Source organism: Paenibacillus sp. T2-29, assembly GCF_052921365.1.
In genome coordinates this window covers 287643-345313 of the sequence record NZ_JBREVE010000006.1, presented here as the reverse complement: position 1 = coordinate 345313, position 57671 = coordinate 287643, and the positions used below count along the sequence as shown (strand labels likewise).

At 46.6% G+C, this 57671-nt stretch carries 51 protein-coding genes, 1 tRNA gene, 2 riboswitches and 1 other annotated feature (1 of these 55 only partly in view); of the genes, 8 read left to right on the top strand and 44 right to left on the bottom strand.

Annotated features, from left to right (window positions below; translation table 11 throughout):
- Positions 1 to 41: 41 nt before the first annotated feature.
- The 39 genes from obgE to ACU1JV_RS18580 form a co-directional block, all read right to left on the bottom strand.
- Positions 42 to 1352, bottom strand: a complete 1311-nt coding sequence (gene obgE, locus ACU1JV_RS18770) for a GTPase ObgE (protein WP_013372660.1) — start codon at positions 1350 to 1352, stop codon at positions 42 to 44.
- A 13-nt stretch (positions 1353 to 1365) separates the two neighbouring features.
- Complete coding sequence (locus ACU1JV_RS18765; protein ID WP_413986868.1) at positions 1366 to 2103, bottom strand: Spo0B domain-containing protein; 738 nt, start codon at positions 2101 to 2103, stop codon at positions 1366 to 1368.
- Positions 2104 to 2250: 147 nt separating this feature from the next.
- Positions 2251 to 2568 carry a 50S ribosomal protein L27 gene (rpmA, locus tag ACU1JV_RS18760; protein ID WP_013311590.1) on the bottom strand — a complete coding sequence of 106 codons (318 nt, stop codon included), beginning with the start codon at positions 2566 to 2568 and terminating at the stop codon, positions 2251 to 2253.
- A gap of 5 nt (positions 2569 to 2573) precedes the next feature.
- The gene (locus ACU1JV_RS18755) at positions 2574 to 2912 is read right to left on the bottom strand and encodes a ribosomal-processing cysteine protease Prp (RefSeq protein ID WP_016818432.1); all 339 of its coding nucleotides are present in this window, start codon (positions 2910 to 2912) and stop codon (positions 2574 to 2576) included.
- 13 nt (positions 2913 to 2925) lie between these two features.
- On the bottom strand, positions 2926 to 3237 hold the full coding sequence (rplU, locus tag ACU1JV_RS18750) for a 50S ribosomal protein L21 (RefSeq protein WP_013372663.1): 312 nt from the start codon (positions 3235 to 3237) through the stop codon (positions 2926 to 2928).
- 13 nt (positions 3238 to 3250) lie between these two features.
- Positions 3251 to 3337 (bottom strand) — a sequence feature (ribosomal protein L21 leader region).
- A 96-nt stretch (positions 3338 to 3433) separates the two neighbouring features.
- A complete protein-coding gene (locus tag ACU1JV_RS18745; protein WP_040103047.1) occupies positions 3434 to 4618 on the bottom strand; it encodes an Rne/Rng family ribonuclease in 1185 nt (394 codons plus the stop codon).
- A 47-nt stretch (positions 4619 to 4665) separates the two neighbouring features.
- Positions 4666 to 5544 (bottom strand): M50 family metallopeptidase, encoded by an 879-nt coding sequence (locus tag ACU1JV_RS18740; protein WP_413986869.1) that lies wholly within the window; start codon positions 5542 to 5544, stop codon positions 4666 to 4668.
- Entirely contained in the window at positions 5537 to 6382 is an 846-nt protein-coding gene (locus ACU1JV_RS18735) for a peptidoglycan DD-metalloendopeptidase family protein (RefSeq protein ID WP_013372667.1), read from the bottom strand. Before ACU1JV_RS18735 ends, ACU1JV_RS18740 begins: the two co-directional genes overlap by 8 nt.
- A 339-nt stretch (positions 6383 to 6721) precedes the next feature.
- Positions 6722 to 7519 carry a septum site-determining protein MinD gene (gene minD, locus ACU1JV_RS18730; RefSeq protein ID WP_013372668.1) on the bottom strand — a complete coding sequence of 266 codons (798 nt, stop codon included), beginning with the start codon at positions 7517 to 7519 and terminating at the stop codon, positions 6722 to 6724.
- 3 nt (positions 7520 to 7522) lie between these two features.
- A complete protein-coding gene (minC, locus tag ACU1JV_RS18725) occupies positions 7523 to 8185 on the bottom strand; it encodes a septum site-determining protein MinC (RefSeq protein WP_017427422.1) in 663 nt (220 codons plus the stop codon).
- 82 nt (positions 8186 to 8267) lie between these two features.
- A complete protein-coding gene (gene mreD / locus ACU1JV_RS18720) occupies positions 8268 to 8798 on the bottom strand; it encodes a rod shape-determining protein MreD (RefSeq protein WP_013372670.1) in 531 nt (176 codons plus the stop codon).
- Positions 8798 to 9619: a rod shape-determining protein MreC gene (gene mreC, locus ACU1JV_RS18715; protein ID WP_013372671.1), complete on the bottom strand. Its 822-nt coding sequence runs from the start codon at positions 9617 to 9619 to the stop codon at positions 8798 to 8800. The genes mreD and mreC overlap by 1 nt, the downstream gene beginning before the upstream one ends.
- Positions 9620 to 9674: 55 nt before the next feature.
- Positions 9675 to 10709: a rod shape-determining protein gene (locus ACU1JV_RS18710; RefSeq protein ID WP_013311600.1), complete on the bottom strand. Its 1035-nt coding sequence runs from the start codon at positions 10707 to 10709 to the stop codon at positions 9675 to 9677.
- Positions 10710 to 10815: 106 nt separating this feature from the next.
- Complete coding sequence (gene radC, locus ACU1JV_RS18705; RefSeq protein ID WP_013372672.1) at positions 10816 to 11508, bottom strand: RadC family protein; 693 nt, start codon at positions 11506 to 11508, stop codon at positions 10816 to 10818.
- A gap of 14 nt (positions 11509 to 11522) precedes the next feature.
- Entirely contained in the window at positions 11523 to 12131 is a 609-nt protein-coding gene (locus tag ACU1JV_RS18700; protein WP_413986870.1) for a Maf family protein, read from the bottom strand.
- A gap of 22 nt (positions 12132 to 12153) precedes the next feature.
- A complete protein-coding gene (locus ACU1JV_RS18695) occupies positions 12154 to 12396 on the bottom strand; it encodes a DUF4321 domain-containing protein (protein ID WP_013372674.1) in 243 nt (80 codons plus the stop codon).
- A 121-nt stretch (positions 12397 to 12517) separates the two neighbouring features.
- Positions 12518 to 13795, bottom strand: coding sequence for an SPOR domain-containing protein (locus ACU1JV_RS18690; RefSeq protein ID WP_413986871.1), 1278 nt, complete (start codon positions 13793 to 13795; stop codon positions 12518 to 12520).
- A 166-nt stretch (positions 13796 to 13961) separates the two neighbouring features.
- Positions 13962 to 15341, bottom strand: a complete 1380-nt coding sequence (gene murC / locus ACU1JV_RS18685; protein ID WP_129550350.1) for a UDP-N-acetylmuramate--L-alanine ligase — start codon at positions 15339 to 15341, stop codon at positions 13962 to 13964.
- Between the two features lie 6 nt (positions 15342 to 15347).
- Positions 15348 to 16724: a bifunctional folylpolyglutamate synthase/dihydrofolate synthase gene (locus tag ACU1JV_RS18680; RefSeq protein ID WP_058830518.1), complete on the bottom strand. Its 1377-nt coding sequence runs from the start codon at positions 16722 to 16724 to the stop codon at positions 15348 to 15350.
- 36 nt (positions 16725 to 16760) lie between these two features.
- Positions 16761 to 19427 carry a valine--tRNA ligase gene (locus tag ACU1JV_RS18675; RefSeq protein WP_058830517.1) on the bottom strand — a complete coding sequence of 889 codons (2667 nt, stop codon included), beginning with the start codon at positions 19425 to 19427 and terminating at the stop codon, positions 16761 to 16763.
- A 434-nt stretch (positions 19428 to 19861) separates the two neighbouring features.
- Positions 19862 to 21193 (bottom strand): LysM peptidoglycan-binding domain-containing protein, encoded by a 1332-nt coding sequence (locus tag ACU1JV_RS18670; protein ID WP_413986872.1) that lies wholly within the window; start codon positions 21191 to 21193, stop codon positions 19862 to 19864.
- 125 nt (positions 21194 to 21318) lie between these two features.
- On the bottom strand, positions 21319 to 22230 hold the full coding sequence (locus tag ACU1JV_RS18665) for an RluA family pseudouridine synthase (protein ID WP_025678453.1): 912 nt from the start codon (positions 22228 to 22230) through the stop codon (positions 21319 to 21321).
- Positions 22227 to 23531 (bottom strand): glutamate-1-semialdehyde 2,1-aminomutase, encoded by a 1305-nt coding sequence (gene hemL, locus ACU1JV_RS18660; RefSeq protein WP_413986873.1) that lies wholly within the window; start codon positions 23529 to 23531, stop codon positions 22227 to 22229. The genes ACU1JV_RS18665 and hemL overlap by 4 nt, the downstream gene beginning before the upstream one ends.
- 31 nt (positions 23532 to 23562) lie before the next feature.
- A complete protein-coding gene (gene hemB, locus ACU1JV_RS18655; protein WP_013372683.1) occupies positions 23563 to 24561 on the bottom strand; it encodes a porphobilinogen synthase in 999 nt (332 codons plus the stop codon).
- Between the two features lie 48 nt (positions 24562 to 24609).
- Positions 24610 to 26166, bottom strand: a complete 1557-nt coding sequence (gene cobA / locus ACU1JV_RS18650; RefSeq protein WP_025678459.1) for a uroporphyrinogen-III C-methyltransferase — start codon at positions 26164 to 26166, stop codon at positions 24610 to 24612.
- Between the two features lie 4 nt (positions 26167 to 26170).
- Positions 26171 to 27097, bottom strand: coding sequence for a hydroxymethylbilane synthase (hemC, locus tag ACU1JV_RS18645; RefSeq protein ID WP_413986874.1), 927 nt, complete (start codon positions 27095 to 27097; stop codon positions 26171 to 26173).
- A gap of 1 nt (position 27098) precedes the next feature.
- Complete coding sequence (locus tag ACU1JV_RS18640) at positions 27099 to 27746, bottom strand: precorrin-2 dehydrogenase/sirohydrochlorin ferrochelatase family protein (protein ID WP_025678462.1); 648 nt, start codon at positions 27744 to 27746, stop codon at positions 27099 to 27101.
- 8 nt (positions 27747 to 27754) lie between these two features.
- Complete coding sequence (ccsA, locus tag ACU1JV_RS18635) at positions 27755 to 28582, bottom strand: cytochrome c biogenesis protein CcsA (RefSeq protein ID WP_058830511.1); 828 nt, start codon at positions 28580 to 28582, stop codon at positions 27755 to 27757.
- Between the two features lie 16 nt (positions 28583 to 28598).
- A complete protein-coding gene (gene hemA, locus ACU1JV_RS18630) occupies positions 28599 to 29993 on the bottom strand; it encodes a glutamyl-tRNA reductase (protein ID WP_413986875.1) in 1395 nt (464 codons plus the stop codon).
- A gap of 249 nt (positions 29994 to 30242) precedes the next feature.
- Complete coding sequence (gene speD / locus ACU1JV_RS18625) at positions 30243 to 30641, bottom strand: adenosylmethionine decarboxylase (protein WP_025678464.1); 399 nt, start codon at positions 30639 to 30641, stop codon at positions 30243 to 30245.
- Between the two features lie 265 nt (positions 30642 to 30906).
- The gene (locus tag ACU1JV_RS18620; RefSeq protein WP_013372690.1) at positions 30907 to 31494 is read right to left on the bottom strand and encodes a hypothetical protein; all 588 of its coding nucleotides are present in this window, start codon (positions 31492 to 31494) and stop codon (positions 30907 to 30909) included.
- A gap of 286 nt (positions 31495 to 31780) precedes the next feature.
- A complete protein-coding gene (gene yihA / locus ACU1JV_RS18615; RefSeq protein WP_013372691.1) occupies positions 31781 to 32392 on the bottom strand; it encodes a ribosome biogenesis GTP-binding protein YihA/YsxC in 612 nt (203 codons plus the stop codon).
- An 18-nt stretch (positions 32393 to 32410) separates the two neighbouring features.
- Positions 32411 to 34747 (bottom strand): endopeptidase La, encoded by a 2337-nt coding sequence (gene lon, locus ACU1JV_RS18610; protein WP_025678468.1) that lies wholly within the window; start codon positions 34745 to 34747, stop codon positions 32411 to 32413.
- 110 nt (positions 34748 to 34857) lie between these two features.
- Entirely contained in the window at positions 34858 to 36585 is a 1728-nt protein-coding gene (lonB, locus tag ACU1JV_RS18605) for an ATP-dependent protease LonB (RefSeq protein ID WP_016324658.1), read from the bottom strand.
- A gap of 217 nt (positions 36586 to 36802) precedes the next feature.
- On the bottom strand, positions 36803 to 37921 hold the full coding sequence (gene ispG, locus ACU1JV_RS18600) for a flavodoxin-dependent (E)-4-hydroxy-3-methylbut-2-enyl-diphosphate synthase (RefSeq protein ID WP_013372694.1): 1119 nt from the start codon (positions 37919 to 37921) through the stop codon (positions 36803 to 36805).
- A 110-nt stretch (positions 37922 to 38031) separates the two neighbouring features.
- On the bottom strand, positions 38032 to 39288 hold the full coding sequence (gene clpX / locus ACU1JV_RS18595; protein ID WP_013372695.1) for an ATP-dependent protease ATP-binding subunit ClpX: 1257 nt from the start codon (positions 39286 to 39288) through the stop codon (positions 38032 to 38034).
- Between the two features lie 12 nt (positions 39289 to 39300).
- Positions 39301 to 39891 carry an ATP-dependent Clp endopeptidase proteolytic subunit ClpP gene (gene clpP / locus ACU1JV_RS18590; RefSeq protein ID WP_016324659.1) on the bottom strand — a complete coding sequence of 197 codons (591 nt, stop codon included), beginning with the start codon at positions 39889 to 39891 and terminating at the stop codon, positions 39301 to 39303.
- Between the two features lie 409 nt (positions 39892 to 40300).
- On the bottom strand, positions 40301 to 41614 hold the full coding sequence (tig, locus tag ACU1JV_RS18585) for a trigger factor (RefSeq protein WP_013372696.1): 1314 nt from the start codon (positions 41612 to 41614) through the stop codon (positions 40301 to 40303).
- 143 nt (positions 41615 to 41757) lie between these two features.
- Positions 41758 to 42690: a hypothetical protein gene (locus ACU1JV_RS18580; RefSeq protein ID WP_413986876.1), complete on the bottom strand. Its 933-nt coding sequence runs from the start codon at positions 42688 to 42690 to the stop codon at positions 41758 to 41760.
- Between the two features lie 238 nt (positions 42691 to 42928).
- Between ACU1JV_RS18580 and ACU1JV_RS18575 the strand changes: the two genes are divergently transcribed.
- Positions 42929 to 43002, top strand: a tRNA-Arg gene (locus ACU1JV_RS18575).
- 212 nt (positions 43003 to 43214) lie between these two features.
- Complete coding sequence (locus tag ACU1JV_RS18570; protein WP_337683508.1) at positions 43215 to 43979, top strand: exodeoxyribonuclease III; 765 nt, start codon at positions 43215 to 43217, stop codon at positions 43977 to 43979.
- Positions 43980 to 44091: 112 nt separating this feature from the next.
- Here the strand turns inward: ACU1JV_RS18570 and ACU1JV_RS18565 are convergent, their stop codons facing one another.
- On the bottom strand, positions 44092 to 45438 hold the full coding sequence (locus ACU1JV_RS18565; protein WP_413986877.1) for a GH1 family beta-glucosidase: 1347 nt from the start codon (positions 45436 to 45438) through the stop codon (positions 44092 to 44094).
- 364 nt (positions 45439 to 45802) lie between these two features.
- On the opposite strand from ACU1JV_RS18565, the gene ACU1JV_RS18560 reads away from it, so the two are divergent.
- On the top strand, positions 45803 to 46843 hold the full coding sequence (locus ACU1JV_RS18560) for a LacI family DNA-binding transcriptional regulator (protein ID WP_025678477.1): 1041 nt from the start codon (positions 45803 to 45805) through the stop codon (positions 46841 to 46843).
- A gap of 85 nt (positions 46844 to 46928) precedes the next feature.
- On the opposite strand, the gene glpK is transcribed toward ACU1JV_RS18560, so the two are convergent.
- Together glpK and ACU1JV_RS18550 are read right to left on the bottom strand one after the other, a co-directional pair.
- The gene (glpK, locus tag ACU1JV_RS18555) at positions 46929 to 48422 is read right to left on the bottom strand and encodes a glycerol kinase GlpK (RefSeq protein WP_058830507.1); all 1494 of its coding nucleotides are present in this window, start codon (positions 48420 to 48422) and stop codon (positions 46929 to 46931) included.
- A gap of 31 nt (positions 48423 to 48453) precedes the next feature.
- A complete protein-coding gene (locus ACU1JV_RS18550) occupies positions 48454 to 49278 on the bottom strand; it encodes an MIP/aquaporin family protein (RefSeq protein WP_058830506.1) in 825 nt (274 codons plus the stop codon).
- 316 nt (positions 49279 to 49594) lie between these two features.
- Between ACU1JV_RS18550 and ACU1JV_RS18545 the strand changes: the two genes are divergently transcribed.
- The 5 genes from ACU1JV_RS18545 (at position 49595) to ACU1JV_RS18525 (ending at position 55634) form a co-directional block, all read left to right on the top strand.
- Positions 49595 to 51076 (top strand): PTS transporter subunit EIIC, encoded by a 1482-nt coding sequence (locus ACU1JV_RS18545; protein ID WP_413986878.1) that lies wholly within the window; start codon positions 49595 to 49597, stop codon positions 51074 to 51076.
- A 197-nt stretch (positions 51077 to 51273) separates the two neighbouring features.
- Complete coding sequence (locus ACU1JV_RS18540) at positions 51274 to 52557, top strand: ABC transporter substrate-binding protein (RefSeq protein WP_413986879.1); 1284 nt, start codon at positions 51274 to 51276, stop codon at positions 52555 to 52557.
- Positions 52558 to 52589: 32 nt separating this feature from the next.
- Positions 52590 to 53465: a carbohydrate ABC transporter permease gene (locus tag ACU1JV_RS18535; protein WP_058830503.1), complete on the top strand. Its 876-nt coding sequence runs from the start codon at positions 52590 to 52592 to the stop codon at positions 53463 to 53465.
- Between the two features lie 21 nt (positions 53466 to 53486).
- Complete coding sequence (locus tag ACU1JV_RS18530; RefSeq protein ID WP_013372706.1) at positions 53487 to 54314, top strand: carbohydrate ABC transporter permease; 828 nt, start codon at positions 53487 to 53489, stop codon at positions 54312 to 54314.
- A gap of 147 nt (positions 54315 to 54461) precedes the next feature.
- Positions 54462 to 55634: an iron-containing alcohol dehydrogenase gene (locus ACU1JV_RS18525; protein ID WP_413986880.1), complete on the top strand. Its 1173-nt coding sequence runs from the start codon at positions 54462 to 54464 to the stop codon at positions 55632 to 55634.
- Positions 55635 to 55691: 57 nt separating this feature from the next.
- On the opposite strand, the gene ACU1JV_RS18520 is transcribed toward ACU1JV_RS18525, so the two are convergent.
- Both ACU1JV_RS18520 and ACU1JV_RS18515 read right to left on the bottom strand, forming a co-directional pair.
- The gene (locus ACU1JV_RS18520; protein WP_025678493.1) at positions 55692 to 57110 is read right to left on the bottom strand and encodes an alanine/glycine:cation symporter family protein; all 1419 of its coding nucleotides are present in this window, start codon (positions 57108 to 57110) and stop codon (positions 55692 to 55694) included.
- 156 nt (positions 57111 to 57266) lie between these two features.
- Positions 57267 to 57362, bottom strand: a riboswitch (glycine riboswitch).
- 11 nt (positions 57363 to 57373) lie between these two features.
- Positions 57374 to 57458, bottom strand: a riboswitch (glycine riboswitch).
- A gap of 168 nt (positions 57459 to 57626) precedes the next feature.
- Positions 57627 to 57671 carry the final stretch of a glycoside hydrolase family 1 protein gene (locus ACU1JV_RS18515; protein ID WP_413986881.1) on the bottom strand. Its footprint extends 1413 nt past the window's final position, so the window shows 45 of its 1458 coding nt (coding positions 1414–1458); its start codon lies beyond the right edge, outside the window; the stop codon is at positions 57627 to 57629.

The window sequence follows — 57671 nt, the reverse complement described above, 5'->3', positions numbered from 1 at the left end:
TAGTACAGTAACCGTTCAGGTTTTAAAGCTTTATTTAATTTTTAGTAGTAGCTGCTGCCTTCTACGAATTCGAACTCGAAATCAGCGATGCGTACAGATGTACCATCTGTGGCACCACGTTTGCGTAGCTCAGCATCCACACCCATATGACGCAATGTTCTTGCTAATTTCAAGATGGCATCATGCGAATTCATCTGCATGCGCTTCATCATGCGCTCAATTTTGGGGCTGTGCACCACGAATGTGTCGTTTTCACGTACAATCGTAAAGCCCTCGTCTTCGGCCGTATCCAACTTAAATACCTTGCGTTCATTGACTTCTGCTACTTCCTCAACAACCGGCTCGTCCGGTATTTGATCCAACAGATCAGCAGCCCGATAGAGCAGTTCCTTTACACCCTGACGTGTCAGAGAGGAAATAGGCATGATTTCAAGGTCAGGACGTATCGTAGCAATCTGCTCTTTGAAGTGAGCAAGATTTTCTTCAGCTTCCGGCATATCCATTTTATTGGCCGCCACAATTTGTGGACGCTCAGCCAGAGCTGCATTATATTGCTTTAATTCGTCGTTTATTTTGGTCCAGTCTTCGAACGGGTCACGTCCTTCAGAGCCGGCCATATCCACAACATGGATAATAATTCGCGTCCGCTCAATGTGCCGCAGGAATTCATGGCCCAGTCCAGTGCCTTCATGGGCTCCTTCAATCAAACCAGGCAAATCGGCCATCACAAAGTTCCGCTGATCCCCCACATCCACGACGCCCAGGTTTGGGGTAATCGTTGTAAAGTGGTATGCGCCAATTTTGGGTTTTGCAGAAGATACAACTGACAACAAGGTAGACTTTCCTACACTAGGAAATCCGACCAAGCCTACGTCAGCCATCACTTTTAACTCAAGCGTAATATAACGTTCTTGCCCCTCCGCACCGTTTTCAGCCAATTCAGGCGCTGGATTACTCGGTGTTGCAAAACGAATATTGCCGCGTCCTCCGCGTCCTCCTTTAGCTACAACGACCTGTTGGCCATGACGAGTCATATCTGCCAGTACTTCACCTGTGTCATCATCCATGATAACTGTGCCCGGTGGTATACGGACAATCATGTGCTCAGCGTTGGCACCGTGTTGGCTTTTGTTGCGACCTTTTACCCCACGCTGGGCTTTAAAATGCCGTTGGTACCGAAAATCCATCAAGGTACGCAAACCCTCATCTACACGAAAAATTACATCTCCACCGTTCCCTCCGTCACCACCAGCTGGGCCGCCATTAGGAACATATTTTTCACGGCGAAACGCAATTAATCCGTCTCCACCGTCACCGCCTTTAACAAAAATCTTCGCTTTATCTACAAACATGGTTACACCTTCCTTATGTCTGGCACTGCATTCGAATTTGAAGCATATCGCCCGTAGGGAGCTTCTCTGTTCGAAGGCGTTCACTTCCAAGTACGGATCTGACCTGCTTTAGTATATTTAAATCGGCAGGTATGTCACTTCCTTCAAACCGGACGATAACATCATTCTGATCCATACCGAAATAAAGTGTCAATCTGCGCACTTCTCCCCAGGACGACCGGCCCCCGCCATATTGATACGCACGCACCGTTTGAATGACGGCCGAGGCAAGCGACTCGCCGTCTTCGGGAGACATGACAGCGTCTAACTTTAAATCCTCCTCAACCTGTACCGACAATTGCAAATTTCCGGCGTTCACGCGAAAAGACTGTAAATAAAACACCAGCGAGGGAATACCCAGCTTAGATATTTTACTGTCTTCCGACACCCGCCCCTTTATTGTTTCCACATAAGCAGCTGATTTATCATGCTTATTCATACGAATATAGCCATAAAGCACCTGTAAATCATTCATCCAGTCATGCCGATGATGGTTAAGCGTTGCTATCGCTGTACGCTCAAAAGAACGCAAAGCAGCTTTCCGCTCATGTTCAACCTGTCTATGTGTATACCACATACCAAAACAAGCAGCAGCTACAGCCCACACAGCTAGTATGATAATCGTTAATGCTTTGGGATAGAGCAGTGAAAAAACCAAAGGAATCAGAATGGAACCCAACGCCAGATAAGGCGCTCTTATCCGCTGGAACATGGCTTCTCTCCGTTCTGCGATAATTAAATGGACTAGTCAACAACCTTTATCCAGTATAGCACAGACTAACTTTCCAGTTCATTACCATCATGCAAAAAAGCCTCCGACAAAAGTGCCGGAGGCTTTTTCAGCGTGTTTAAGCCGCTATTAAGCTTCTACAGTAGCTGCTACTGGAGCAACGTCGATCGGGTAGATGCTCACCTTTTTGCGATCACGGCCCCAACGTTCGAACTTCACAACGCCGTCCACTTTCGCGAACAGAGTGTCGTCCTTACCGATGCCCACGTTCGTGCCCGGGTGAATTTTCGTTCCGCGTTGACGAACCAAGATGCTACCGCCGGTAACTGCTTGACCGTCAGCACGTTTCACTCCAAGACGTTTCGATCTGCTGTCACGTCCGTTTTTTGTGGAACCTACACCTTTTTTCGATGCGAATAACTGAAGATCCAATGTCAATTTCAACATGATGTCTACCTCCTTCTTTGTTTATTTTCTATTTGAATATACTTACCGTATGATTCAGCAATGCTTGTCAGCATAATCACCATGGACTCCAACAACAGTTGAACCTGTGCGTTCGCATCATGATAACTTTCAGGAGAAAGATACGCGCTTAAAAAGCCGTTTTCCATTTCCGTTTCCATTTCAACGTCCGTAAGAGCTACAATCGAATTGACAGTTCCTACTGTTACCGCTGAAACACCAGCACATACGATATCCTCGCCAGATTTAGCAAAATTCGCATGGCCTTTAACAGAAAACCCCTGTATGCTGCCATCCTCCAGTCGTATAATACGCACGATAATCAATTATCGCACCCTCTTACGCTTGGATTTTTTCAATCGTCACTTTCGTGTACGGTTGACGATGACCTTGCTTCACATGGTAGTTCTTTTTAGGTTTGTATTTGTATACAACGACCTTTTGACCTTGACCATGCTTCTCAACTTTAGCTGTTACAGAAGCTCCAGAAAGAAGCGGTGTACCTGCTGTCAAGCCATTGTCGCCGGACACTGCCAGAACACGATCGAACGTTACAGTTTCACCATCATTAGCTTCCAACTTCTCGATGAACAATACATCGCCCTCTTGAACTTTGTATTGCTTACCACCAGTTTCGATAATTGCGTACATTTGCTTGCACCTCCTTATGTCTCAGACTCGCCTAATTGCAGGTGGCAGTTTCCTTAGAATACTGCACTTCAGTACCTGATTGGAGCGGTTACAGCATGTGCAGCCAATCTTACGCATCACACATACTAATTGATTGTAGCACAAGCTTCGTACACATTCAACCTTTAGTTTTGAAATAATTTTGATTACGCACGTTCTACACGAGAGTCTTTTCTTCACGCACTTTTTTGCGGGTCATTTCCAGTAAACCTAACCGCGTCCAACCGACAACATATGATTTAGTCCGGTCCTTTTTTAATCTTGCCTCCAGCACAGAAGATACTTCCCTACGATTCTCCTCTTGTTCCATATCGATGAAATCAATGATGATAATACCTCCAATATCACGTACACGTACCAGGCGGGCAATCTCTTCTGCTGCTTCAATGTTAGTCTGGGTCACCGTCTCTTCCAAATTACTGCCGCCCGTAAACTTCCCAGTGTTCACATCCACGACGGTCAATGCCTCCGTATGATCAATGACAATGTATCCGCCACCCTGAAGCCATACCTTTCGTGCAAAATCGCGCTCCAGCTGCTCATGAATGCCATAAGCTTTGAAAATCGTTTCTTCAGCACTGCGAAATATACTTACATGAGCTTTCGCAGAACCAATCTGTTGCAGCATTACTTCTGCATCCTTTGCTTGCTCCTCGCTGTCAATGACCAGTTCATCCTGCTCAGGTGTAAACACATCGCGAATTAAACGCTGAACGATACTCAGATCCCGGTGCAATTCACACGGTGCGGAGTGTTCACCCGCTTTGCGCTGAATAGCCACCCATTGCTTACGTAGTTGATTCAGATCATTTTCAATCGCCTCTATACTCATTTCCTCTGAAACCGTACGAATGATGAGCCCTTCCTCACCCGTGCGTAGCTGCTCTCCCATGGCTTTCAAACGGGCACGTTCTCCCTCACGCTCAATCTTCTTGGATACGGCCACATAATCAGCCCGGGGCATGTATACAATCCAGCGGCCCGGAAGTGAAAAATGAGTGGTCACCCTGGCTCCTTTGCTACCAACCGCCTCTTTTAATACTTGTACTACAATTTCCTGCCCCACCTTTAACAGTTCAGAAATGGACGGCTTTACCTCTGGTTGCTTGTCCAAATGGGCATGAAGTACGTCATCTACATACAAAAAAGCATTTTTTCGCTGTCCAATGTCAACAAAGGCGGCTTGCATACCTGGTAGCACATTGACCACTCTCGCTTTGAAAAAAGAACCTAGAATTCCCCGTTTTCGCGGTAGTTCAGCCGCATATTCAACCAATCGTCCCTCTTCCAACAGTGCCATTTGGGTCATCTGCTGTTGGCATTGTACAATCATTTGCTTCATGGTTTTTCAACCTCTCTGAATACAGCCTCTTCCTTATTTCATAAACATTATTTGGGTTTGGATTCTCCACCATTTGGCGGGCATGCCGCAAAATAAGAACGTATAAGTCGTTGTTCCGGCAATACAGCTACAATCCGTCCCTGTTCATTCATAACGTAAACCATATGATATCGATCTCTTCTGAAAAGACGCAAAACAGGCTCCAAATGTTTCACGGGCAGGGATACAATAGGTAAGGCAATGCTTCCTTTAGCCGCTTCGCGGTAAAAAAGCTCGTCCCTCCCCAGCAAAAAACGTATAAAACGGTAAGGGATATTCCGATAATCCACAATATTAGAATAAAGCAAAAAAATCCCTACCGCCAGCAGATTTAAATGTAAAGGCTCATCTTGCCTTAATAACGGCGAAATACCATACAGGCAAAATAGCAGACTTGTTATGATACTGGCTCTAAAAGTCCATACTAATGTGCGGTGATAAGAGAAGAATAAGCTAATCAGCGACTGCAATATTTTTCCACCATCAAGCGGTAAAATTGGCAACAAATTAAACAATGCAATAACAGCATTTCCCTGAATTATATAATTTACATAATCATGCTCCAACCCACTCACATTCCTAAGCCACAAAAGAATGATGATCATGATTCCGTTTTGCAGGGGGCCTGCTAGGGCAATGACAATCTCCTTCCACGCATTGAGCTTCCCCTGATCCTCAATGACAGCCACTCCTCCAAAGGGTAACATCTGTATGGAAAGCAACCGCGCCCCCAACAACGAAGCAGCTGTCGCATGACCTAGCTCATGTATAAACACTAGTGTAAATAAGGTCATGATCTCGATGAAATGTCCAGTTAATACAGAGGTCAGCATAACCAGTACAAACAGTGGATGCAGTGATAAGGTCACCCCTCGGACATTAATCAAGGGCTACCACTTCCGACGGGTCAATGTATTGATCCCCTCTTTGAATTGCCAAAAATAAAGTCGCCGCCTCGCTACCGCCGTGACTTGCTGGCAATACACCGATCTCTTCACCCTCCTGAACCCAATCGTTCACTTTTAAGGTAGAGCGTGAGAGCCTTCCGTAAGTTGCTGTGATACCGCCAGTGTGACGAATTGTAACTGAAATCCCACTTTTGGGATGGTTTAATACGTCTAATACACGTCCTGCATCTATACTTTTAACAGCGATTGCCCCGTTATCGGCAACATTCGGCGTAATTTCTACTCCTTTAAGACTCAGTACAAACGGCTGTGTTATATTGCCTTCAATCGGTGGAGAGCCTTTTCGACTTGCGTCTACCTGTTTCGTTTCATGCTCCTCGCCAAAAATCGGTAAGAAGGAAGGAGCTCCGTCAAAATAAGTTTTATACCATTGTCCGGCGGCTGCAAAATCCATGTCCTTATTCAAGGCATCCGCGACAAACATTCTCAAATTTACTGCATAGGGAATATCCCAGCGAAATAAGCCCCACACCACTCCAAATAACACTGCTGCTATGACAGTTCTACGCCAAAAGGAACTCCAAAAAGACGGACCACGATTTGCCCCAAAAGATTGCTGCCAACGTTGTCGATCATTTTTCCACTCAGTTTCTGGGTCTCTGGGCGAGTTGGCACTGACTACAGGCATCGATTTCATTTCTCTGTACCCGTACCTATTCTGATCTATGCCTGAGGAATACGCCTCCGCTTTGTTTCCCTCGATTAGCTGCTGTATACGTTCTTTTCTGCGCTGCTTGATTCCGGAATTTTTGTCCATCCTGTTCAGCCCCCTCAGCGAGGTAAGTTTATTACATCTTATGAGGACGGGCTTCAACTTATGTTGTCCGGTTGGGGATTACATACCCTAAAAATCAAAAAAACCGGCGCTAGCGCACCGGATATGTTTTGCATTTATAACATTTATGTAATGATCTAAATTTACAAACCAGAATCATAGAAATTTAAAAAAGCAAACCAAAAACACTTAAATAAGTGGCAACTTATTTAAGTGTCTAGTATTACAAATGAATGCTACTGTAACACTTCCCTTAGAAATCAGTGAAAATATCTCACTAGAAAGGGCCAAGCAACCACCAGCAATAACTTCCTGTTTTCCTTATCCACCCATACCAAAAAACTTCTTAAAGCGTGTCATCACACTCTTCTTCTGGTCCAGCTGCATAAGAGGCACAGTATCGCCCAAGATTCGTCTCGCAATGTTCCGATAGGCAATCGCTGCCTGCGCATCCGGATTCATAACAGTAGGCTCTCCTGTATTAGCTGCTTTAATTACCATTTCATCATCCGGTACAATCCCAATAAGGTCTATGCTAAGCACTTGTAAAATTCCGTCAATATCTAACATATCTCCGGATTTAACCATACTATTGCGAATGCGGTTAACCACCAACTTAGGTGATATCACATGTGAACTTTCCAGTAAACCAATTACCCGATCTGCATCGCGTACAGCAGCATTTTCTGGAGTAGTCACAACAATGGCCTGATCCGCACCGGCAATGGCATTTTTAAAGCCTTGCTCAATACCCGCAGGGCAGTCGATCAATATATATTCAAAATCCTTTTTAAGCTCCAAAATAATATCCTTAACCTGCTCCGGCGTAACAGCACTTTTGTCCTTGGTTTGAGCAGCTGGCAGCATATACAGCTCCTCAAAACGCTTGTCCTTAACCAGTGCCTGATTCAGACGGCAACGACCTTCCGCTACATCAACAAGGTCATAAATAATCCGGTTTTCCAGACCCATCACAACGTCTAGATTACGCAAACCGATATCCGTATCCACCAAACACACCTTTTTGCCGAGCAGTGCAAGCGCTGTTCCTATATTGGCTGACGTCGTCGTTTTGCCGACGCCGCCTTTTCCTGAAGTGACGACGATAGCCTCTCCCATGTGCTACACCCCTTTGAACACGTTAAAATCGCGGCCCAGACGCACAATATTGCTCATTTTATCTATTTGCATAGCGCCATCCTTGAGATACGCAAATTCCATGCCGGATTCACGCGTCTCCCATTCATCTGGTGGACGGCTAATCATTTCGGAAATTCGCAGCTGTGTTGGTGCAAAATAGGAGGCCGCGATAATCGCTTCACTATTTCCCTCCATCCCTGCATGCGCCATACCCCGCAGAGCGCCAAGGACATAGATATCACCGGTACAAGTTATAATTCCACCCGGGTTAACATCTCCCAAAAAGAGTAAGTTTCCATCGTGATGAAGCACTTGTCCTGAACGGATAATCCCTGTCACCGTGTGAATGGGGGGCTTACCCTGTACTACCGCAGGCAATCCGGGTGATTCTACAGACCTGATGAGCAGATTCCCCTTCTGCTTCAAAATCTCCAGAATACTTTCCTTTTGCTCCTCAGTTACTTCCCGACTTCCCAGTTTAATATCCACATGAATGATCGGACCAGTTAAAATATTTTGATGACTGTGCTCCAGCTTAAAACGCAGCTCACCCAGCAAATCCTCAAATTCGCATTGATCGTCCAGCAGGAATACCAGGCCATCTTTGATGCCTTTAATCGTGACATGATTCGATTTCACCGCCATTAGCCTGTCCCTCCTATCTCAATCATTTCGTCCCCGGGACGTCAAATCCCTGCTAACCCGGACAAAATGTGTGTAAAAAGACCTAGACAGTTTCTTCCTTTTTCACACGGGTACCCAAACGCTGCAATTGCTTGCGAACTGGGACATAAATGATGAGGGCGAACAGAAAATGGATAAACAAATCAGGAATCATATACTGAGCAAGTGCCCAATTGAAAGTCTGATGATTCAGTTGAAACAGCTGATCAATGGCAAAAAGCATAGAATCCAGCAGGAAACTACCAATCAATACGGCCGCCATCATAATGGGCATCGGTGCACGTCTAGCAGTAAACACAAGCCCTAATAAGTATGCAGACAACCCCATTGCAAAAGAATAAGGGCCAATGATAAACCCGTAGTACACTACATCATGAATAAGTCCAAAAACAATACCTAGCACCAACGCTGTATGACGGCTGTAATACACAGATACAAACAAAATTACGACATATACAAAATTTGGAACCATTCTTGAATGCCAACTATCCGGGAGAAGCCACGGAAGAATCGTTCCTTCAGCTATAAACAGGACAAACAGCAGCAGTATCAGAACCTGACCGCGCATCTTCATTATTCCGGTACCTCAGGAGTGTAGAGGACGAGCAGTTCTTTCCAATCCACAAAGCTGGCTGCCGGTTTAATAATCGCTGTCCGTGTTTTGCCGAACTCTCCAACCTGAATTTTCTCCACCGTTCCAATCATTAGGTTTTTGCGGAACTTCCCGCCTGCACCAGACGTAATAATCTGATCACCCTTTGCGATTGGATCTTTTTCTTCAATGCGAGTCATTTGAAATGTGTTCGTACCCGGATCATAGCTTTCAATCATACCAAACGATTGATTTTCCTTACCCAAGACTGTCGCTGCAATGGCATAAGAATTCGGATTTTTAGGATCCAATGTAGTCAACAGCGTAACGGTAGACGTAAAATTCCCCGTGCGGCTAATGACCCCAACAAACCCTTCAAGTGAACTGACCTCCTGACCGACCTTGGCTCCGTCCTTCTCACCAATATCAATCACGAGTGTTTTGGAATCATTGCTAACACTGTTCACTTGTGCAACACGATAATCATAATTATTTTTCGCCTTTTGCGTTTGGGTGAACTTCAGTTCATTCTGCAATCTGGCATTTGTTTCAACATAATTATGAGTCTGAATCTGGTCACGAGTCAGCTTGGCCACGGCTATTTTTAAGCGCTCATTTTCTTCGTAAATACTACGCATATTACCAATATCTTCAAAGAAGCCCGCTATTGCTGAAGCGGGCCTGTAAAAGATACCTTGCACAAAGCCAATTGAATCTCTGGCAAACTTCTCGGGCCAGGTTAAGGAATTTCTCTGTCCAAGTGTAATCCCCATAAGGGCAATAAACAGAACGATTCCTATCAATAGAACAAATAGTCTTTTATTGCCAAACAGCTTAAACAGTTCCTACACCCCCGATTCAACGTTTGGAACGGACGGCAGAACTGCTGCGCGATTTGAACAAATGGATATTTTCCAGTGCTCTACCCGTACCGATTGCCACACAATCCAGAGGATTTTCCGCTACGATCACCGGCATTCCGGTCTCACCTGCCAACAGCTTATCCAGGTTGCGCAGTAGTGCTCCACCACCAGTCAGTACAATTCCTCTATCCATGATGTCCGCCGCCAGCTCGGGAGGGCATTTTTCCAATGTTACTTTGACTGCGTCCACGATCGCATTAACGGTATCCGATAATGCTTCGCTAATTTCATCGGAGGTAATCGTAATTGTCTTCGGTAAGCCTGTTACCAGATCGCGTCCGCGGATCTCCGATGTTTCCACTTGCTCTAATGGCATAGCTGAACCAACTTCCATTTTCAGCTGCTCAGAAGTCCGTTCACCAATCATCAGGTTGTATTGACGTTTCACGTATTGAATGATGGACTCGTCCATTTCATCGCCAGCTACACGTACAGAACGACTTGTTACGATCCCTCCCAAGGAAATGACCGCAACTTCAGTTGTACCTCCACCGATATCGACAACCATACTGCCTGTAGGCTCCCATACCGGCAGATCAGCGCCAATTGCCGCTGCAAACGGCTCTTCAATCGTGTACGCCTCTCTTGCGCCTGCTTGCTTGGTCGCATCTTCAACAGCACGCTGTTCCACTGCAGTAATGCCCGAAGGCACGCAAACCATCACGTTCGGATGGCGCGGAAACAATGAACGTTGTGCTTGCGCCTGACGGATGAAATATTTGATCATCGTTGCAGTCGTATCAAAATCAGCAATGACTCCATCCTTCATTGGACGAATTGCACGGATATTTCCCGGTGTGCGACCGATCATTTTTTTCGCAGATTCCCCAACAGCCTCAATGGTTTTTGTATCTGTACGCAAAGCAACTACAGATGGTTCACGAACCACGATTCCCTTACCTCTTACGTATACAAGCGTGTTTGCCGTTCCCAAGTCAATTCCCAAATCTTTTGTAAAGCCACCCAGCATGATGTTAATCTCCTTTTCTCTTCCCTGAAATCTGTTATCCCTGTATAAACGGTTTATTCAGGCCGGTTTATCCGGTCATGTTTAAATGTTTGATTTAAATATTATATTATATCAGACCTTGTTCCTTCAAACTTACAAAGGTCCCGTCCCCGATCACAATATGATCAAGCACGTCGATGCCCACGATGTTGCCCGCTTCCATCAGGCGGCGAGTCAACTGGACATCTTCCGGGCTTGGCTTCGGATCACCGCTCGGATGGTTATGAGCACAAATAATCGAAGCACTGCTGCACTTGATTGCAGCCCGAAATACTTCACGAGGATGCACGATGGCGGAATTCAGGCTGCCCATAGATAGCGTTTCCTGAGCAATGACATGGTTTTTGGTATTTAAAAACAGGCAAACAAAATGCTCTTTCTGCAAATAGCGAAGCTGTTCAAACAGCAGATCTGCCACATCCCGTGGGCAACTAATTACCGGGGTCTCCAAGTGGCGTGACAATGCTAATCGACGCCCGAGTTCGATCCCCGCTTTTAGCTGTATCGCTTTAGCATTTCCAATGCCCTTAATCTGGGTCAACTCGCTCAGACTCATATCCACCAGTTGACGCAAATTCCCTGCTTGCTGCAAAATACGCTGCGCTAAATGCAGAGATGATTCACTTTGTGTTCCTGTACGCAGTAGTATTGCTAGCAACTCCGCGTTGCTCAAGGCATCCGCCCCATATGTCATCATGCGCTCTCTTGGTCGTTCTTCATGGGGGAGGTCGCGAAGCATCAGTATTGGCGACTCCAGCATATGTTTATCCCCTTTTATGGACGCAGCACATTCACTCCAAAATCGGACAGCATGTCCGACAGCAAAGAAAGCGGCAATCCTACGACGTTAAAATAACAACCCTGAATAGATTCCACCAACGTAGCACCCATGCCTTGAATGCCATACGATCCTGCTTTGTCAGACGGTTCACCAGTATTTACGTATGCCACAATTTGCTCTTGGTTCAGAGGCTTCATTGTGACCTCCGTTTGGCGATATCTAACAAGCATCTTGCCGGTTCCGGTATGTATGCAGGCTACCCCAGTGTACACACGGTGTGTTCTTCCCTGCAATGCAGTCAACATACGAACCGCGTCCGCATGGTCAACAGGCTTGCCCAATACCGAATCCTCCAGCACGACAATCGTATCACTGCCAATCACCAATCCAGCTTCCTCGGATTGTGCGGCAGTGCGCACGACCGCTTCGGCTTTGCGGGCCGCAAGGGTCTCCACGATTTGCTGAGGCGTCCAGCTCTCAGGCGTGCTTTCATCCGCATGACTCGGCACCACCTCAAAGGGGAGTCTCAAATATGCGAGTAATTCCTTCCTTCTTGGTGAAGTCGATGCCAGAATAATGCGGGGCGTAATTTTCCCGTCCATAAGGGAAGCTCCTTTTCATCAGTTAGAGCCTGCGATACAGCCAGAATGCGGCGATGATGCCGATCAGACTAAGCAGGCTCAATTCAAAATTTATCGTTATGTTGTAGCTGATAATATCCAGATCCGCTCTCGGCGACCAGGATATCGTAGTGGGGTGGGTCAGAAAGGAAAGGACTTTGACCGATTGAAGGGCCTTAGCAATCCAAGCACCCAAAAGCCAACCGAGCAACAAAAACAGTATAAGCATTCCTACATTTTTTTTCATCCTGATCTTCCCTCGCCATTTTTTGACACCTTCATTATTATACGGTGATTTGTACTGCAATACAAACAGAAATCCGGCATGGGGAACTATTTCCAGTTCCTTGCCGGAAAGTATGGTTAGTCTACTGTTTTATGAATTGGATAAATTCCTTCTCACGCAAAACATATTCCATCATGGAGGACTGAATCTCCCAAATGTGTTCCTTGGCTGTGTTCTTGTTATATTCTCCAAGTGCAGAGACTGCGCTGTTCATCGCCTTTTCAAGCGAAGTTGCGGTGGCAGCCGCTTCCTTCGGAAGACCAGTGGGAATTGCAGCGATATTTTGTGTCCACTGCTGATGCAGGTCGTTCAGCTCGCTCATGTCGGAGGCTGGCACCGTATTTGGGCCTTCTTCTCTGAGCAAAGTTGAGGATAGTCCGCTCAGCTTGCCCACTAATGAGTTGCTTAACTGAAAAAAGGTAGTGAGTTTATCACCATTACCTCCGTAAGCCGCTTTTTCGAATCCGGGTAATTCGAGTTCGCGGACATACAATTCCACTCCTTGTGTCTTCAATTGATTACTAAGCAACTTGGCTTGCTCCCTATCCGACGATATTCCTGCATATACTCGGTTTTGATCCTCGCTATCCCCTCCTGCTGCAATGCCTGCCTTCAACAGTTCTTCCTTTGCCTGTAAAGCCCTCTCTGGAGTGCTGAAAACCCCGTATTGCAGCAAGTAATAGGTTTGTGGAGACACTTGAGTCGCTACGACGGCGACAGGGGCAGCACTCTCTTTTGCAGACGTTGTATCGACATCAACAGATTCTTTGAAAACGGGTACAGCCTCATTATCCAAAGAATCAGATCCCGGGACCATACTACCTCCGTTAAACAATAACAACATAATATATCCGAACATGCCCCCAGTCACCAACGCACTGGCTGCAGAACCGATCAACCTCCATCTGGAAGGGTGTGGTGGACGCTTTCTATACTCTTGACCGGAATAATAGGCCTCCTCAACCTCAACATCATCCTCTTCTGGACTTTCCGGTAGAACGTCCGCATCTGACCAGGAAGCTGCCGAACGACCAAAAGGGTCGTCCCATCCCTCTTGTACCCTCAATGTTGGAGTAAAGCGCCGAGTTGCAGTGCGTTTATTCGTCTCCACAGGTTTGCCGAGCTCTGAATGTTGTGTAGTTCGAGTATGTTTCTCTATACTACTAGTCCGTTCCATTCCTTTACGATGGTTATCAGTTTGATAAAGCTCATCATCGTGGTGTAACTCCGTATCTCTAATCATGTCACGCTGTCCGTTCGTAAACGACTCATTTTTGTTCGGAAGCACCTGTAGCTTATCCTCCCGGCTTGTTTCCGGCAACTGTTGATCGAACCGGAATGTCATCTTGGCCTTGTTCATGGATGCACTCCCTCCTTGTCCCATACTTCCTCATAGTCTGTTGTATGAGTCAAGCTGAGGAAATATGCCACGGCATTACAAAAAAAGGTATCCCGAAACACTTTCGTGTTCGGAATACCCTTCAAAGCTATAATTCATTGGCGTAACAGCCCATGTTTATACGTAATTACACTTGTTGCCCGCGAAGATGGCGTGCTAATGCGTCGCCAGCTTTCCAGATATCCCCTGCTCCCATTGTCAGCACAAGATCGCCCGGCTGTAACCGATCTTTCAACTCTTCGATCACGGCTTCTTTGGTCGGTAAATAGACTGCATTCGCGTTGCTGTTTTGGACAATTAAATCCACCAGTTTGGAAGAATGCACACCTGCAATCTGTTTTTCTCCCGCTGGTGAATAAATATCGGTAATGATCACTTCATTAGCCTCGCTAAACGCACGGCTGAACGCATCCAACAGGAAAAAGGTACGGCTGTAGCGTTGTGGCTGGAACACGGCAATAATACGCTTCCCAGTCGCTCTCGCTGCACTGATCGTAGCCTCAATCTCTGTTGGGTGATGCGCATAGTCATCAATAATCAAAATGTCATTGCCTTCACCTAGCACTTGAAAACGACGTTTTGCTCCGTGAAATTCCACAATAGTGGCAGCAATTTGATCAAATGGAATTCCTGCTTCCAAACATGAAATCACGGTAGCCATCGCATTATACATATTATGTTTACCCGGTACAGACAATTCAATCGTTCCGAGTGCTGTTCCCTTACGACTCATCGTAAAGCTTAATCGGCGGTCACCTAGTTGGATATCTGTCGCCATGTAATCCGCTTCATGCTCTACCCCATAAGTAATGACCCGAGTTTGGAGCTGAGGCAACATCTCTCGGATGTTCTGATCATCTGCGCATACAATAGCTGCTCCATCCGGCCGAATTTGACTCAAAAACTGTACGTAAGCACTTTTCAGCCGATTAAAATCGCCATCGTAATTTTCCAAATGATCCGCTTCAATATTGGTTACGATACCCTGCCAAGGATGATATTGCAGGAAAGAACCATCGCTCTCATCCGCCTCGGCAACGACAAACTCGCTTTTACCCGCTTTGGCGTTCGTTCCCAAATTCGTGATTTCGCCGCCAATAATATACGTTGGATCAACGTTACATCTCTCCATAACCAGAGCGATCATGGAAGAGGTTGTCGTTTTCCCATGCGCACCCGCAACCGCTATTCCCTTACGTTCGTTAAGCAAGCGAGCCAGCATCTGCGAACGGTGCAGTGTTGGAATATTCAATTCTTCCGCTGCCACCCGCTCTACATTGTCACGTGACAATGCTGTTGAATAGACAACAATATCTGCGCCTGCAATATGTTCAGGCGTGTGTCCAATATATATTTTTGCGCCTTTTGCCGCCAGTTTTTCTGTCAGCTCCTGTGATGCCACATCTGAGCCAGTCACGGTATATCCCATCTCCAGCATGACCCGAGCAATCGCGCTCATCCCGTAGCCGCCGATACCGATAAAATGAACATGTTCCGAAGTAATCAACAAATTTCACCAACCTTTTTCCGAATCGGTTTGATACATAAGGGTAGCCCGTACATCCGCAATAAGATACAGCGTGCCGGACACCACCCCCAGATCTTCCGCTTCCGTATGTGACTGAAACAGGCTTAAAGCCTTTTTCCAGTCACCTTCTACAATAATTTTTAAATCCGTTTTGGCATAAGACGGCCGCAGCTTCTCCACGAGATGAGCCAAATCAGCGGCATTCATTTTGCGGCGAAAATCGGGCTCGGTCAGGATAAGCGTATCCACTAGTGGCAGTATATGCTGCAAGTATGCCTCATGATGCTTGTTTGACAGCATTCCCATCATTAAAACCAATTTTTTGTACGAATACACTTGTGGGAGACTCTTGGCCAGCGTCTGAGCCCCTTCTGGATTATGAGCCCCATCAAGGACAATTCTCGGCGAGGTACTGACTTGTTCGAGACGCCCTGCCCAGGCAGCTTGCCTAAAGCCCTTCAGCAGATCCGCATCATCCAACACAAAAGCCATATACTGACGTAGGACTTCAAGTGCCATCATAGCTCCTGCCGCATTAGAACATTGATGCTCGCCTAACAACGTGATGTCGATTTCCATATGCCGGAAGGGTCCAGCGAATGAAAAGGTCTGACCTGTTTCATTCCCATTTAACCGTTCATACGTAAATTGTTCTCCTGCCAGGTACAAGGTAGCTCCTTGCTTGGCCGCCGTTTCACGTATGACCTGAATAGCCTCGGGCTGGGAAACACAACTGACGACAGGTACACCCGGCTTGATGATTCCAGCCTTTTCTCTTGCAATCTGTTCCAGTGTATCTCCCAAAATGTCCGTATGGTCATAGCCGACATTCGTAATAACCGAGACGATAGGACTCACGATATTAGTTACATCCATCCTTCCCCCGAGACCTGTCTCCCATACCACAACATCTGGAAAAGATACCGTAGCATAGTACAAAATAGCCAACGCTGTGGACACCTCAAACATCGTAGGTGATCCCAACTCACTATCTGCGATTTCTTTCACCAACGGATACAAGCGATTGGCGAGTGAAACCAGCGTTTCATCTGGAATATCGGTCCCATTGAATTGAAAACGGTTCGTAAATCGGGTGATGTACGGAGAAGTAAAGGTCCCAACATCGTATCCACATTTCAGAAGCACAGAGGTTAGAAAGGCACAAGTTGAGCCCTTACCGTTGGTTCCCGCAATATGAATAAATTTCAGATGTCGTTGGGGATCACCCAGTCTACTCATCAGCTGTTCGATTCGTTCCAGTCCGGGTCTAATACCAAACGGAATCAACCCGTTAATCCATTCCACTGCTTCATCATAACTTTGTAAAGGGGCTATGTCGCCGCCCCTGATCGTATCTGACATCCTCTTCACCTTCAGGTCATTTTATTGTGAGTGAAATTATCCCTTGAGTTCTTCAATACGTGCGATAACTTTAGCGCGCTTATCTGAGTAATCGGCTTGCTTGGCCTTCTCTTCCTCGATGACTTTGGCTGGTGCCTTTGCCACGAAGCCTTGGTTGGAGAGCTTTTTCTCCACGCGCTCCACTTCACTGTTCAAATGCTGAAGTTCTTTTTCGAGTCTGCTAATTTCCTGGGCAATATCTAGCAGTCCGGCTAACGGCAGGTATAGCTCTGCGCCGCTAACAATAGATGTCATGGCTTTATCTGGAGCGGTGAACTCTAATCCCGCGTCGAATTCAGACGTATTACAGAATCGACGTACATACTCCCCATTGCGGTTAATGATATCAAGAACGGCTTGATCGCCGGGTTTTATGAGCAATTCAATTTTTTTACTCATCGGCACGTTGACTTCAGCGCGAATATTGCGCACAGCACGAATCACGTCGATCAGCAAATTCATTTCAGCGACCGCACCCTTATCCTCGAAAGCAGGATCGTAAGCAGGCCAAGCAGCTAGTGTGATCGTTTCTCCCTCATGCGGAAGATGCTGCCATATTTCCTCGGAGATAAAAGGCATGAACGGATGAATCATGCGCAGTGTCCGATCCAAAACATAGGCAAGGACGGATTGTGTTTTCTTTTTCGCCTCTGCATTATCGCCATATAGGGAAAGCTTCGCAAACTCAATGTACCAGTCGCACAAATCATCCCAAATAAAGTTGTACAGAAGGCGGCCTGTCTCGCCAAATTCATAAGCATCTATTAGACGCGTGATGTCGCGTGAAGTTTCGTTTAGACGGTGCAGAATCCAACGATCAACGGTGCTCAAGTCACCGGTAATGTCTATATCTGCCGCAGTGACGCCTTCCAGATTCATCAGCGCAAAACGTGATGCATTCCAGATTTTATTGGCAAAGTTACGCGCCTGCTCCACACGTTCCCAGCGGAAACGAAGGTCTTGTCCAGGCGTGCTGCTGGTGGAGATCATATAACGCATAGCATCGGTACCATATTGTTCGATCACGTCGAGCGGATCAACACCATTGCCCAGGGATTTGGACATTTTTCTTCCGTCCGCGTCACGAACCAGACCGTGCATAAGTACGTCCTTGAACGGAATCTCTTCCGTAAATTCCAGCGCGGTAAAAATCATACGCGATACCCAGAAATAAATAATGTCGTAGCCTGTAACTAGAACATTAGTCGGATAATAGCGTTTGAGATCCTCTGTCTGCTCAGGCCAACCCAGGGTCGAAAACGGCCACAAAGCAGAGCTGAACCAAGTATCGAGTACATCCTCATCCTGTTTGAGCTTTCTACCGGCATATTCAGGCAAAGTGGTAGGGTCCTCCGCCGATACAATCACTTCTCCGGTTTCTTCATCATACCAAGCCGGAATACGGTGTCCCCACCATAATTGACGGGAAATACACCAATCTCGCACATTTTCAATCCAATGCAGATAAGTACGCTCAAAGCGATCCGGCACAAAGTTTACACCGTTGCCAGCCTTCTGTGCTTCAATCGCCTTAGCTGCCAGAGGCTTCATTTCCACGAACCATTGCGTGGACAGATAAGGTTCTACAACTACACCTGAACGCTCACTATGGCCTACTTGGTGTACATGCTCTTCAATACGAATTAGTACACCCTGCTCTTTCAAATCAGCGACGATTTGCTTACGGCAATCGCTGCGATCCAGTCCCTGATATTTGCCTGCTTCAGCATTCATGGTTCCCGTCTCGTCCATCACCGTAATTTGTGGCAACTGGTGACGTTGTCCCATTTCAAAGTCATTCGGATCGTGAGCCGGTGTAATTTTAACAGCGCCGCTACCGAAATCTTTATCCACATAGTCATCCGCAATGACCGGAATTTCACGCCCGATGATTGGAAGCACAAGCGTTTTGCCGATCATTTGCTTGTAGCGTTCATCTTCCGGATGTACAGCTACAGCCGTATCGCCCAGCATCGTTTCAGGACGTGTGGTGGCTACAGTAATAAATCCGCTACCGTCTTTCAGTGGGTATTGCAGGTGATACAGATTTCCATTCACCTCTTTGTATTCCACCTCAATATCCGACAACGCAGTACGTGCAGCAGGGTCCCAGTTAATGATGCGTTTACCGCGATAAATCAGGCCCTTTTTGTACAGTTTAACGAATACTTCGCGTACCGCTTTGGACAGTCCCTCATCCAATGTAAAACGTTCACGGGAATAATCGAGAGAAAAGCCCATTTTTTCCCATTGGTTGTGGATATTGTCCAGATAAAGATCCTTCCACTCCCACACTTTTTCCAAAAACTTCTCACGGCCCAAATCATAGCGAGTCAGGCCTTCTTCCCGCAGCTTCTGCTCTACTTTTGTTTGAGTAGCAATACCTGCATGGTCTGCCCCTGGTAGCCACAAGGCATCATAACCCTGCATCCGCTTGGCGCGGATAATAATATCCTGCAAAGTAAAGTCAAGAGCATGTCCAATATGCAACATACCCGTAACATTGGGTGGTGGAATAACGATTGTAAAAGGCTCTGCCTCTGGATGTTGCCCGGCGCGGAAATAGCCCTTCTCCATCCACGTTTTGTACCATTTTTGTTCTGCTGATTTGGGATCATACGTTGTTGGCATTTCCAAGGTTGTCTTGTTGTCTTGTTCTGACATATCAGGATACCTCCATGATTTTTCAATTGGCAAATAAAAAAAGCCCTTCATCCTCAAAGGACGAAAGGCTGTTCTCTCGCGGTACCACCTTTGTTTCACCCTAGTGTATGTATCCACTGATCCATTACACATGGTGTGACACTTTATGCAGATAACGGTTGCGGACCGGCCTTATTCTACCGTGAACCTCTTACCTTCCGAAGGAATGAAATGAGGAACCGTTCAAACAGGCGACTCCCGGGTGACTTCGGCCAGTAGCTTCCTGCGGAACCTCACAGCGCTGCAATTCCACTCTCTGAAGGGCTTGCTGCCTACTCTTCCCGATCTCAGTCTTTCAATAACTATACCACATCATACATTTCCCATTGACTATAGTCAACACCCATTTCTCATTGACTATAGTCAGCACTTCGTCGCATGTTTCAGCAACCGAATCAAGGGATGTACAATACTTGCCCTTCTTCTACATGATGCTCTGCCAATCTGTTATACAATTGTAGCTCCCGTGTGCTGAGTTGATAACGGTCTGCTATCGTTTCCAGTGTATCCTCGCGCTGTACAATGCATAACCTTACCTTGCGGAAAGGCGTTTCATCCTGTGTATGGAAAAAAAGATTTTTCCACTTGGCATCCTCACGCTCTTCGTCGACTTTCTGATCCTGACCTTGCGGTTCATGTTCCAGTTGCTGCTGGTGTTCCGCTTCTTTTACCGAACGGCTGGATTGAAGCAATGATGAGTAGACAACCGGGTCCGGCTCGTCTGCTCCTTCATCCTTTTTACTGTTAAAAGCCACGCGCATCTCTGGCTTTTCCTCAGTAAAGGTATCATGAACTTCATGGTTTACCTGTTCTGACGCCTCAGGCCTGAAGTCAAAGTCATTCCCCTGACTTGCTTCCAACTGCGGCTCCAAATAAATCTCCGACTCTGTGTCAGAATGCGGCTCCGACAGCAAAGAGTCGTATGCTACATTGGGAGATGTAGAAGATACTTTAGGCTCATCTCCTACCGTCCCTACTGCCTCTTGCTGAATTCCCCACACTTCCGGTGACTCCTGCTCATGCTTCACTTCGGAAGAACTGTCTTCAATTGCTTTTCCCGTCCATGGCTCATAATATCGATTCGGATCTACTATCGGGTCATAAGTCTGCTGCTCCAATGATGACTTCTGTTCAAGTTGATCCTCTGACAACTGTTCCCAGTAAGCTGACTCCTGTTGCGCTGCTACTGTGTATGAAGTTTCCGAGTCTGTATAGTTGTTGAATGCCGAGTCTTGGGTAGAATAGGTCTCTTCGTGACGATGCTCTCCATCGCCAGAAAGAGATGAAGCTGGATGCTCAGGCGCATGCACTACAGTAAACTCCTCATCCAGCCAAACCGCTGTCTCCTCTGCATGAGAGCTTTCCACCCCATGCAAAGAAAGAACCCCTGTAATGTTTAGACTGCGTAAAGAGAGCAGGTCCACATCAAAATTTTCAATCTCCACGGAGATATCTTCCAATTTTCCTACCCGATTTAGCGGAATGGTAATTTCCACAGGGATCAAATGATGAAGCTCGCTCGTGATCTGTTCAGGTGTGCGGTACACGCCCTCCAGCAGCAAATGCCCTCGCAAAGCGGCATGGTCGCCGTGGGTTACAACCTGAATGCGTGGCAGAAGCTCAATTTCCTCCAACTCGGCAATCCCGGCAGCTTCCTCCGTCAAATGAATGCGTTCATAAATATCAAAACGCAAGCCTTGCGGCTGATCATTCTGTTGTTTATTCAAGGATGGCATCCTCCTTTGGGCAGCCTCCGCACATCCTCTGACTCGTGTCAGGCGCACGGAAACTCCATATTGCAAACCGTTTCTAGGTTCAAGTATATGCGCCAAAATAGAAGGCATGCCATCTTTTATAGCTGTTTGTGCAGCTTTTGAAAATCATCCGGCCAAGCATCCTCCACGGTTATCGTTTCGCCGCTCAGCGGATGACAGAAGGTAAGGCGCTCTCCGTGAAGGGCCTGCCTACCAAAATCAACAGCACGACCGCCGTATAAAACGTCCCCAAGCAAAGGATAACCAGCATGACTAAGATGTACGCGTATCTGGTGCGTCCGGCCTGTCTCCAGCGTCAGATACACGAGACTGACCGCACTCGGACCACTCCCCCATACTTCACCAACTTCCACATGGGTAACCGCCTTCTGCCCGGTTGGGGATACACGGCGGCGCTGTTTATGATGCCTATCCTTGCCAATCGGCCAATCCAACGTCCGCAGCGATGGAGGTACTTTCCCTCGTACCAAAGCTACATAACGACGACCGATGTCCTTAGCTCGCATTTGTTCGTCCAGCTTGAGCAACGCAAATTCATTTTTGGCATATAGCACCGGGCCTGTCGTGTCCACATCCAGACGATGTACATGCCGTACTGCTGTATGAATGTCGTTAATTTCATAATAGGATGCGACAGCATGATCCAACGTCAGCGGACCATCCTTTACACCACCGTCTGGATGGACCGCCATACCCGCTGGTTTGTGTACGACCAAGCAAAAATCATCCTCGTATAGTATCTTCAAATCATACCAACGTGGGATGACGCCGAGGTCCACTACAGGAAAAAGGGCCAGCCGCAGCCGGTCCCCTGTAAGTTCAATCCCTTTTTCATGCCGTAGCCTGCGCCACAGCTTGTCTGGTAATCCCAGACGGTTCAACAACCAGCGGTCCACAGCTTCAGCGCGATTTTCATCAGTTGCAATTTCTCGCCCCGGTGTGACTTCCAGCCACGGTCCTCTTCTTTTCCAGGTGCCTTTCCAACTCATAGACGTTTGAGCGCGCGATAGTTCGCTTCAATGGTAGCATCAATTTCCTCAACTGTATGCACACCTGATACGAACATGCCCTCAAATTGAGATGGAGCTACACTAACGCCCTCGTTCACCATTTCAGTAAAGTAACGGCGGAAGTGGTCCTGATTACTCGTTTTAGCAGTGTCAAAATTGACAACCTTCTCGTCTGTGAAGAACGGACACACCATAGAACCTACACGGTTGATCGTGACAGGAATCCCCAGCTCTCGCGCGTTACGTTCGAATCCGGCCTGAAGTCGTGCTGCCCGCTCTTCCAAGCGATCATATACTTCTGGTGTCAGCAATTTAAGCGTCGAATAACCTGCTGCCATAGCCAGCGGATTTCCACTAAGCGTACCCGCTTGATAGATGGGGCCAGATGGTGCGATTTGCTCCAGAATGTCGCGACGGCCGCCATATGCACCTACAGGTAGGCCACCCCCAATCACTTTGCCCAGACACGTAAGATCCGGCGTCACACCAAAGCGCCCTTGAGCAGAATGAAGTCCTACTCGGAATCCAGTCATCACTTCATCAAAAATCAGCAGACTTCCGTACTGCTGGGTTACCTCACGCAAACCTTCCAAAAATCCAGATTGTGGCGGTACAACACCCATATTGCCGGCTACCGGCTCGACAATAATTGCAGCAATCTCTTCGCCAAATTTCTCAAAAGCCAGCTTCACCGACGCCAAATCATTATAAGGGACGGTGATTGTATGTGTGGCCACGACTTCAGGTACACCTGGACTATCGGGTAGACCTAGGGTCGCAACACCAGAGCCTGCTTTAATTAGCAAGCTGTCCGCATGACCGTGATAAGAGCCTTCAAATTTAAGGATTTTGCTACGCTTCGTAAATCCACGCGCGAGTCGGATCGCACTCATCGTCGCCTCGGTTCCCGAGTTGACCATGCGAACAATGTCCATAGAAGGAACACGCTCACATACGAGCTTCGCCATTTCCGTTTCCGCCAACGTTGGGGCTCCGAAGCTGGTTCCTTTTACAACAGCAGCCTGTAAAGCTTTAACCACTTCGGGATGCGCATGGCCCATAATAAGCGGTCCCCATGAACATACATAGTCTAGATAGGATTGACCGTCGATATCATATACACGCGATCCTTCTCCACGATCGATATATACCGGTGTTATACCTACGGATTTAAAAGCTCGAACCGGACTGTTCACGCCACCCGGAATATACTGTTTCGCCTCATCAAAAGCTGCTTTGGAACGCGTATCCTTGCGTACTGTTCGTTGTTCGTCGATCATTCTAATCACTCCTGTCTTCTAAAAAATACACTTATTGCTTCAACCATCTTGCCGCATCCTTGGCAGAATAGGTAATAATCATATCCGCACCGGCACGCTTCATGCTTGTCAGAATCTCCAGTACCATCGCTTTTTCATCAATCCAGCCTTGGAGGGCTGCCGCTTTGACCATTGCATATTCACCACTGACGTTGTAAGCCACCATAGGCAAATCAAATTGGTCCTTAATGGTGCGCATTACATCCAGATAAGAAAGAGAAGGCTTCACCATCAGCATGTCCGCACCCTCCATCACGTCAGACTCCGCTTCCCGCAACGCCTCACGTGCATTGGCAGGGTCCATCTGATAGGATTTGCGGTCACCGAACTGCGGTGCAGAATCAGCAGCTTCCCGAAAAGGACCATAAAAAGCAGACGCATATTTGACGGAATACGACATAATCGGAATATGTGAAAAACCTTCCAGATCTAGTCCTTGCCGAATCGCCTGTACAAAACCGTCCATCATATTAGAAGGAGCGATAATATCTGCACCGGCTCTCGCCTGAGAAACGGCTGTACGTACCAGCACCTCCAGAGATTCATCATTCAATACTTCACCGCATACCTCACCATCATGCTCATGCATGTGCACCATACCGCAGTGTCCATGGTCCGTAAACTCACACAAGCAAGTGTCTGCCACGACCAGCAGTTCGGGATAACGTGACTTGATCAAACGAGTAGCTTCCTGAACAATCCCGTTGTCCACAAAAGCTGAAGTCCCTACACTGTCTTTGGTTTCTGGTATGCCAAACAGGAGCACAGCAGGAATGCCAAGCTCACTAATTTCTTTCAGCTCTTCTTCCAGCCGATCCAAAGAAAAACGGTATACGCCTGGCATGGAGCTAATCTCCTGTTTCACTCCAGTACCAAATGTTACGTAGATCGGTTGGATAAAGTCAGCCGGATTCAATACCGTTTCACGCACCATGCTGCGAATGGCAGCCGACTGGCGCAAACGACGATGTCTAGTAAAAGGGACACTCATAGTTACAAACCTCCATTTTTTTATACATTCATTTGTAAAAATTTAAATTTATAATGTCATAACCGTACTTGATTGTTTCCAGTCACATAGCGATTGAATTAGACTTTCAATGGTCGCCTTCTCTGACATCAAACTGACAGTCAAGCCAGCTTGGGTTGCTGTCTCACCCGTCAAGGGGCCGATCACAGCGATCGTAACTCCCTCCAGCAGGGAGACTGGATCACTGATCCCCATTTGTCTGAGGGCTTCCAGGAAAAAGGTTACGGTTGAGGAACTGGTAAAAGTAATCGCATGAATGGCACGCTCCTCCAGCAACTTGAGCAGTTCATCATCCTGTGTGTTGGCCGCCAGCACCGTTTGATACAAATCAGCCTCGGTCACACGAAGTCCCATTTCCCTCAGCTGATCTGGCAGCCAGGAGCGAGCGAGATCACCTCTTGGAAGAAATACGTTTTGCCCTGCTTGCAAATCTTGCTCAAACGCTTCAAGTAAACCCTCTGCCTGAAAAGGACCTTCGATCTGTTCTGCTACAATTCCGTGCGCCCGAAGCGCGTCTGCTGTAGCTGGTCCGACCGCGGCAATACGTGCTTTGTATAGCGCACGTACATCCTTGCCCTGTTCCTTTAAGTGAGTGAAAAAGTACTCCACTCCGTTAACGCTGGTAAAAAACACCCAGTCATATTCAGGAAGCCGCGCAAACGCCTCTTTGATTTTCTGTTTTGCCTGCTCGTCCGAAGGGACGACGGTCTGGATAACTGGGAACTCATAAGGTTCGCCTCCAAGCTCCTCAATCCGGTGAACCAGACTACTGGCCTGCGCGCGTGCGCGAGTAACCAAAATTCGCTTCCCGAACAAAGGCATATCCTCTGCCCATTTTAACTGTTCACGCTGATTGACCACTTCTCCTACAACGATGACGGCGGGCGGTTGGAAATTCGCTGCCTTCACCTTGGCTTCAATATCCGCCAGCGTGCCCACTAGCGTATCTTGCTCGGCGCGGGTCCCCCAACGGATCAATGCAACTGGAGTATCGGACGGCTTACCGTGCTTTATCAGCTGATCACTGATATAGCCGATCTTCGCTACACCCATCATAAAGATCAGTGTCCCCGTTGCGTTCGTTACTTTATCCCAATGAATACTTTTATCGAGTTTATCCGGGCTTTCATGACCTGTAATAATAGACAGCGACGAAGCCATATCCCGATGTGTAACGGGAATGCCTGCATAGGCAGGCACGCTGATAGCTGATGTGATACCAGGTATGATTTCATAGGAAATGCCGTGTTTACGCAGCAGCCCGGCTTCCTCGCCAACTCGGCCAAAAATAGTGGGATCTCCCCCTTTGAGCCGGACGACTGTCTTTCCTTCCAAAGCTAAATCCACCAGCAGCTGATTAATTTCTTCTTGCTTCATGGTGTGACGATCTGGCAGCTTGCCGACATATATTTTTTGGGCCCCTGGCTTCATCAGCCCCAAGAGGCGAGGGCTTGCCAGTCTGTCATACACAATGACATCGCCCAGTTGAATGCACTCCCAACCCTTAACCGTAATTAATCTTGCATCTCCGGGTCCTGCACCTACTAAATATACCTTTCCCACCATTCCATTATCCCCTCACCTGCGCCAGAATCTGTTCCGCTCCTTTGGCTATCAAACTGGCCGCCACCGCTTCTCCCAGCTTCTGCGGATCATTTCCCTGGAGCGTTTCCTTCAAAATAACCTCGCCATCTGGCGAGCCTACCATCCCTGTGAGGCTGATTTCTTGACCAGCCCAGACTGCATGAGCGCCGATTGGCACTTGGCATCCCCCATTTAACACACCCAGAAAAGTTCGTTCTGCCTCAACCGTAGCCGAGGTATCCTGGTGGTTGTAGAGACGCAGCAATGCCAACAGCTCTTCATCGCTCGCACGGCATTCAATACCGAGCGCTCCCTGTCCCACTGCCGGCAAACATGCCTCCTCTGGTATATAGGACGTAATTCGGTCTTTCCAGCCCATCCGGTGCAAGCCTGCTGCTGCCAAAATGATGGCGTCAAAACCTTCCGTCTCCAGCTTTTTCAGACGGGAATCAATATTGCCACGTACTGGCTTCAATTGTAGATCAGGACGCATGGACTTGATTTGACTGGCTCTGCGCAAGCTGCTTGTGCCCACCTTGGCTCCTGGAGGCAAATCCTCCAGATTCTTGGCGCCCAATGTGATTAGGCAATCGCGTGGGTCCTCACGGCGCGGTACAGCGCCATTGACAAGACCCTCCGGCAAATCGGACGGCATATCCTTCATACTATGTACTGCCATATCAATTTCACCAGCCAGCATGGCCTGTTCAATCTCTTTGACAAAAAGCCCTTTGCCACCCACTTTGGACAAGGTTACATCCAATATCCGGTCACCCTTGGTCAGGATTTTTTTGATGACAAATTGCAAATCCAATCCATGCTCCGCGCACAGCGCATTCAAATCCTCAATGACATGCCCGGTCTGAGTTAACGCCAGAGCGCTCTGTCTGCTGCCTACCACAATTGTTCGCATGTTATTCCTCCTGATTTTGCGCAATCCATAGATCTATTTCTTTTTCGGTCCAAGCCATAAATTCATGACGTCGTATTTGTTCCAAAATTTCGCTACTCGCCAAGCGTCTTAATAGTTTGGTCCTTTGCTGTGGGGAACTTATCTTGCGTTTGATGATCTGTCGCATATCGTGCATGAAATCCAGATAAGGCTCATATTCGCTACCGAACAACGTATCCAAGGCTGATGTAATATCAGCGGTCACAGCGGGGCCTGCCCCTTCTGTGGAAATACTAATCGTCAGTCTCCCTCGTCGGATGATGCCCGGCGTTATAAAATCTCCCTCTTCCGAGCGATCCGCCACATTTACCAGTATACCCCTTTGTCTGGCCTCATGCGCAACCTTATTATTCACTTCTCTCTGGTTCGTAGCGGCATATACAAGAAAGGCTCCCTGGAGGTCACCCTCGCGATATACGCGATTTACCCAGTGGAGCTGCTTGTGATCGGCCAGGACCTGTAAATCCGGCGTTATATTCGGGCTAATGACGGTAATGGACGCCCCACTTTCCATCATCCCCTTAACCTTTCGTTCCGCAATCCTGCCGCCGCCTACAACACAACAGAGCTTATTGTTACAATTCAACGAAATTGGGACAAAATGCTGCAAGTGGCTTTTCACTCTCCCGTCCACTGATGAAATACAGACCAGGAATTCAGCAAAAAATTAAGAATTAGTAGCGTGTAGCCAACCAAAGACCACTTTGCCATGACAAGGCCTGAACGCTGGTTCAATCTTTTGCTCACTAAAAATACAATATACACGCATAAGGCAATCGCTGTCATTAGCACTTTGGTATCTAGTAAAAGACGCCAGCGTTCCTCGGCAATAATAGAAATGACAGCCACGACAATAGAAACTCCCAGCAGAGGAGTACCAATTAACAGCGCCATATGTGTATACCGATCCATCATTTCCAGACTCGGCAGGCGCTTGATCGTGTCATTCCATTTCTTGACTTTCAATTTACGATGCAAAAACAGATACAAGCCCGAAAATACAGCCGCTACCGTCATCGCGACAAAGCCAAGATTAGCCAGCGCAATATGAATCAGAAGCAGCCCATGTACGGTATGCCAATTTCCAAGCGGGTTGTCGATCGGCTCCATCCATATATTATTGAGTACAAGAACAGCAAAGCTAATGATATTAAGCAGCAATACCGCAAATTCCGATCGCTGATAACGTGACAGAATCAAAGAAATCAGTACCAGAATAAATGAAAACAGAAACAGAAAGTCGTAGGTCACGAAAATGGGAAGATGCCCTTCATTCCAGGTTCTCATACCCATAAAAACAAGCTGGAGCACTACAACGACAAGAAGAAGCCCTGTACCTGTCCGTTTAGCATTCGCATTGCGACGAATTCCATCCGAAAATACAAACAGAAGGCTCAGGGCAAAAACATAAATCATTGAATCATATATAAGCATGCCTGAGGCCATGTCTGTTCACCCACCTTTACAGGCTGGCCGGCGCAAACGACGCTGGCAAAGCCTGAGCCTGACCGGTTTTTCCATGAACACCAGCCTCCGGTTTTATCAATGCAGATGCATCGCTTTTATCTACTTTCTGAGCAGCGTCCTCCAAACGATCCTCCAGAGCAAAAATGTGGCTAAACATGTCTAACGCCTCATTTCCCTGCTTTTGGACAGCCAGTTCCTTAACCCGATTGATCGGATCATGCATCATCTGATTCAGCATACTTTTCGTCAAGCGGCTTATCACTTTACGTTGCCGTTCATCCAGCTCGGGAAGCTTGTTATACAAGCTTTCCAGCGTATCCTGATGTATAGACTCCGCTTTTTCCTGTAATGCACGAATCACCGGACGCACTCCCATCGTTTTCAACCATTGATAAAACTCGCTAAGCTCATCTTCGATCATATGCTCGATTTTTGCAGCTTCAGTACGACGCATTTCCAGGTTGCTCTCCACGATCCCTTCCAGATCATCAATATCATATAGGAAAACATTCTGCAATTCGCCAATAGCGGGGTCCAAATCGCGCGGAACCGCGATATCAATCATAAACAAAGGACGAGACTGACGGCGTTTCATACTGGCTTCGACACGGTTGCGATCCAGAATATACCCCTGAGCACCAGTCGAGCTAATCACAATATCCACATCCGCCAACCGATTCATGCCTTCCTCCATCGTAACTGGTGTTCCGTTAAACTTGGAGGCCAGATCCTCGGCGCGGGACAAAGTTCGATTTGCTACAATAACCTCGGCAGCTCCGCCGCTGTACAAATGCTTAACGGTAAGCTCACTCATTTTACCAGCACCGAGGATTAGTACCTTTTTATCCGTAAACATCCCGAAAATCCGTTTGCCCAGCTCAACGGCTGCATAGCTAACAGATACGGCACTTTCTCCAATAGACGTCTCCGAATGGGCACGCTTGCCCAATGTGACGGCCTGCTTAAACAGCATATTAAACCACGTTGCTGTAATTTTCTGAGATTGAGCCTGGAGAAAAGCATTCTTTACCTGACCCAAAATTTGTGTTTCTCCAATGACCATGGAATCCAGACCACAAGTCACACGGAACAAATGCCGAATTGCCTGCTCGTCTTCATATATATATAAATGTTGTGTAAACTGATCACGAGGAATACCAAACCATTGCTCCATAAAACTGCGTATAAAATAACCGCACATGTGAAGGCGGTCGACCACAACATATATTTCAGTCCGATTGCAGGTTGCGACAACTACGCCCTCCAACACACTTTTGGTAAGTTTGAGTTGCTCCAGCGCTTCTGGCAAATCCTGTTCTGCAAATGTAAACCGTTCTCTGACTTCCACAGGCGCCGTACGATAATTCAACCCAACAACGACGATGTGCATTGTAAAATTCACCTGCCTAAACTGTAATAAGAATACTCATTGTTATCATAAACTATGTTAATTATATCACAGAAGTCCGAATCCCCTTCGGCTGTTTTATGAATTGTTTATGAAAATTGGATAGCTTTCATAAACATCCAGCACGTTCTGTATGATTTAGTTTAGTTTGAACTACTTTTAAAACAAATAACCATGGAATTGTTCCATGGTTATAATATAGGACGCACAAAAGGCTCCATAAAAAAAGATTTATACCAACTCAGCTAACTTGCACTTCGGTGATTCCACCTGAAGTTCTCCCAAGCCGCGAATTAGCTTCTTCGCATATGTTTTTTTCGGTTTTAGAACGGATACCAGGTAATCAATAGCCAGCTGCGGATCAACAGTCTCACCGCAAGTATAACAATCAATAGCGGCAAACCCTCTCTCAGGATACGTATGAATAGAGAGATGACTCTCCGACAACAGTACAAGCACGGTAGCTCCCTGTGGTTCGAATTGCTTGGATTGAACGGACATCACCGTTGCTCCGCAAGCTTCAGCAGCTTCAACTAATTGAGCCTCCAGAAACTGCGCATCATTCAGTAATTCAAACTCAACACCCCAAGTATCTACGGCAACGTGTCTTCCGAAAGTTGAGTATTCCAATTCCATCTTTCGGTTCCCCCTTCCTAGGAATAAAATGTTTGAAAAAAATTTCATCCGCTAGGACCTACGTCATTCACTTCCCGAGGGATAACCTCTCGCAACATTCAATGTCCTGAGTGAATCCTGGTTCCTATATTCATTTTCAACGAGATTAAAAATAACATCTATGTGCAGCAAATGCAATCATTTTTTTGGAATAAAAAAGCCCCTTTCGGCAAAGAAAGGGACTACACTGTATAACAATTCATTCCATATATTCAGCCTTTTAAGCTTCCAGTGCAAATAATTTGGAGCAACTCATCCGAAGCTTATGGTCAATCTGTTCCAGCTCAGAGAAAGTACGCGCCAAATTCCGCTCGTCAAGTAACGAATTAATGAGGTTGTATATATCTGCTATTTCATTTTCGACGTTCTGATGTTGAAAAAGCTGCTGCAGTTCTTGCACTGTATTTCTATATTCAAACACCAGCCTAGAGCCTTCCGCATTCTTTTCCATAATTTTGCGGACCGCACCTTCATTATAAAAATACACCATAGTGAATCCTTGATACATGCGGTAAACAATACCTTCACCCTTAAAGCGAACAAATAGTTGGCGTATAAACAGAGTTAGCTGTGGATGAACTAAGCGGCAAGTTAATTCACAAACAAACGCTCCCTCTTTGGCTTCAAAAAATAAATGAACTTCCTCACCCGCAATATGCTCTAGAACGATTTCCTGTCTTCCGTTATCCAGAACTTTAATGCGGTAATGCACCTGGGGATCATCCACTGCCTGCAAAAATTCGTCCATTTGGGTTTCTGACAAGGTCAAAGTGGTTTTTACATACTCTGTGGCTAACCGCTGTGCCATACCAATCTCCTCAATTCTTTCCTGAACCTTTAGTGTAAGCTTTATACTTTATTATACATCAGACCTGTTGCGCTTTCTTGCGTATCAAATCATAAATATCCGCCATTCATCGAAGATAAACGGAAAATACCGGAATCGCAGCTGTATTATCCTCCATATGCTCACTTTTATGCTTAAATCCCACGATTTCCTTTGTTTATTATATATTATTCCTACCTTTTTAGTGAGTTTAATGTTTTGAATCCAACTTCATAAAAAAAAGGCGCCCTTAAGGACGCCCCTAACCTTACAATTCCGTCTGCTCTTCGTCGTCATTCTCGATATAACTGGAGATGACCGACCACAGCTCTTCCTTGCCCATGCCTTCTTCGGATGAAAAGGGGATAAACAAACCCCCGGGAAGTATTCCAAGTTCCTGCTTGATTACCTTATAGTGCTTTTCTCGACGTGTTTTAGGGATTTTATCTGCTTTTGTACCTACAACACAGACAGGAAGCCCGTTATGACGCAGCCAGTCGTACATCATGATATCATCCTTGGACGGTGGGTGGCGCAAATCTACCATTTGTAGCACCAGCTTGAGCGGCTCACGTTCCAGCAAATAAGACTCAATCATTTGTCCCCAAGCCTTACGTGACGTTTTGGATACCTTAGCATAACCGTAACCGGGAAAATCGACAAAATAAAGCTCATCATTAATCCGGTAATAATTGAGTTGCTGAGTTTTACCCGGCGTAGAACTGGTACGCGCCAAATTTTTACGGTTAATCATCCGATTAATCAGTGATGATTTTCCAACATTGGAGCGCCCCGCCAGAGCAATCTCTGGCAAAGCGTCCACAGGAAACTGATCCGGACCAACCGCACTTATTATAAATTCTGCTTTTGTTACTTTCATTGTGTCTTTAATTCCTCTCTAATGTACCCTTGCCTGCTCAACCAAAGCATGCTTTAACACCTGATCCATATGGGCAACGGGGACAAATTCAACATCCTGCCGGATACTGTCGGGAATATCCTTCAAATCCCGTTCATTATCTTTGGGAAGCAGAATTTTTTTGTAACCTGCCCGATGGGCAGCCAGCGATTTTTCTTTCAAACCACCAATCGGCAATACGCGACCGCGCAGGGTAATTTCGCCCGTCATCGCTACATCCTTGGATACATGACGGTTGGTCAAAGCCGAAATTAATGCGGTAGCAATCGTGATTCCGGCAGATGGGCCATCCTTCGGAATTGCTCCCTCAGGAATATGAATATGGATATCATTTTTCTCATAGAAATCCAATTCAATGCCCAGATCGACTGCTTTGGAACGAGTGTAGCTGAATGCCGCCTGCGCGGATTCTTTCATAACGTCTCCAAGTTTACCCGTAAGGATCAGTTTCCCGCTACCAGGCACGACCGTCACTTCAATCATCAGTGTTTCACCACCGACCTCTGTCCACGCCAAGCCTGTAACCGTACCGATCTGATCCTCCAGTTCTGCTACACCGTAGCGGAATTTGGCGATACCCAAATAATCTTTCAAATTATCCGGTGTGATTTCAATCGGCCCTTCGCCACCGGATACAACTGACTTCGCCGCCTTGCGACATAGAGAAGCCATTTGCTGTTCAAGATTACGCACACCAGATTCACGGGTATATTCACGAATGACTCGCAGCAGCGTATCCTCCCCAATAACCAACTGTTCCTCTCCCAAGCCATGCTCTCTCTTCTGCTTGGGTAGGAGATACCGATTGGCGATTTCCAACTTCTCCAGTTCGGTGTAGCCGGGAATATAGAGCGTCTCCATACGATCCATCAGCGGACGCGGGATATTATGCGCAGCATTGGCTGTCGTTACAAACATCACGTTGGACAGATCAAACGGCAACTCAACAAAATGGTCACTGAACGTGTTGTTTTGTTCAGGATCGAGCACTTCGAGCAATGCCGCCGATGGATCGCCCCGGAAGTCGGAGGCCATTTTATCAATCTCATCCAGCAAAAAGACTGGATTAGATGTTCCTGCGGTCTTCATTCCCTGAATAATCCGACCCGGCATCGCGCCAACATAAGTCCGGCGGTGACCACGGATTTCCGCTTCATCCCGCACACCTCCGAGAGAGATGCGGACAAATTCCCGACCCATGGATTTGGCAATCGAGCGAGCCAGCGAGGTCTTGCCGACTCCTGGCGGACCTACGAGACACAGAATGGGTCCCTTAATGGTCTTCACCAGTTTGCGCACAGCCAAATACTCCAACACCCGCTCCTTGGGCTTATCCAGCCCGTAATGGTCGTTATCGAGTATTTCTTCTGCTTTGACAATATCAAGATCATCATCGGTGAACTTGTTCCACGGCAAGCTTAACAGCCAATCGACGTAATTGCGGATGACACCACCCTCGGCAGAGCTTGCCGGCATTTTTTCCAGACGGTCAATTTCCTTTTCGACCTTCTCCTTCACCGGAACCGGCAACTCTCGTTCACTTAGCTGGTTGCGTAGTTCTTCAACTTCTCCTGCGCGACCTTCCTTCTCACCAAGTTCCTTCTGAATCGCCTTCATTTGTTCACGCAGATAATACTCCTTCTGCGTCTTTTCCATCTGCTTCTTCACACGCTGGTTGATTTTACGTTCCAGCTCCAGCACTTCACGCTCATTGTTTAAAATATCTAGAAGCTTCTCCAGACGCTGAGTTACGTCGATCGTCTCCAATATATCCTGCTTTTCCTTAATTTTGAGCGTCAAATGGCTTGTGATCACATCAGCCAGGCGTCCTGGCTCCTCAATATCAGATACCGCAGCGAGAGTCTCCGGTGTTACCTTTTTGGACAAATTGATATAATGCTCGAACTGAGTTAATACAGTGCGCATAAGCGCATCCGTTTCAGGCTGCACATTTTCTGCCTCGTGCAGTTCCTTCGCCATTACCTCGTAATATTCTTCATTGTCCGTATATTGAATAATCTCAGCACGTTCCAGCCCTTCCACCAATACTCGAATGGTTCCGTTGGGAAGCTTGAGCATTTGGCGTACTTTGGCTACCGTGCCGACTCGAAAAATATCCTCTTGTGTGGGTTCTTCAATATTAACTTCTGATTGAGAACACAGGAGAATCAAATTGTCTTCAACCATCGCTTTTTCCAAAGCCTTGACCGATTTTTCCCGGCCCACATCGAGATGTAGAACCATGCTCGGGTAAACCAGAAGTCCTCTTAAAGGCAGCAAAGGAAAACGACGACCTTTTGTCTTGGTGGGTCCCATCGCTTTCGCACCTCCAGTGATTCTCAGGTTCCGGATTTTACAATCCTCACGTTGCTATCTTTCATATTTTATCAAATGTTTTATAAAAAAACCAATGAAAGACTAGTTCATTAGCAAGATCCTGTATCTGAAATCGTCCCATTGTGCGTTCCATCCGCCTGTAACAAGGAGGACTGGGATGGGCGAAAAGTCTCAATTGGCGCATGTACAGGCGCATCCGTAGTCATCTCTTCTCCGAACACATGACGGAACACTTCGGTCACCGACTGTACAGGGATGACTTTTAGGCCTTCAATGCTATCAAAAAGAGCTTGCCAGTTGTCCTGCGGAATGATCACTTTTTTGGCTCCAGCCTGAAAAGCAGCTTCGACCTTGGCTAATACGCCGCCAATCGGCTTGACTCGGCCATGGATGCTAATCTCGCCAGTCATGGCAATTTCATGATCCACCGGAATTCCCCGCATTGCAGAGGCAATAGCTGTTGCCATTGCAATCCCTGCCGACGGACCATCTACTGGCGTCCCCCCAGGAAAATTGATATGCAGATCGTAATTGGAGGGGGATAAACCGAGCGTACGCAAAACAGTCAGAACATTTTCTACAGAGCCTTTAGCCATGCTCTTACGACGCAGTGTTCGGGAGTTACCTCCGATCTCTTCTTCATCCACAACACCCGTAATATTATAGCTTCCCTTTCCTTCGGGAACCGGAACCGCAGTAACTTCAATTTCCAGCAGCATCCCCATGTTCGGACCGTATACGGCTAATCCGTTAACGAATCCGATTTGCGGCAAGCCCGGTATTTTCCGATCAGGACGGGGTTGAATTTGGCTGCTACCCGCTACCCATTCCACGTCCGAAGCATCGAGTCGTTCCCTTTTCTCGGTAAGTGCCAAACCAGCAGCAAGCTGGATCATATTGACTGCCTCCCGGCCGTTGGTCGCGTAACGCTGTACAACCTCTACTGCCTCTGGACAAGGGCCAAAGCCTAGCTTGTGTACAGCATCTTCAGCAATACGAGCAATCTCCTGCGGCTGCAGGGCACGGAAATAAATTTCCATACACCGGGATCGAATAGCAGGTGGCAGCTCGTGCGGCGAACGGGTCGTCGCACCTACCAAACGGAAATCCGCCGGCAAACCGTTTTGGAAAATATCGTGAATGTAAGCAGGCGTATGCGAATCTTCTGAATTGTAATATGCACTTTCCAAAAATACCTTTCGATCCTCCAGCACTTTCAACAGCTTATTCATCTGCGTTGGATGCAGCTCGCCAATCTCATCAATGAACAACATCCCTCCATGAGCCTTCGTTACAGCTCCGGGTTTAGGTTGAGGGATACCTGCTACACCCATCGCTCCTGCCCCTTGGTAGATTGGATCATGAACTGAACCAATTAACGGGTCCGCAATACCACGCTCGTCAAAACGGGCCGTTGTAGCATCAATTTCCGTGAATTTAGCATCCCCTTTGAACGGGGAGGACTGATTCTTCTTGGCCTCTTCCAGCACCACACGTGCGGCAGCCGTTTTCCCTACACCAGGGGGGCCATAAATAATGACATGCTGCGGATTCGCACTGCATAACGCCGCCTTGAGCGCACGCAGCCCGTCCTTCTGACCGACGATATCCTGTAACGTGGCAGGCCGTGTGCGTTCAGCTAGCGGCTTAGTAAGTGAAATAGAGCGCAATTTGCGCAACTTATCCAATTCCTTCCGAGATTCCCGATCCACCGCACTACGGTTCGTTTTCTGGCTCCGTAGAAGGTTCCAGAAATACAGACCAATAACAATCCCGAAAAACATTTGCACCAATAACAATATCATAGTCAAGTCCATCGTATTCCCTCCGTTTCTCATCTCAGCAATTTGAAAATGCTGTTCTATGAAAGACAGTATTTCCTTTTCCACGAGAGCTAAACGGCTGTCTTTCAAAAGATCAGAGAGAAATACAAAAACACCGCGAAGAACAGTTCTGTAGCAGAGCTGCTCTCCACGGTGTTTAAACAATGACAATAGTTTATGATTATACCTATTTTAAAATAACCGCTTATGCCTACACTTTCTCGGCAGTGTGACGCTCTTCACGTCCGGGTATTTTACCTGTTTCCTCATAAGCTTTGACAATGATATCAATTTCTTTTTTCAATTCGTCAACCATTTCAGCCTCAGGGACTTTGCGAATCATCTTTCCATAACGGAACAATAGACCTTCTCCGCGTGCTCCGGCAATTCCGATATCAGCTTCCTTCGCTTCACCCGGGCCGTTAACTGCACACCCTAGTACAGATACTTTAATCGGCACCTTGAGTTTTGCAATGTAATCCTCTACCTCGTTCGCAATAGAGAACAGATCAATATCCAGACGCCCACAAGTCGGACAAGAAATCAATGTAGCTGCGTTCGTGATCAACCCAAACGTTTTGAGCAACTCCCGTGCTACCTTCACTTCTTCTACCGGATCGGCACTTAGCGAAATACGCATGGTGGACCCGATACCTGCTGCCAACAGAGCTCCCATACCTGCCGCGCTTTTAACCGTTCCAGTAAAGAGTGTACCGGCTTCGGTGATGCCCAAATGGAGGGGATACTTAATAATTTCAGCTGCCTTCGTGTAAGCGGCAATCGCCATTGGAACGTCAGAAGCCTTCAGTGATACGATAATATCATGGAAATCAAGCTCTTCCAGTATCCCGATATGGTACAGTGCACTTTCTACCATCGCTTCTGGCGTAGGGTAGCCATACTTATCCAGTAAATGCTGTTCCAATGATCCGGCGTTTACACCAATCCGAATTGGAATCCCCTTTTCTTTACATGCCTTAACGACAGCTTCCACTTTTTCACGTCGTCCAATGTTGCCTGGGTTAATGCGAACCTTGTCAATCCCATTTTCAATTGCCAGTAGAGCCAGCTTGTGATTAAAGTGAATATCTGCAACCAGCGGAATATGAATCCGCTTCTTAATTTCTTTAATAGCTGCGGCAGCTTCCTCATTATTGACGGTAACCCGCACTATCTGACATCCGGCTTCTTCCAAACGAAGAATCTCGGCTACTGTAGCTTCCACATCTGCCGTTTTGGTAGTGCACATGCTTTGGATGATGACTTCATTGCTGCCGCCAATCGTCAGATTCCCGACTTGAACGGGACGTGTGTCTTGTCTTAAGAACATATACTTTTCTCTCCCATTAACGCCAAACCTCCACCCCATAAAACCTCATACGGGTTTCGTGAAGTGGAGATCTGGCTTCTCATGTTGTAGAGATCGCGAAGTATCAATCCTTAGGCGCTCTCTTCTTGTTTTTTATCCTTATCTGTACCACCGAGTTCCGGTGCAATTTTGTCTTTTACTACCTGCTCGTTGATGACGCAAGTCGTCACATCATCACGGGAAGGAACTTCGTACATAACGTCAAGCATAATACCTTCAATAATTGCGCGAAGGCCACGAGCACCCGTGTTACGCTTGATCGCCTCACGAGCAATGGCTTCCAGAGCATCTTGTTTAAACTCCAGCTGCACATTGTCCAGTTCCAGCATCTTCTGGTATTGCTTGGTCAACGCATTTTTCGGTTCAGACAAAATACGAACCAATGTCTTCTCATCAAGTGGCTCCAGCGTCGAAATGACTGGCAAACGTCCTACGAATTCCGGAATCAGACCGAACTTCAACAGATCCTCAGGCAATACCATGGAGGTATATTCGCCTGGTTTCAGATCTTTTTGTTCACTAGTCGCGTTAAAGCCGATGACCTTCTTACCGATACGACGTTTGATCATTTGCTCCAGACCATCAAAGGCACCGCCACAAATGAACAGGATATTCGTAGTATCAATTTGAATGAATTCTTGATGTGGATGCTTGCGACCGCCTTGCGGAGGTACAGAAGCAACCGTGCCTTCCAAAATTTTAAGCAATGCTTGCTGTACACCTTCACCCGATACGTCACGGGTAATGGACGGGTTTTCAGATTTACGAGCTACTTTATCAATTTCGTCAATGTAGATAATGCCGCGTTCTGCTTTTTCTACATCATAATCGGCAGCTTGAATCAGTTTCAGCAAAATGTTTTCAACGTCTTCACCCACATAACCCGCTTCCGTAAGGGAAGTGGCATCTGCGATAGCAAATGGGACGTTCAAAATTTTAGCCATGGTTTGCGCAAGCAACGTTTTACCCGAACCTGTAGGTCCAAGCATCAAAATGTTACTTTTTTGCAGTTCCACATCATCAATTTTGTTTTGTGTATTAATACGTTTGTAGTGATTATACACCGCAACAGACAGTGATTTTTTCGCTTGATCCTGACCAATAACATATTGGTCCAGAATTTCACGGATTTGCATTGGTTTTGGAATGTCTTTCAGATCTACTTCTTCTTCATGACCCAATTCTTCCTCCACAATTTCCGTGCACAACTCGATGCATTCATCACATATATATACGCCCGGTCCGGCAACAAGCTTGCGAACCTGATCCTGAGATTTGCCGCAGAAAGAACATTTTAATTGTCCTTTTTCATCATTAAATTTAAACATAGAGCCACCCCTTTACAGATTAATCGGTTTAGACAGCACCTGGTCAATGATACCGTATGCTTTTGCCTCTTCCGCTTCCATGAAGAAATCCCGGTCAGTATCACGTTCGATTTTTTCGAGGGGCTGACCTGTACGCTCCACATAGATTTGATTCAGCTTGGCACGTGTTTTGATAATCCAGTCCGCATGAATCAGCATGTCGGAGGCTTGCCCCTGAATGCCGCCGAGCGGCTGGTGGATCATAACTTCACTATTGGTAAGTGCATATCTTTTGCCTGGTGCACCAGCTGTGAGCAATAAAGAACCCATACTAGCAGCCATACCTACACAAATCGTCGATACATCCGGCTTAATGAATTGCATTGTATCATATATACCCATGCCTGCAGTAACAGAACCGCCTGGCGAGTTAATGTACAAATTAATGTCCTTCTCCGGGTCTTCCGCAGAAAGGAACAATAGCTGTGCAATGACGAGATTGGCGACATCGTCATCAATCGGGCCACTTAGGAAAATGATGCGATCCTTAAGCAACCGCGAGTAAATATCGTAAGATCGTTCTCCTCGATTCGTTTGTTCCACAACCATAGGGACGAGACTCATCACGACCAACCTCTTTTCTTTATTAAAATGAACACCTGTATTCATCCGCTTCCTTATGTCCCATTAAAACGGAAGCGGCAATCATGAAACGTGAACACCTTACAAAATATTTTAACATGTTCAGAGTCTCGTGTCATATTTGCCTGCTCATATATGAAGTGCAGGCTATTTACAGACACCCTGCCGAGACCTTCTCATATTTAACCATGTTTCGTATGTATGTGCAAATGTACGGTAGTGACTTATGTAAAACAGAAAACACCATTCACAGCGCTTTCCATAAACGACTAAAATTTGGGTTGTCTAAGGTAAAAATAAGGCACGTAACTTTCACTACGTGCCTTATCCTTATCTAATTACTACGTTGCAGCCTGTTACAGCCTACACACCGTATATTTTATCGTTTAAATTACTCAGCAGCTGCAGCTGGCGCTTCAACTTCTTTGCTGTTTTCCACCAGCAAAGCGATTGTTTTGCGCAGGGAGATCTCTTCTTTCAAGTTAGCGAACGAGCCGTTACTTTCCAGAATGCTACGGATCTCTTCTACAGAACGTTTGTAAGTGTCAGCCATGTTTTGCAGTTCTTCATTAATTTCCGCTTCGGAAACTTCGATGTTTTCTGCTTTAGCCACTTGCTCCAGCACGAGGTTGTTGCGTACGCGCTTCTCAGCATCTGCTTTCATTTGCTCTTCCAGGTCTTCTTTGCTTTGACCGGAGAAGCCGAGGAACATTTCAAGGTTCATGCCTTGGCTGCGCAGACGGTTGTCGAAATCGCGAACCATGTTTTGCACTTCACTCTTGACCATTGCTTCAGGAATGTCGATTGTTGCATTTTCAGCAACTTTCTCCACTACAGCGCCCTCACGAGCTGCTTTAGCTTCGTTTTCTTTGCGCTCCAGCAATTGCTTTTTCAAGTCTTCCTTGAATTCAGCAAGTGTGTCAAATTCACTTACATCTTTAGCAAATTCATCGTCCAATTCAGGAAGAACTTTGCGTTTCAGTTCATGAACTTTCACTTTGAATACAGCTTGTTTACCAGCGAGGTCAGCAGAATGGTAGTTCTCAGGGAACGTTACTTCAACGTCCTTGGAATCACCAGTGTGCAAACCAATCACTTGGTCTTCAAAGCCAGGGATGAAGGTATTGGAACCCAGTTCCAGAGAATACTTCTCAGCTTGTCCACCTTCGAATTGTACGCCGTCTACGGAACCGTCGAAGTCAATGATAGCTGTATCGCCGGATTGAGCAGCATCTTCATCAACAACAACCAATTCAGCATGACGTTGTTGCAGGCGCTCCAGCTCTTGAGCCAGTTCTTCGTCACTTACTTCGTTTTTGCTTACAGGCACTTCTACGCCTTTGTAATCGCCCAAAGTTACTTCAGGTTTAACCGTAACTTTTGCTTTGAATTTGAAAGATTCGCCTTTAGCAAATTGATCAATTTCAACATCAGGGCTATCTACTGGGAAGATGTCTGTTTGCTCTACAGCTTGGCTGTATGCTTCTGGCAACAGGAAGTCAATTGCATCCTGGTACAGACTTTCAATACCATAACGTTTTTCAAAGATAGGACGTGGTACTTTACCTTTACGGAATCCTGGTACACTTACTTGTTTAACCACTTTATTAAAAGCTTTGTCGAGTGCAGCGGCTACACGATCCGCGTCTACCTCAACTTCAAGAACCCCAAGGTTCTTCTCTATTTTCTCCCAAGTTGCTTTCATTTTATGCTTTCCCCTCCAACAAAATCTTCACTTAGTTTTCATTACAATCAACGCACACAAAATAACCACTATAGTATATCTAACATTACTGTCTTTTTCAAGGGCAGCCCTTGAATGCTTTAACAGGTAAACGTTTCCGGTCATTAAGGAGTGTTCATTCCCGCCGCGACGAATAATCGCATCGACCGATACGCTTGCTCAAAACGGAAGCGTAGTGCATCTGTAATGCCATATATAGCGCGGGTTTCTTCCTCATTATTGTTCCCGTTCAAACTTTCCGAAACGGTCTGATGGAGTGCTGCTGCCCAAATATCCGGCATCCCGGCCTCTTCCACCAACATTGATCTATAATCTTTCGTACCGTACACTGCCATCACAAACTGTGACCATAGCTCCTGTGCAAAATAGAATAGTGTAGGCTCATGCACTTCAGTCTGGTCAGCTACCCGTTCCAAAATACGCATAATCGCCTCTGGAAACTCATCGGGCTGTAACGGAACCGTTTCAATATCGATTTCCGTCTTTTCATCACCCCGTCTGATTTCTATCGTCCCTTCCATTCCACGGCGTCTCATTGTCTGAAGAACACGGAATTGGAGAAGAGGATGGATTTCCCGTTCAGTAATCCAGCGAAGCAGGGCATCGTCGATCTCCGGCAGTTCCAAGTAGGATAGCTGTTCCAAAGCTAGAATCGTCTGTTCGGATAACGGTTGATCCATAGCCATCTGCAAAAGCTTGTTACCGTAGCCTGCATCCTGTTCCTGCTTAAAGCGTGCATGACGGCGAGCCAACTCAACTTCACTGACTTCATCTTCTTCCACATTGTCCGTTGCCGTCCCGCTGTCAGCGTACTGTGGAAATGCAGCTTCCAGCCATTGTAACAGAGCGTTCCATTCATCGTATTGTTTCTGCTCCTGTCCCTGACACTGCATCAAAAAACGCAGCATCGCCATCGCCTCTCCGTAACGTTCGTTCTCAAGCATCACCGTAAGTTGAATTTGATAGTAGTCCAGTGTCTTCGGAAACAATACGATATTATTTTCTTTTGTCGTCACCTTGGAGTCCTTTATTTTCAAGGCACCCCCTCTCCTCCGCAAGCTAAAGTATTTGTAGATTATATGAGAAACAGCAGCCGAAGTTCAACCACTCGTCTTCAACATATTCACCTGTATTCTAACATACCCTTTTATAAGGCAAAAAAAACGATGTGTATTCTGAATTTATGTGGTGTAGAGGCCAAATAAGCGATATATGCAAAATAAGACTTGTATCTTTTTCATCCTTATGATATATTAATATTCGCTTGAATTTTATGTCCCAGTAGCTCAGCTGGATAGAGCAACGGCCTTCTAAGCCGTCGGTCGGGGGTTCGAATCCCTCCTGGGACGTATAGCCGAAGCTTCCTGTTTAGGAAGCTTTTTTTATTTTCCAGCGAAATAGGACCCACTGTGGATGTTGGAGCCTAGCATCGTATTACAACCTATTTAATGTAGAAAAGGCTGTTTCCGTAGCGCTGTTTGAGCGCTTGTTGGGACAGCCTTTTATCGAGGGTATACCATTACACCGCTTGACTGCGTGGAGTAGTAAGGAGTTTAATCAAATGAAATTAATATCTTGGAATGTAAATGGCTTAAGAGCCTGTGTAACCAAAGGATTTTATACTTATCTAAAAGAAACGAATGCTGATATTTTTTGCGTACAGGAAACGAAGCTTCAAGAAGGACAAATCCTCATGGAGAACATGGAGGAATACGCTCAATACTGGAATTACGCTGAGAAAAAAGGGTACTCCGGCACAGCTATTTTCACCAAAATCAAGCCGCTCTCTGTGCATTATGGACTTGAAGAAAATGAAGAGCCAGAGGGTCGAACGATTACACTAGAATTCGAAAAATTTTACCTCGTCAATGTGTACACACCAAATACGAAACGAGACTTATCGCGATTGCCATACAGACTGGAATGGGAAGACCGTTTTCGCAGCTATCTGCAACAACTAGACGCTCAGAAGCCTGTCATCATTTGCGGAGACTTGAACGTGGCTCATCAGGAGATCGACCTTAAAAATGCTAAAGCCAACTACGGTAATGCTGGCTTCACGCCCGAGGAACGAGACCGCATGTCACAGCTGCTCAACGCCGGATTTATAGATACCTTCAGATATTTTTATCCTGATCGGACAGATGTTTATTCCTGGTGGTCCTACATGCCAAAGGTGAGGGAACGGAATATCGGCTGGCGGATTGATTACTTCCTCGTCTCAGAGAGGCTTCGTCCGCTATTAATGGATGCGAGTATTGATTGCCATATTACAGGCAGTGACCACTGCCCTGTTATATTGGATTTGCAAGATTTTTCTGCATAGATCCCCTACCTGACGCAAGGATTTATAAAATTAAAAAACCGTCATGCTCTGTTTTACAGCATGACGGCCTACATAAATTGAAGCTATTGCTAACTTGCACCTGGTTTTCTGTTTAAAACCCGTTCTTCTCCATCATTTGCTTGAACCACAGCGCACTTTGTTTGGGGGTCCGTTCCTGCGTCTCGTAATTGATATGTACAATACCAAAACGCTTGCTATATCCCCAGGCCCATTCAAAGTTATCAAAGAAAGACCAGACAAAATAGCCCTTGAGCTGACCTCCCTCCCGGATAAAGCGATGACACGCCTTTAAATGCTCTTCAATATAGCGCTGACGCCCGGTATCTTCAATTTGTCCATTCACCAGTTCATCCTTCATCGCTGCTCCATTTTCCGTAATCAGAATGGGTAAGCCCTTGCTAAAATCCTTCTCAATCCGCGTCAGCAGCTTATAAAAGGATTCAGGGTGAATCTCCCATCCCATGTCTGTTACTGGCTCCTCCATGTGAATCTGCTCCACTTGCAGTAGCGAAGCGTCGTTAGTTGCTCGAATGACGCTGCGGGTATAATAGTTAATGCCTACAAAATCTCCCGGTTGCTGAATCAGCTCCAGATCACCAGGCTGTACAAAATCCAATCCATTCAGATACGTTCCGTACCATTCCACCATATCTTCAGGATACTTTCCGTTAAACAATGGCTCAGCAAACCAACGATTAATAAAGCCATCCCTTCTGGCGGCAGCAGCTATGTCCTCGGGTCGCTCGGAAGCAGCATCCACATGTTCCATGTTTAGCGTAATGCCAATTTTACCTGTTAATCCTTTTTCCTTATGCAAATTGATCGCAATCCCATGACACATCAAAATATGATGGGCAGCAGTAAAGGCTTCGCTCCAGTTCTCATGACCAGGAGCATGCTCCCCTGTACCATATCCCAAAATAGAGGCGCAATAAGGCTCGTTTATCGTATTCCACCAGTTTATTCGCTCGCCAAATCGGTCCATGATTACAGAGGCATACGTTTTAAAATGTTGGATAATCTCTCGCTGCGTCCATCCACCTTCGTCCTCAATCCACTGCGGTAAATCCCAGTGATACAGAGTCAGCATTGGAATTAGCCCGGCCGACTCAAGCTCATCCAGCAGATGCTCATAGAAGAGCAGCCCTTGTTCGTTGACCACGCCGGGCGCGGGCATAATGCGCGGCCAAGCCACAGAAAAACGATAATGTAAAAAACCAAGCTGTTTCATTAATTGCACGTCTTCTTTAAAGCGGTGAAAATGGTCACAAGCCACATCTCCACAATCCCCTTCGATCACCTTCCCGGGAATTTGACAGAAAGTATCCCAAATGGAGGGCGTTCTACCGCCCTCTTTTGTGCCACCTTCAATTTGATAGGAAGAGGTTGAAGTTCCCCACATAAACGTATCAGGAAATACAAAGATATTCTCACTCATACTCGGTACCTTCCTTTCAGAAATAAAGACTTCACAGCTCCGGCCATTGCACCGCCGACAATAAAGCTCTGGAGGAAAATATGCAAAATAACCAGCGGTAAATGCATTCACTTTTACGAAATCGGTTTAGTTAATTACAGCTACTATTATGTATCGAATAACCTGTATTTGTAAATAGAGAATTATGAAATATCAAAAAAATATAATAACCGTTAAATTATCGTTGTTACTCCTTAAAATATTAGGATAAATCCTTTATTAACTCTGTTGACTCCCATCTATGAGGTAGCATAGAATACGAGTAATCATTGAATTTGAAATACAAAGTCAATTCAACTAAATCAGTTTAGTTGCGGAGGATTCCATGAATATAAAAACAATAGCTAGTATGGCAGGCGTTTCAGTAGCGACGGTTTCGAAAATCATAAACAATTACACAGATATCAGTGAGGAAACCCGGCAGCGAGTACTTAAAATTATGGAGGAAACAGGCTATAGACCTTCCTCCTCGGCTAAAACACTTGCTACCAAAAAATCCAATCTGGTAGGCGTTATATTCGCTGGCAAGCTGAATGTCGATTTTAGTCATCCTTTTTTTGTGGACATCATTAATGTTTTCAAAAAGCAGATTGGCTTGCTCGGTTATGACCTGCTGTTTTTTTCAAATGAAAAATTTCTAGATAATGGAGAGGACTATTTGGCTCGCTCGAAATATTTTTCAGTGGACGGGTGCATTATTATTGCTGGGGACGAAGTGGAGAAAAGTGTTTTCGATCTCGACGCCAGTCCTATCCCCTGCATCGGTGTCGATATTGAGCTAACCGGAGCCAGTTCCTGCTACATTATGTCCGACAATCAAAAGATCTCAATGAAGGTTGTTGAGCACTTTTACATGAATGGATACCGCGAGATGGGTTTTATAGGCATTGAACGCCCCTCCTTGGTTATTAAAGAGAGAGAGGAAGCATTTATCGCTTCACTAAAGCGGTTTAGCCTTGATTTCAGACCTGAATGGATCGTGTATGGTAAGGACTATGCGGCAGAGGATGGATACCAGATCGCGAAGGCGTGGATACAGCAAGGAGATTTACCAAGAGCTGTTTTTGCGGCTACCGACCTGCTTGCCTTTGGTGCCATCCGTGCTTTTAAGGAAAGCGGCTTGAGGGTACCCGAGGATATTGCTGTAGTAGGCTGTGATGATATTGAAGCCTGTCGTTATACCGATCCTCCATTGACGACTGTAAAACAAGACAAGCAAAAAATAGGTCGTCTAGCCGCCATGGTGCTGTTTGACCTGATGAATAAACAAATGGATACGAAATGTATTAAAGTAGAGCCCGAACTAGTCATTCGTACCTCTTGCGGAGCCCGGCAAAATTGGAACCATACGAGGATCAAGGGATAGCATATACCTCAAAAAGGTGACTCCTGTTGAATTTAGAAGTCACCTTTTTACAGTTTAAATATATTGAGCCTCTTCGTTTAAGCTATTACTTATAGGCCATCGTTGCATTCACGGCCTTTTTCCAGCCTTCATACAGGCTGTCACGTGTTGCTTCATCCATCGTAGGGGTAAAGGAAGTTTCCACCCTCACTCGCTTACGAAGTTCATCTGTACTCTTCCAGTATCCAACCGCCAAGCCTGCCAGACATGCGGCACCCAGCGCTGTTGTCTCATGGATGACCGGCCGCTCCACCGTCGCATCCAGAATATCGCTCTGGAATTGCATCAGAAAATTGTTCAGCACAGCTCCACCATCCACTCGCAACATCTTCACCGTAATACCTGAGTCAATCTCCATGGCTGTAAGCACATCCTTGGTCTGATAAGCGAGCGACTCCAAGGTGGCGCGGATAAAATGCTCTTTTGTGGTTCCCCGTGTCAGACCGAACATCGCTCCACGCACCTCGCTATCCCAGTAGGGGCTGCCTAGTCCGACAAAAGCGGGTACAAGATACACCCCTTCTGTAGAGGAAACACGGGCCGCATAAGGCTCACTGTCCTTCGCCTCACGGAACATGCGCAGCCCGTCTCGCAGCCACTGGATCGCCGAGCCCGCAACAAACACACTCCCCTCGAGTGCGTATTGCACTTTGCCTTCCTCCAGTCCCCAAGCGATGGTCGTGATCAGGCCGTGCTTGGATTCAACAGGCTGATCCCCCGTATTCATCAGCATAAAGCAGCCTGTGCCGTAAGTGTTTTTGATCATTCCTTTTTCATAACAAGCCTGACCGAACAAGGCTGCCTGCTGGTCACCTGCTGCACCAGCGATCGGTACATTCTGACCAAAAAAATGATAATCCACGGTGTGCGCATATACCTCGGAAGAGGGCCTTACCTCAGGCAGCATGATTTTTGGAACACCCAGAATGTCCAGCAGCTCTTCATCCCACTTGAGCTCATAAATATTGTACATCAGCGTTCTGGCCGCATTGGAGTAGTCTGTTACATGAGCTTTTCCACCGGATAGTTTCCAGATTAGCCACGAGTCAATCGTACCGAATAACAAGTCACCTCGTTCCGCCTTTTCCCGCGCGCCTTCTACATGATCCAGTATCCACTTTACTTTAGTGCCTGAAAAATACGGGTCGATCAATAACCCTGTTTTGCTGTGAAACAACTCCTCATGCCCTTGCCGCTTCAATTCTTCGCAAATATCCGAGGTTTGGCGTGATTGCCATACGAGTACGTTATACACGGGTAATCCTGTATTTTTGTCCCACACGACCACCGATTCACGCTGATTGGTAATGCCGATGGCAGCAATTTGGTTTGCTTTTACACCCGATTCGGAAAGACAGGAGGCAATAACGCCCAGAATAGAGCTCCAGATTTCATTCGCATTCTGCTCTACCCAGCCGGGGTGAGGAAAATATTGCGGAAATTCCCGCTGGGCTGAGTACACCACATCTCCTTCGCTATTGAACAAAATCGCTCTTGAACTTGTCGTTCCCTGGTCTAGTGACAAAATATATTTTCCCATGTTCATCTCTCCCCGTGTAAATCCATCGTTTTTACGCTGTTAGCTTATGATTCATTTTATGATTTTTATAAGTACGACTGATACGGAAGGTAATCAAGAGTACAACCACGATGACCCCTAATAAAATCCAGAAAGCCGGAGTCACACTTCCCTTAAAAACGGCCTGATAAAATGGCCCTGCGAAAGATCCCCCCAATAGCGGTCCTACAATGGGCACCCATGCATATTTCCAGTTGGATGCTCCCTTGCCGGGAATCGGTAGCAAATAATGCATCAGACGCGGTCCAAAATCCCTCACTGGATTGATGGCATAACCCGTTGTACCTCCAAGGGATAAACCGATACTGACAACCAAAAAACCAACAATCAGCGGTTTCAGGCCGTCTGTAAATGAATTGGCACCAAACGACAGTAAGGCAAGGACAAAGATAAAAGTACCTATCATTTCACTAAGTACGTTGGCAAACGGATGATCAATAGCTGGTCCTGTCGCAAATACACTGAGTTTGGTTGCTGCGTCCTCCGTCTCTTTCCAGTGGGGCCAATAATGCAAAATGACGATCACTGCACCCGCCATGGCCCCAAAAAGCTGGGCCACAATATAGCCGGGAACATCCTGCCATGGAAAACTACCCTGAAATGCCAACGCGAGTGTAACTGCCGGATTCAAATGCGCTCCGCTGATTTGACCCACCGCATACACCGCAATAGCTACCGCGAGCCCCCACCCCATTCCGATCACAATCCAGCCGGAAGCGTGAGCAAATGACTTTTTCAGGGACACCCCTGCGCACACTCCGCCACCTAGGGCAATAAGAATCATTGTCCCTATGAATTCGGCTGCGTATGGCGACATACAACCAACCTCCTCAATAGATCCTCCGATTTTGATCGTTTTCATCGCGCAAAAAAAGAAAAGCCATCACAAACCAACCCTGTGCTGTACATGGGATGTCTGCGTGGCTCTCTCGTCTCCGTCACGATTATTAACTTAAATTTGATATTATATAAGCATGTAAGCGATGTCAACTGCGGATTTACGTCTTTTAGTATTCTAAAATAATCGTTGACCATGTTAGATTGCGCGATTTATGATGTAAAAAAATGGCTGGACGTAAGGATTTCAGGATGAATACGACACTCCCAAACTTGATGAAGAAGGGAAGAATGTTATGCTGAAATTTCTACAAAAAATCGGCAAGTCGTTAATGCTTCCAGTAGCTACTTTACCCGCCGCAGGGATCTTGCAAGGGCTAGCTCTCATTAATTATGAAACGGACATTCCGCTTGGTCCTGGAGTCGGTGGATTTCTGAATCATTATGTCACTCCTTTTCTGAACGAAGGAGCGGGTGCCATCTTCGGCAACCTGGCGCTCATTTTCTCGATCGGTGTTGCCATTGGCCTGGCAGGCGACGCGGTAGCCGCACTTTCGGCAGTCATTGCCTACTTGGTGCTGACCCGTATTTTGGCGGCCGTACCGGGTATATTTGCGTATATTCCAGACGACGTCAAGCTGGACATGGGCGTATTGGGTGGTATTTTTATCGGCGGATGGTCTGCTTACCTGTTCAAAAAATATCACAATATTCAGCTTCCAGATTGGCTTGGCTTTTTTTCGGGCAAACGTTTTGTCCCCATGATTACCGCCTTCACGACCATGATTCTAGCCATTCTGCTCGGCATGATCTGGAGTCCGATACAAGATGGAATTGCAGCCTTCGGCAACTGGATTGTCGGCTTTGGCGGAATCGGGTCAATGGTGTTTATGATTGCCAATCGGCTGCTGATCCCGCTCGGTTTGCATCATGTGTTGAACTCGATCGCATGGTTTCAAATTGGCGACTATACCAATGCTGCAGGTGAAGTTGTTCATGGTGATCTGACGCGTTTTTTTGCAGGTGATACATCGGCAGGTATGTTCATGTCCGGCTTCTTCCCCATTATGATGTTCGCTCTGCCTGCGGCGGCTCTCGCATTCATCCATACGGCCAAACCGGAAAAACGTAAAGCTGTCGCTTCCATCTTTATTGGTTCTGCGCTAGCATCGTTCCTGACCGGAATTACTGAGCCCCTCGAATTTTCGTTTATGTTCATTGCACCATTGCTTTACGGCGTTCATGCTCTGCTAACAGGGCTGAGCGGTCTGGTCGTATACCTATTGGATGTCAAACTCGGCTTTTCTTTTTCAGCAGGTCTCATTGACTATCTGGTCAATATGAAGCTCTCCACCCATCCATTGCGAATGATCCCGATCGGGCTTGTCTTCGCCTTCGTGTATTATTTTCTATTCCGCTTCATCATTCTCAAATTCAACCTAAAGACTCCCGGGCGTGAAGACGATGTAGATGACAATCTCCTATCTGAGGCTAACGAATCCATACCCCACGGAAAGGCAAGCACCCTATCCGACACTCAGTCCAGTCATGCAGACAAGGTCCTAACCTACCTCGGCGGTTCAGACAACATCCAAAGCATTGATGCCTGTATCACACGGCTACGCCTTGTCGTCAAAGACGACAAAGTGGTTAACGATCAAGCTATTAAGCAGCTCGGAGCGTCAGGAATTATCAGGCTTGGGAACGGTACCCTGCAGGTTATTTTCGGTACTCGGTCCGAAACTCTGAAAGATGAGATACAACGATTGATGTCATGAAGCTAATCTCCTGACTTAAACACGTGCGATCTTCCTATAACAGACGCACGTGCTTTTTTTATGGATAAACGTTTCAAATTTTTTGTTTTTGGTTAAGGCAATGCACATAAATGGGTAACAGCTTCATATGATGGAGCTAAACCATTTTACAACTTGTTCAGTAGGCAGATTATTCAGACAGCAAGGAGGGAAATGATGTGAAGACAGTACAATGGCTGATATTATGTCTTGCTTTTCTCACTATGATTAGTGGTTGTAGTGGGTCCCTGTCCTCTGAAGGCCAATCATCTGAAACTAATTTGTCAAACGGAAAAAAGATAACGCTTATATTATGGTATTGGAATCGTTCTATTGACGATGAATTGCTCGCCCAGGCGGAAAAACAGTTCCCCGACATTGAATTAAAAACTCAAAAAATAGGCGGTGACTTTAAAGCCAAACTGAAGACAACGCTCGCAGCTCGTTCCGGTGAACCAGACATCGTAGCTCTGAACGACTGGATGGTGGAGCTGTTCCCCAGTGCGGATCGTTTTTATGATTTAAGGGAACTCGGAGCAGACCGCCTGAAGGATCAATATTTGGAATGGAAATGGAATCAGGGGATCACTCCTGATGGTAAAATGATTGCATTTCCTATGGATACTGGGCCCACCGCCCTCTTCTATCGTAGCGACCTGTTTGAACAGGCGGGCTTACCTAGTGATCCTGAACAGGTCAGTTCCTCTATCCGTACATGGGATGATTACATGGCAGCCGGAGAACAACTTCGTCAGAAATTCGGAAGTCGTTCGTTTTTGGCTGATAATATTGTAAACGTTTACAATCAAGTGCTTGCTCAGCATACGAACCTATACTTCAAGCCGGACGGAAGTTATATCGGCAATCAATCTCCTGACATCCGCCTAGGCTGGAAAACCGCTGTGGATTTCCATAGGAAGCATCTGCTCGCCAATGCGGATGGCTGGACTCCCGAATGGAACGCTTCGGTCAATAACGGTAAAATCGCCTCGTTCGTAGGGGCAATCTGGATGAAGCAAGTTCTCACAGAGGCTGCACCGGATACAGCAGGCAAATGGAGAGTCGCTCGGGCTCCTGGAGGAGACGGCAATCTGGGAGGTTCTTTCATCTCTATCCTCAAATCCAGCCAACATCCCAAAGAAGCCTTTGAAGTCCTGACCTGGCTGCAAAACCCGGAACACCAACTGGAAGCCTACCACAAAATCGGGCTGTTCCCATCCACTCCCGGCGTCTATGACGATCCAGTCATGGAGACACCCGAGCCTTTCTTTGGTGGTCAGGCCACTGGTCTCATTTTTGCCGCCTCCGCACGTCATGTGAAAAGCAGTTATTTCGGCGAGCGCTATCCTGTCATCCATGGCATAGTGACCCGCCGCCTTTCCAATGTGGCCAAACAAGATGCCGATCCCGACGCATTATGGTCGGAAACGATGCAACGAATTGAACGGGAATTACAGCGGTAAAATACAAAATCCAAAAAAGGCGTGTGGACAATATGCTGAGAGAAATCTGGAAGCACCGGGCCGTATATGTTGCGATCTCGCCATTTTATCTGCTGTTTGCCATCTTTGGCTTGTTTCCGATTGGTTTTTCATTGTACCTGGCGTTTCACAAATGGGACGGGATCGGAGACATGACCTATAACGGTTGGGGTAACTTTCGTTACCTTGTGACAGACACCGAATTTTGGCAGGCTGTAGGCAATACGTTTGTGATCTGGGTGTATGCCACGATTCCAATGCTACTTCTAGCCCTTATTGTTGCCTTTCTGCTTTATGCCCCTTTTGTGAAATTGCGCACCTTATGGCGAGTTGGATTCTTCCTGCCCAATGTGACGTCTATTGTTGCTGTTGCCATCATCTTCGGCGCCTTATTTGCCAACAATTTTGGATTTCTCAACTATCTTCTGCAGCTTTTGGGGCTACCTATGATCCAATGGCTCAATGTGCCGTGGGGTATCCAAATCGCCATTTCTTCCATGGTCGTCTGGAGATGGATGGGTTACAACGCCATCATCTATCTGGCTGGACTCCAGAGTATTCCGCATGTGCTGTATGAGGCCGCCAAAATAGACGGCGCAACCGGAGCGCAGGCTTTTTTCCGCATCACCATTCCCATGCTGCGCCCAGTTATTTTATTTACAGTCATTACGTCCACCATCGGCGGTATGCAGCTCTTCACTGAGCCACAGGTTCTGGTCGGTAATGACGGCGGTTCCGGGGCAAGTGGCATGACCATCGTTTTATACTTGTACCGCGAGTCGTTCATCAACAACTATTTTGGATATGGTGCTGCCGTCGGATGGGGCATGTTTCTCATCATTGCTGTATTCTCCATCATCAATTGGAAACTCGTTCAAGGTAAAAAATAACGATGGAAGGAGCGTCACAACATGATGCAGACACGTGCAAAATCCATTGTTCTATATGCCGGGCTGTTGGTAGGTATCATCCTGTCGATGTTTCCGTTTTACTGGCTGATCGTCATGGCGACCCGTACAACCTCAGACATCTATCGTTTTCCGCCACAATTGTGGTTCGGTAGCCACTTCCTGGATAACATAACGAGAGTATTGCAGCAGATTGATTTTGCTGGAGCTTTTTTTAATACCCTTTTTGTAGCCAGTTCTGTTACCGTATTGGTGCTGTTTTTTGATTCACTGGCTGGTTTTGCATTCGCCAAGTTTGATTTTCCGGGCAAAAAGGGGCTATTCGTCATACTGCTTGCAACAATGATGGTCCCTTCACAACTTTCGCTCGTCCCCTCCTTTGTCATGATGGCTTCCTTTGGATGGGTAGGTACGTTCAAAGCGCTCATCATCCCAGGTATGGTAAATGCTTTCGGTATTTTCTGGATCCGCCAGTATGCAGAAGAATCCATTCCCAAAGAGTTGCTGGATGCGGGGCGTATGGACGGGTGCAGCTTTTTTCGGCTGTACTGGAATGTAGCACTGCCGATTTTAAGACCTGCGTTCGCTTTTCTCGGCGCATTTACCTTTATAGGAGCTTGGAATGATTACTTATGGCCGTTAATCGTTTTAACGGATGAGCGCAAATTTACGCTCCAGATTGCATTGTCCCAGTTGAACGGGATTTACAATACGGACTATGCGATGGTCATTGCTGGCACCCTGCTGGCTGTACTCCCTCTTATTATTTTGTTTCTTTTTATCAGCCGCCAGTTTATTTCCGATCTTGCCGCTGGAGCGATCAAAGATTAGCTTCACTTGATTCCCCTTATTCTTTTCATGTATAATTGTTAATCGTCATTTCAAATAGCTTACATGGCCAAGTCAGATATTAACGAGCTAGTCAAGATAAGAGATTACAATTTGAACATGAACTATGAACCGAGGGGAACCTTCCAGATGAACAAATTCACATATTATAATCCCACCAAATTAATTTTTGGAGACAATCAAATTGAACAATTGCAGCAAGAGCTGTTGAATTACGGAAAAAACATTTTGCTGGTATATGGAGGCGGAAGTGTTAAGCGAAATGGTTTGTATGAACAGGTATTAAACGCGTTAGAGCCTCTGCACCTCAACATTCATGAATTGTCGGGCGTTGAACCCAATCCGCGCTTGTCTACCGTTAAGAGGGGCATCGAGATTTGCCGAAATGAAAAGATAGACTTCCTGCTTGCAGTGGGCGGCGGAAGCGTTATTGATTGCACCAAAGCCATCGCAGCAGGGGCTGAATATGACGGCGATGTGTGGGATATTATCAACAAAAAACATATGCCAACCCAGGCTTTGCCCTTCGGTACCATCCTTACACTCGCCGCCACGGGTTCGGAAATGAATCCGGATTCTGTCATCACCAGCTGGGAAACGAACGAGAAATACGTGTGGGGCAGCGCGGTGACGCATCCTAAATTCTCCATCTTGGACCCGAAAAACACCTTTTCTGTGCCACGTGATCAGACGGTTTATGGCATGGTGGATATGATGAGCCACGTCTTTGAACAGTACTTTCACAATGTTAAAAATACACCGCTGCAAGACCGTATGTGCTTTTCCGTGCTGCAAACCGTGATTGAAACGGCACCTAAGCTGCTGGAGGATTTGCACAACTATGAGCATCGCGAAACGATATTATATGCCGGGACGATTGCCCTGAACGGTACGCTGCAAATGGGCTACTTCGGGGATTGGGCTTCGCATACCATTGAACATGCACTATCTGCTGTATATGATATTCCTCATGCTGGCGGTCTAGCGATTCTGTTTCCCAACTGGATGAGACATACAGTGGATCAGGATGCTGCACGCATGAAGCGGCTGATGCTCAGTATGTTCGACTTGGACACTGTAGGTAAAACTGACAGAGAAATTGCCTTGGAAGGTATTGACTGTCTAAGTGCGTTCTGGACAAGTCTTGGTGCCCCTTCTACCCTGGCCGATTACAACATTAATGATGAACAATTGGAAAACATCGCAAGCATTGCGGCCCGTGAAATGGAGCACGGAGGTTTCGGTAATTATCAAAAGCTGAAACAGGAAGATATTTTAGCTATTTTGCGTGCATCGTTATAACAATTAAAAGGGAGTGTCCTCAAGCCTGTGATGGCTGAGAGCACTCCCTTTTATTATTTATGAATTGATCGTTTGTCCTTTTTCTTCTACTTGGATAGCCGCCCCTACATTGGCACCTGCAAGAATGCCCTTTTTCTTATTAGGATACAAAGAATTCATATAGGTTCGGGTTTCTGCAACGACAATGCCTGACAAGCCGAGCAGTGCAATCAGGTTTGGAAAAGCCATCATTGCGTTAAAAATATCTGCCAGCAGCCAAATCGCATCCAATTTAATGAACGCGCCCCCGCCAACCAGTACAATGAACAGATAACGATAAGGCTTGATCCACTTGACCCCAAGCAAGTATTCAACACAGCGTTCTCCGTAATAGTTCCAGCCGAGCATGGTGGTGAATGCGAACATAATCAGGATGATGGTGAGCAGTTCTGCTCCCAGCGGAAATGCACTGGAAAATGCTTGCTGAGTCATCAAACCTGCATCGGTAGGCCCGCTCCACACCCCGCTGACCAGTAGCGTCAACCCGGTCATCACACAAATAACCATCGTATCAATAAACACACCCGTCATGGAAATCAGCCCTTGTTCCGCAGGCCATTTGGTTTTGGCAGCTGCGGCTGCAATCGGTGCGCTTCCCAATCCAGCCTCATTGGCAAAAATACCTCTGGCTACCCCGCTACGCATGGCCAGCATAATCGTAGCTCCTGCAAATCCACCCGTTGCCGATGTAGTTGAAAATGCCGAATGAAGCACAAGCGCGATTGCGGCAGGAAGCTGGTCAGCAAACCGAATCAGTACAATAATACAAATCAGTACGTACAAGCCTGTTTTAAAAGGAACGACCTTCGTCGATACCTTGGCAATGCTTTTGAGTCCTCCAATGGTGACAAGAGCTGTAAGGACAGCAATAGTCAGTGCCGTTACAATCGGCGGAACGCCAAAACTGTTTTCAGTGGAAGATACAATCGCCTTGACCTGAGGAAATGTTCCGATCCCGAACAACGCTACCAGCATCCCCGAGAAAGCAAACAGCATCGCCAACGGTTTAAAGCGGCGTCCCAGGCCTTTTTCAATATAATACATCGGGCCGCCGGAGAATTGTCCATTCCGATCCTTCACCCGGTATTTTACCGCAAGTACACCTTCCGCGTATTTCGTCGCCATCCCAAAGAAGGCTGCAACGACCATCCAGAACAAGGCACCCGGCCCGCCCAGCTTAATGGCTGTCGCTACGCCGACAATACTTCCTGTACCAACGGTAGCCGCCAGCGCCGTACTCAAAGCCGCAAAGCTGCTTACATCCCCGCTGCCTTCATTCGGGGCCTTACCGATGAGCTTGATCGCCAGAGGCAGGCGGAATACCTGCAACATTTTTAGACGTATGGTCAGCCATAACCCCGTTCCCATGACAAGGACGATGAGAGGCGCCCCCCATATCCAACTGCTAATCGTTTCTAACACATGTACCAAATTCATTTCAACCCGCTCCTCCAGCATATTAGAAAACAAAAAAGAGTCAAATCCGTTGATTCGACTCCTGAAGAGGTTAAAGGCACGAAAAATAAACCATCTGGTGCAGGATTCTACCTCTAAAAAGCTCATAAAAGCCTAGGGCACTCCCTGTCACAGGTTATTCGCGTCTCTGTCCTTTTGCCTGAGAGTTTAAGCAGATGATAATCTGCGGTGCACCTTCGGCGCCCAATTAAGGGTCTCTCCAGAGTTCTGTCCGTTTACGGTCCCTGCTTGTTGCTGTAAATCAGCTTAAGCACCTGAGAGTTTTGCCCCTTCGGTCGGAACTTTCGTTCCATCTCCCGCAAACATCAACCAGACATATGAAATTTTTATTTATTATACAGAAAACTTTCAGCGTATTACAAGTGAAAAATTTGTGAAGCCCTCTGACAAATCAATAGGGTGTCTATACAAAAAGCGGGTACAGCAGATTGCATCCTAAGGATTTTCTCTGCTGTACCCGCCCAAAACGATATAGAATTACAATTCTTCACCATTGGTTGCTATCACATTTTTATACCAGTT

What these genes read in the sequence shown, in the direction of transcription:
- obgE (WP_013372660.1), bottom strand. Translation starts at nt 1,352, where the DNA reads ATGTTTGTAGATAAAGCGAAGATTTTTGTTAAAGGCGGTGACGGTGGA.
- ACU1JV_RS18765 (WP_413986868.1), bottom strand. Translation starts at nt 2,103, where the DNA reads ATGTTCCAGCGGATAAGAGCGCCTTATCTGGCGTTGGGTTCCATTCTG.
- rpmA (WP_013311590.1), bottom strand. Translation starts at nt 2,568, where the DNA reads ATGTTGAAATTGACATTGGATCTTCAGTTATTCGCATCGAAAAAAGGT.
- rplU (WP_013372663.1), bottom strand. Translation starts at nt 3,237, where the DNA reads ATGTACGCAATTATCGAAACTGGTGGTAAGCAATACAAAGTTCAAGAG.
- ACU1JV_RS18745 (WP_040103047.1), bottom strand. Translation starts at nt 4,618, where the DNA reads ATGAAGCAAATGATTGTACAATGCCAACAGCAGATGACCCAAATGGCA.
- ACU1JV_RS18735 (WP_013372667.1), bottom strand. Translation starts at nt 6,382, where the DNA reads ATGGACAAAAATTCCGGAATCAAGCAGCGCAGAAAAGAACGTATACAG.
- minD (WP_013372668.1), bottom strand. Translation starts at nt 7,519, where the DNA reads ATGGGAGAGGCTATCGTCGTCACTTCAGGAAAAGGCGGCGTCGGCAAA.
- minC (WP_017427422.1), bottom strand. Translation starts at nt 8,185, where the DNA reads ATGGCGGTGAAATCGAATCATGTCACGATTAAAGGCATCAAAGATGGC.
- mreD (WP_013372670.1), bottom strand. Translation starts at nt 8,798, where the DNA reads ATGAAGATGCGCGGTCAGGTTCTGATACTGCTGCTGTTTGTCCTGTTT.
- ACU1JV_RS18710 (WP_013311600.1), bottom strand. Translation starts at nt 10,709, where the DNA reads ATGCTGGGTGGCTTTACAAAAGATTTGGGAATTGACTTGGGAACGGCA.
- radC (WP_013372672.1), bottom strand. Translation starts at nt 11,508, where the DNA reads ATGCTGGAGTCGCCAATACTGATGCTTCGCGACCTCCCCCATGAAGAA.
- ACU1JV_RS18700 (WP_413986870.1), bottom strand. Translation starts at nt 12,131, where the DNA reads ATGGACGGGAAAATTACGCCCCGCATTATTCTGGCATCGACTTCACCA.
- ACU1JV_RS18695 (WP_013372674.1), bottom strand. Translation starts at nt 12,396, where the DNA reads ATGAAAAAAAATGTAGGAATGCTTATACTGTTTTTGTTGCTCGGTTGG.
- ACU1JV_RS18690 (WP_413986871.1), bottom strand. Translation starts at nt 13,795, where the DNA reads ATGAACAAGGCCAAGATGACATTCCGGTTCGATCAACAGTTGCCGGAA.
- ACU1JV_RS18680 (WP_058830518.1), bottom strand. Translation starts at nt 16,724, where the DNA reads ATGTCAGATACGATCAGGGGCGGCGACATAGCCCCTTTACAAAGTTAT.
- ACU1JV_RS18675 (WP_058830517.1), bottom strand. Translation starts at nt 19,427, where the DNA reads ATGTCAGAACAAGACAACAAGACAACCTTGGAAATGCCAACAACGTAT.
- ACU1JV_RS18665 (WP_025678453.1), bottom strand. Translation starts at nt 22,230, where the DNA reads ATGAGTTGGAAAGGCACCTGGAAAAGAAGAGGACCGTGGCTGGAAGTC.
- hemL (WP_413986873.1), bottom strand. Translation starts at nt 23,531, where the DNA reads ATGATCGACGAACAACGAACAGTACGCAAGGATACGCGTTCCAAAGCA.
- hemB (WP_013372683.1), bottom strand. Translation starts at nt 24,561, where the DNA reads ATGAGTGTCCCTTTTACTAGACATCGTCGTTTGCGCCAGTCGGCTGCC.
- cobA (WP_025678459.1), bottom strand. Translation starts at nt 26,166, where the DNA reads ATGGTGGGAAAGGTATATTTAGTAGGTGCAGGACCCGGAGATGCAAGA.
- hemC (WP_413986874.1), bottom strand. Translation starts at nt 27,097, where the DNA reads ATGCGAACAATTGTGGTAGGCAGCAGACAGAGCGCTCTGGCGTTAACT.
- ccsA (WP_058830511.1), bottom strand. Translation starts at nt 28,582, where the DNA reads ATGGCCTCAGGCATGCTTATATATGATTCAATGATTTATGTTTTTGCC.
- hemA (WP_413986875.1), bottom strand. Translation starts at nt 29,993, where the DNA reads ATGCACATCGTCGTTGTTGGGTTGAATTATCGTACGGCGCCTGTGGAA.
- ACU1JV_RS18620 (WP_013372690.1), bottom strand. Translation starts at nt 31,494, where the DNA reads ATGGCACAGCGGTTAGCCACAGAGTATGTAAAAACCACTTTGACCTTG.
- yihA (WP_013372691.1), bottom strand. Translation starts at nt 32,392, where the DNA reads ATGAAAGTAACAAAAGCAGAATTTATAATAAGTGCGGTTGGTCCGGAT.
- lon (WP_025678468.1), bottom strand. Translation starts at nt 34,747, where the DNA reads ATGGGACCCACCAAGACAAAAGGTCGTCGTTTTCCTTTGCTGCCTTTA.
- lonB (WP_016324658.1), bottom strand. Translation starts at nt 36,585, where the DNA reads ATGGACTTGACTATGATATTGTTATTGGTGCAAATGTTTTTCGGGATT.
- ispG (WP_013372694.1), bottom strand. Translation starts at nt 37,921, where the DNA reads ATGTTCTTAAGACAAGACACACGTCCCGTTCAAGTCGGGAATCTGACG.
- clpX (WP_013372695.1), bottom strand. Translation starts at nt 39,288, where the DNA reads ATGTTTAAATTTAATGATGAAAAAGGACAATTAAAATGTTCTTTCTGC.
- clpP (WP_016324659.1), bottom strand. Translation starts at nt 39,891, where the DNA reads ATGAGTCTCGTCCCTATGGTTGTGGAACAAACGAATCGAGGAGAACGA.
- tig (WP_013372696.1), bottom strand. Translation starts at nt 41,614, where the DNA reads ATGAAAGCAACTTGGGAGAAAATAGAGAAGAACCTTGGGGTTCTTGAA.
- ACU1JV_RS18570 (WP_337683508.1), top strand. Translation starts at nt 43,215, where the DNA reads ATGAAATTAATATCTTGGAATGTAAATGGCTTAAGAGCCTGTGTAACC.
- ACU1JV_RS18565 (WP_413986877.1), bottom strand. Translation starts at nt 45,438, where the DNA reads ATGAGTGAGAATATCTTTGTATTTCCTGATACGTTTATGTGGGGAACT.
- ACU1JV_RS18560 (WP_025678477.1), top strand. Translation starts at nt 45,803, where the DNA reads ATGAATATAAAAACAATAGCTAGTATGGCAGGCGTTTCAGTAGCGACG.
- glpK (WP_058830507.1), bottom strand. Translation starts at nt 48,422, where the DNA reads ATGGGAAAATATATTTTGTCACTAGACCAGGGAACGACAAGTTCAAGA.
- ACU1JV_RS18550 (WP_058830506.1), bottom strand. Translation starts at nt 49,278, where the DNA reads ATGTCGCCATACGCAGCCGAATTCATAGGGACAATGATTCTTATTGCC.
- ACU1JV_RS18545 (WP_413986878.1), top strand. Translation starts at nt 49,595, where the DNA reads ATGCTGAAATTTCTACAAAAAATCGGCAAGTCGTTAATGCTTCCAGTA.
- ACU1JV_RS18535 (WP_058830503.1), top strand. Translation starts at nt 52,590, where the DNA reads ATGCTGAGAGAAATCTGGAAGCACCGGGCCGTATATGTTGCGATCTCG.
- ACU1JV_RS18530 (WP_013372706.1), top strand. Translation starts at nt 53,487, where the DNA reads ATGATGCAGACACGTGCAAAATCCATTGTTCTATATGCCGGGCTGTTG.
- ACU1JV_RS18525 (WP_413986880.1), top strand. Translation starts at nt 54,462, where the DNA reads ATGAACAAATTCACATATTATAATCCCACCAAATTAATTTTTGGAGAC.
- ACU1JV_RS18520 (WP_025678493.1), bottom strand. Translation starts at nt 57,110, where the DNA reads ATGAATTTGGTACATGTGTTAGAAACGATTAGCAGTTGGATATGGGGG.